This is a genomic window from Pseudomonas sp. MPB03 (assembly GCF_046605385.1).
GTDB lineage: Bacteria > Pseudomonadota > Gammaproteobacteria > Pseudomonadales > Pseudomonadaceae > Aquipseudomonas > Aquipseudomonas zanjanensis.
Genome location: NZ_CP176770.1, coordinates 4,919,688 through 4,975,356, shown reverse-complemented (window position 1 = coordinate 4,975,356; position 55,669 = coordinate 4,919,688). Strand labels below are relative to the sequence as shown.

Annotated in this window: 51 protein-coding genes, 4 tRNA genes and 1 pseudogene (1 of these 56 running past the window's edge); 40 read left to right on the top strand and 16 right to left on the bottom strand. The window is 60.4% G+C overall.

Going from position 1 to position 55,669, the window contains the following annotated elements:
- The first annotated feature begins 245 nt into the window (after positions 1–245).
- The 11 genes from sdhC (at position 246) to ACLH0I_RS21405 (ending at position 14,480) form a co-directional block, all read left to right on the top strand.
- A complete protein-coding gene (sdhC, locus tag ACLH0I_RS21455; protein ID WP_003179220.1) occupies positions 246–620 on the top strand; it encodes a succinate dehydrogenase, cytochrome b556 subunit in 375 nt (124 codons plus the stop codon).
- Positions 614–982 (top strand): succinate dehydrogenase, hydrophobic membrane anchor protein, encoded by a 369-nt coding sequence (gene sdhD / locus ACLH0I_RS21450; protein ID WP_030138327.1) that lies wholly within the window; start codon positions 614–616, stop codon positions 980–982. The genes sdhC and sdhD overlap by 7 nt, the downstream gene beginning before the upstream one ends.
- 3 nt (positions 983–985) lie before the next feature.
- On the top strand, positions 986–2,758 hold the full coding sequence (gene sdhA, locus ACLH0I_RS21445; RefSeq protein ID WP_053123969.1) for a succinate dehydrogenase flavoprotein subunit: 1,773 nt from the start codon (positions 986–988) through the stop codon (positions 2,756–2,758).
- 11 nt (positions 2,759–2,769) lie between these two features.
- Positions 2,770–3,474 (top strand): succinate dehydrogenase iron-sulfur subunit, encoded by a 705-nt coding sequence (locus ACLH0I_RS21440; protein WP_207964740.1) that lies wholly within the window; start codon positions 2,770–2,772, stop codon positions 3,472–3,474.
- Positions 3,475–3,736: 262 nt separating this feature from the next.
- Positions 3,737–6,568, top strand: a complete 2,832-nt coding sequence (locus ACLH0I_RS21435; protein WP_411385324.1) for a 2-oxoglutarate dehydrogenase E1 component — start codon at positions 3,737–3,739, stop codon at positions 6,566–6,568.
- 44 nt (positions 6,569–6,612) lie between these two features.
- Positions 6,613–7,836 (top strand): 2-oxoglutarate dehydrogenase complex dihydrolipoyllysine-residue succinyltransferase, encoded by a 1,224-nt coding sequence (odhB, locus tag ACLH0I_RS21430; protein ID WP_030138331.1) that lies wholly within the window; start codon positions 6,613–6,615, stop codon positions 7,834–7,836.
- A gap of 111 nt (positions 7,837–7,947) precedes the next feature.
- Positions 7,948–9,384 carry a dihydrolipoyl dehydrogenase gene (gene lpdA / locus ACLH0I_RS21425; RefSeq protein WP_186708138.1) on the top strand — a complete coding sequence of 479 codons (1,437 nt, stop codon included), beginning with the start codon at positions 7,948–7,950 and terminating at the stop codon, positions 9,382–9,384.
- A 196-nt stretch (positions 9,385–9,580) separates the two neighbouring features.
- Complete coding sequence (gene sucC / locus ACLH0I_RS21420; RefSeq protein WP_003179235.1) at positions 9,581–10,747, top strand: ADP-forming succinate--CoA ligase subunit beta; 1,167 nt, start codon at positions 9,581–9,583, stop codon at positions 10,745–10,747.
- Positions 10,747–11,631 (top strand): succinate--CoA ligase subunit alpha, encoded by an 885-nt coding sequence (gene sucD, locus ACLH0I_RS21415; RefSeq protein WP_014339581.1) that lies wholly within the window; start codon positions 10,747–10,749, stop codon positions 11,629–11,631. The genes sucC and sucD overlap by 1 nt, the downstream gene beginning before the upstream one ends.
- A 512-nt stretch (positions 11,632–12,143) precedes the next feature.
- On the top strand, positions 12,144–13,457 hold the full coding sequence (gene brnQ, locus ACLH0I_RS21410) for a branched-chain amino acid transport system II carrier protein (RefSeq protein WP_053123957.1): 1,314 nt from the start codon (positions 12,144–12,146) through the stop codon (positions 13,455–13,457).
- Positions 13,458–13,742: 285 nt separating this feature from the next.
- Positions 13,743–14,480 carry a DUF599 domain-containing protein gene (locus tag ACLH0I_RS21405; RefSeq protein WP_207964744.1) on the top strand — a complete coding sequence of 246 codons (738 nt, stop codon included), beginning with the start codon at positions 13,743–13,745 and terminating at the stop codon, positions 14,478–14,480.
- Positions 14,481–14,553: 73 nt separating this feature from the next.
- Here ACLH0I_RS21405 and ACLH0I_RS21400 read toward each other — a convergent pair whose 3' ends face one another.
- Positions 14,554–14,808 (bottom strand): hypothetical protein, encoded by a 255-nt coding sequence (locus tag ACLH0I_RS21400; protein WP_024617135.1) that lies wholly within the window; start codon positions 14,806–14,808, stop codon positions 14,554–14,556.
- A gap of 157 nt (positions 14,809–14,965) precedes the next feature.
- On the opposite strand from ACLH0I_RS21400, the gene ACLH0I_RS21395 reads away from it, so the two are divergent.
- The 4 genes from ACLH0I_RS21395 to ACLH0I_RS21380 all read left to right on the top strand — a co-directional run bounded on the left by ACLH0I_RS21395 (position 14,966) and on the right by ACLH0I_RS21380 (position 18,767).
- Positions 14,966–15,442, top strand: coding sequence for a PaaI family thioesterase (locus tag ACLH0I_RS21395; RefSeq protein ID WP_411387545.1), 477 nt, complete (start codon positions 14,966–14,968; stop codon positions 15,440–15,442).
- Complete coding sequence (locus tag ACLH0I_RS21390) at positions 15,439–15,900, top strand: PaaI family thioesterase (RefSeq protein ID WP_411385323.1); 462 nt, start codon at positions 15,439–15,441, stop codon at positions 15,898–15,900. The genes ACLH0I_RS21395 and ACLH0I_RS21390 overlap by 4 nt, the downstream gene beginning before the upstream one ends.
- Positions 15,901–15,987: 87 nt before the next feature.
- Entirely contained in the window at positions 15,988–17,892 is a 1,905-nt protein-coding gene (gene htpG, locus ACLH0I_RS21385; RefSeq protein ID WP_060743152.1) for a molecular chaperone HtpG, read from the top strand.
- 146 nt (positions 17,893–18,038) lie between these two features.
- Positions 18,039–18,767 (top strand): dienelactone hydrolase family protein, encoded by a 729-nt coding sequence (locus ACLH0I_RS21380; protein ID WP_411385322.1) that lies wholly within the window; start codon positions 18,039–18,041, stop codon positions 18,765–18,767.
- Positions 18,768–18,892: 125 nt separating this feature from the next.
- On the opposite strand, the gene ACLH0I_RS21375 is transcribed toward ACLH0I_RS21380, so the two are convergent.
- Positions 18,893–19,753: a pirin family protein gene (locus tag ACLH0I_RS21375; RefSeq protein WP_411385321.1), complete on the bottom strand. Its 861-nt coding sequence runs from the start codon at positions 19,751–19,753 to the stop codon at positions 18,893–18,895.
- A 120-nt stretch (positions 19,754–19,873) separates the two neighbouring features.
- On the opposite strand from ACLH0I_RS21375, the gene ACLH0I_RS21370 reads away from it, so the two are divergent.
- A complete protein-coding gene (locus tag ACLH0I_RS21370) occupies positions 19,874–20,890 on the top strand; it encodes an amidohydrolase family protein (RefSeq protein WP_411387544.1) in 1,017 nt (338 codons plus the stop codon).
- 279 nt (positions 20,891–21,169) lie between these two features.
- Entirely contained in the window at positions 21,170–21,634 is a 465-nt protein-coding gene (locus ACLH0I_RS21365) for a DUF3859 domain-containing protein (RefSeq protein ID WP_018610122.1), read from the top strand.
- A 280-nt stretch (positions 21,635–21,914) separates the two neighbouring features.
- Here ACLH0I_RS21365 and fabB read toward each other — a convergent pair whose 3' ends face one another.
- From fabB to ACLH0I_RS21340, 5 genes are all read right to left on the bottom strand, one after another.
- Positions 21,915–23,135, bottom strand: coding sequence for a beta-ketoacyl-ACP synthase I (fabB, locus tag ACLH0I_RS21360; protein WP_411385320.1), 1,221 nt, complete (start codon positions 23,133–23,135; stop codon positions 21,915–21,917).
- Positions 23,136–23,146: 11 nt separating this feature from the next.
- A complete protein-coding gene (gene fabA / locus ACLH0I_RS21355; protein ID WP_003204400.1) occupies positions 23,147–23,662 on the bottom strand; it encodes a 3-hydroxyacyl-[acyl-carrier-protein] dehydratase FabA in 516 nt (171 codons plus the stop codon).
- A 248-nt stretch (positions 23,663–23,910) separates the two neighbouring features.
- Positions 23,911–25,818, bottom strand: coding sequence for an ATP-binding protein (locus ACLH0I_RS21350; protein WP_250964739.1), 1,908 nt, complete (start codon positions 25,816–25,818; stop codon positions 23,911–23,913).
- On the bottom strand, positions 25,815–26,747 hold the full coding sequence (locus tag ACLH0I_RS21345; protein ID WP_411385319.1) for an ABC transporter substrate-binding protein: 933 nt from the start codon (positions 26,745–26,747) through the stop codon (positions 25,815–25,817). Before ACLH0I_RS21345 ends, ACLH0I_RS21350 begins: the two co-directional genes overlap by 4 nt.
- Positions 26,748–28,871, bottom strand: coding sequence for a TonB-dependent receptor plug domain-containing protein (locus ACLH0I_RS21340; protein ID WP_411385318.1), 2,124 nt, complete (start codon positions 28,869–28,871; stop codon positions 26,748–26,750). It lies immediately after the preceding gene.
- 199 nt (positions 28,872–29,070) lie between these two features.
- On the opposite strand from ACLH0I_RS21340, the gene ACLH0I_RS21335 reads away from it, so the two are divergent.
- From ACLH0I_RS21335 to ACLH0I_RS21300, 8 genes are all read left to right on the top strand, one after another.
- Positions 29,071–30,096 (top strand): NAD(P)H-dependent glycerol-3-phosphate dehydrogenase, encoded by a 1,026-nt coding sequence (locus ACLH0I_RS21335; protein ID WP_250964736.1) that lies wholly within the window; start codon positions 29,071–29,073, stop codon positions 30,094–30,096.
- A 29-nt stretch (positions 30,097–30,125) separates the two neighbouring features.
- On the top strand, positions 30,126–30,473 hold the full coding sequence (locus ACLH0I_RS21330; protein ID WP_046063632.1) for a DUF4389 domain-containing protein: 348 nt from the start codon (positions 30,126–30,128) through the stop codon (positions 30,471–30,473).
- Positions 30,470–30,913 carry a phosphohistidine phosphatase SixA gene (gene sixA / locus ACLH0I_RS21325; protein WP_250964735.1) on the top strand — a complete coding sequence of 148 codons (444 nt, stop codon included), beginning with the start codon at positions 30,470–30,472 and terminating at the stop codon, positions 30,911–30,913. The genes ACLH0I_RS21330 and sixA overlap by 4 nt, the downstream gene beginning before the upstream one ends.
- 96 nt (positions 30,914–31,009) lie before the next feature.
- A complete protein-coding gene (locus ACLH0I_RS21320) occupies positions 31,010–31,453 on the top strand; it encodes a hotdog fold thioesterase (protein WP_186708110.1) in 444 nt (147 codons plus the stop codon).
- Between the two features lie 274 nt (positions 31,454–31,727).
- Positions 31,728–32,522 (top strand): alpha/beta fold hydrolase, encoded by a 795-nt coding sequence (locus ACLH0I_RS21315; RefSeq protein ID WP_057451981.1) that lies wholly within the window; start codon positions 31,728–31,730, stop codon positions 32,520–32,522.
- The gene (locus ACLH0I_RS21310; protein WP_411385317.1) at positions 32,519–33,370 is read left to right on the top strand and encodes an alpha/beta hydrolase; all 852 of its coding nucleotides are present in this window, start codon (positions 32,519–32,521) and stop codon (positions 33,368–33,370) included. Before ACLH0I_RS21315 ends, ACLH0I_RS21310 begins: the two co-directional genes overlap by 4 nt.
- Before the next feature lie 129 nt (positions 33,371–33,499).
- Positions 33,500–34,318: a DUF4892 domain-containing protein gene (locus tag ACLH0I_RS21305; protein ID WP_411385316.1), complete on the top strand. Its 819-nt coding sequence runs from the start codon at positions 33,500–33,502 to the stop codon at positions 34,316–34,318.
- A gap of 64 nt (positions 34,319–34,382) precedes the next feature.
- Positions 34,383–35,420 carry an AI-2E family transporter gene (locus ACLH0I_RS21300; RefSeq protein ID WP_186708104.1) on the top strand — a complete coding sequence of 346 codons (1,038 nt, stop codon included), beginning with the start codon at positions 34,383–34,385 and terminating at the stop codon, positions 35,418–35,420.
- A gap of 346 nt (positions 35,421–35,766) precedes the next feature.
- On the opposite strand, the gene ACLH0I_RS21295 is transcribed toward ACLH0I_RS21300, so the two are convergent.
- Both ACLH0I_RS21295 and ACLH0I_RS21290 read right to left on the bottom strand, forming a co-directional pair.
- On the bottom strand, positions 35,767–36,813 hold the full coding sequence (locus ACLH0I_RS21295) for a sensor histidine kinase (protein ID WP_411385315.1): 1,047 nt from the start codon (positions 36,811–36,813) through the stop codon (positions 35,767–35,769).
- Complete coding sequence (locus tag ACLH0I_RS21290; RefSeq protein ID WP_411385314.1) at positions 36,813–37,559, bottom strand: response regulator; 747 nt, start codon at positions 37,557–37,559, stop codon at positions 36,813–36,815. Before ACLH0I_RS21290 ends, ACLH0I_RS21295 begins: the two co-directional genes overlap by 1 nt.
- Positions 37,560–37,851: 292 nt before the next feature.
- Here ACLH0I_RS21290 and pyrF point away from each other — a divergent pair, with 292 nt between their 5' ends.
- Positions 37,852–38,550 (top strand): orotidine-5'-phosphate decarboxylase, encoded by a 699-nt coding sequence (gene pyrF / locus ACLH0I_RS21285; RefSeq protein ID WP_411385313.1) that lies wholly within the window; start codon positions 37,852–37,854, stop codon positions 38,548–38,550.
- Positions 38,551–38,706: 156 nt separating this feature from the next.
- On the opposite strand, the gene ACLH0I_RS21280 is transcribed toward pyrF, so the two are convergent.
- Complete coding sequence (locus ACLH0I_RS21280; protein WP_186730477.1) at positions 38,707–39,711, bottom strand: NADP-dependent oxidoreductase; 1,005 nt, start codon at positions 39,709–39,711, stop codon at positions 38,707–38,709.
- A gap of 226 nt (positions 39,712–39,937) precedes the next feature.
- On the opposite strand from ACLH0I_RS21280, the gene ACLH0I_RS21275 reads away from it, so the two are divergent.
- The 4 genes and pseudogenes from ACLH0I_RS21275 (at position 39,938) to ACLH0I_RS21260 (ending at position 44,361) form a co-directional block, all read left to right on the top strand.
- Positions 39,938–40,699, top strand: a complete 762-nt coding sequence (locus ACLH0I_RS21275) for an SDR family oxidoreductase (RefSeq protein ID WP_250965219.1) — start codon at positions 39,938–39,940, stop codon at positions 40,697–40,699.
- A 195-nt stretch (positions 40,700–40,894) separates the two neighbouring features.
- Positions 40,895–42,283, top strand: a complete 1,389-nt coding sequence (locus tag ACLH0I_RS21270; protein ID WP_411385312.1) for a PLP-dependent aminotransferase family protein — start codon at positions 40,895–40,897, stop codon at positions 42,281–42,283.
- Positions 42,284–42,393: 110 nt separating this feature from the next.
- Positions 42,394–43,452 (top strand): annotated as a pseudogene (locus ACLH0I_RS21265) (HAMP domain-containing protein); the annotation flags it as partial.
- A gap of 27 nt (positions 43,453–43,479) precedes the next feature.
- The gene (locus ACLH0I_RS21260; protein ID WP_411387543.1) at positions 43,480–44,361 is read left to right on the top strand and encodes a methyl-accepting chemotaxis protein; all 882 of its coding nucleotides are present in this window, start codon (positions 43,480–43,482) and stop codon (positions 44,359–44,361) included.
- Positions 44,362–44,519: 158 nt separating this feature from the next.
- On the opposite strand, the gene ACLH0I_RS21255 is transcribed toward ACLH0I_RS21260, so the two are convergent.
- Complete coding sequence (locus ACLH0I_RS21255) at positions 44,520–45,278, bottom strand: hypothetical protein (RefSeq protein WP_186708088.1); 759 nt, start codon at positions 45,276–45,278, stop codon at positions 44,520–44,522.
- Between the two features lie 373 nt (positions 45,279–45,651).
- On the opposite strand from ACLH0I_RS21255, the gene ACLH0I_RS21250 reads away from it, so the two are divergent.
- The 5 genes from ACLH0I_RS21250 to ACLH0I_RS21230 all read left to right on the top strand — a co-directional run bounded on the left by ACLH0I_RS21250 (position 45,652) and on the right by ACLH0I_RS21230 (position 46,947).
- A tRNA-Glu gene (locus ACLH0I_RS21250) sits at positions 45,652–45,727 on the top strand.
- Positions 45,728–45,729: 2 nt separating this feature from the next.
- Positions 45,730–45,805: transfer RNA gene (locus ACLH0I_RS21245), tRNA-Gly, on the top strand.
- Between the two features lie 104 nt (positions 45,806–45,909).
- A tRNA-Glu gene (locus ACLH0I_RS21240) sits at positions 45,910–45,985 on the top strand.
- Positions 45,986–45,988: 3 nt separating this feature from the next.
- Positions 45,989–46,064, top strand: a tRNA-Gly gene (locus ACLH0I_RS21235).
- 250 nt (positions 46,065–46,314) lie between these two features.
- Complete coding sequence (locus tag ACLH0I_RS21230; RefSeq protein ID WP_411385311.1) at positions 46,315–46,947, top strand: LysE family translocator; 633 nt, start codon at positions 46,315–46,317, stop codon at positions 46,945–46,947.
- A 26-nt stretch (positions 46,948–46,973) separates the two neighbouring features.
- Here the strand turns inward: ACLH0I_RS21230 and ACLH0I_RS21225 are convergent, their stop codons facing one another.
- From ACLH0I_RS21225 to ACLH0I_RS21210, 4 genes are all read right to left on the bottom strand, one after another.
- Entirely contained in the window at positions 46,974–48,230 is a 1,257-nt protein-coding gene (locus ACLH0I_RS21225; protein WP_411385310.1) for a PLP-dependent aminotransferase family protein, read from the bottom strand.
- Positions 48,231–48,290: 60 nt separating this feature from the next.
- Entirely contained in the window at positions 48,291–49,427 is a 1,137-nt protein-coding gene (locus tag ACLH0I_RS21220; protein WP_411385309.1) for a PLP-dependent transferase, read from the bottom strand.
- Positions 49,424–50,908: an AmmeMemoRadiSam system radical SAM enzyme gene (amrS, locus tag ACLH0I_RS21215; RefSeq protein ID WP_411385308.1), complete on the bottom strand. Its 1,485-nt coding sequence runs from the start codon at positions 50,906–50,908 to the stop codon at positions 49,424–49,426. The genes ACLH0I_RS21220 and amrS overlap by 4 nt, the downstream gene beginning before the upstream one ends.
- 97 nt (positions 50,909–51,005) lie before the next feature.
- Complete coding sequence (locus ACLH0I_RS21210) at positions 51,006–51,719, bottom strand: YczE/YyaS/YitT family protein (protein WP_411385307.1); 714 nt, start codon at positions 51,717–51,719, stop codon at positions 51,006–51,008.
- A 199-nt stretch (positions 51,720–51,918) separates the two neighbouring features.
- Here ACLH0I_RS21210 and ACLH0I_RS21205 point away from each other — a divergent pair, with 199 nt between their 5' ends.
- Complete coding sequence (locus tag ACLH0I_RS21205; protein WP_060741195.1) at positions 51,919–52,350, top strand: Lrp/AsnC family transcriptional regulator; 432 nt, start codon at positions 51,919–51,921, stop codon at positions 52,348–52,350.
- Positions 52,351–52,359: 9 nt separating this feature from the next.
- Here the strand turns inward: ACLH0I_RS21205 and ACLH0I_RS21200 are convergent, their stop codons facing one another.
- Complete coding sequence (locus ACLH0I_RS21200) at positions 52,360–53,229, bottom strand: helix-turn-helix domain-containing protein (protein WP_411385306.1); 870 nt, start codon at positions 53,227–53,229, stop codon at positions 52,360–52,362.
- A 301-nt stretch (positions 53,230–53,530) separates the two neighbouring features.
- On the opposite strand from ACLH0I_RS21200, the gene ACLH0I_RS21195 reads away from it, so the two are divergent.
- The 4 genes from ACLH0I_RS21195 to ACLH0I_RS21180 form a co-directional block, all read left to right on the top strand.
- Positions 53,531–53,728, top strand: coding sequence for a Flp family type IVb pilin (locus tag ACLH0I_RS21195; protein ID WP_186707157.1), 198 nt, complete (start codon positions 53,531–53,533; stop codon positions 53,726–53,728).
- Between the two features lie 151 nt (positions 53,729–53,879).
- Positions 53,880–54,074: a Flp family type IVb pilin gene (locus ACLH0I_RS21190; protein WP_411385305.1), complete on the top strand. Its 195-nt coding sequence runs from the start codon at positions 53,880–53,882 to the stop codon at positions 54,072–54,074.
- A 28-nt stretch (positions 54,075–54,102) separates the two neighbouring features.
- Entirely contained in the window at positions 54,103–54,633 is a 531-nt protein-coding gene (locus tag ACLH0I_RS21185; RefSeq protein ID WP_186707159.1) for a prepilin peptidase, read from the top strand.
- Positions 54,634–54,635: 2 nt separating this feature from the next.
- Positions 54,636–55,669 carry the 5' portion of an AAA family ATPase gene (locus ACLH0I_RS21180; RefSeq protein ID WP_411385304.1) on the top strand. The gene runs 295 nt beyond the window's last position, so only the first 1,034 of its 1,329 coding nucleotides appear in the window; its start codon is at positions 54,636–54,638; its stop codon lies beyond the right edge, outside the window.

Below are 55,669 nucleotides of genomic sequence, written 5' to 3'. Positions count from 1 at the left end.
GGACTTTTTCCGCGAAATTGCCTGCCGTTTACGCCTTTTGCGCCATATGTGCAATGCGCTATTAGGGGAAGGTGAACGCGTTGTCATTAGTAGCCTAACTGTCTATACTCGGCCACCGACCGCCAGGGGCTTTTGGGCCTGCTTTCTTGGGGGTCGTCACTCCCTGGGTGGTGAGTACCTGACCAGTGCGCGCCCCAACAACTTTGCCCTGATTGTTAGGGGCTCTTCAGTGTGAAAAAAAAGCCGTGAAAAGCCAACGACCTGTAAACCTAGACCTAAGGACCATCAAACTCCCAGTCACTGCTTACACGTCCATTCTTCACCGTATTTCCGGTGTCATCCTCTTCGTCAGCCTGGCCATCATGCTTTATGCATTGGACAAGTCGCTCGATTCGGAAGAAGGCTTCGGTCAGGTGAAAGCGTGTCTGACCAGTCCGCTAGCCAAGCTAGTGATTTGGGGCATCCTGTCCGCCTTGCTGTATCACTTGGTTGCCGGTGTGCGCCACTTGATCATGGACATGGGCATCGGTGAGACGCTGGAAGGCGGCAAGCTGGGCTCGAAAATCATTATCGCCGTGTCTGCGGTGCTGATCGTTCTGGCAGGAGTCTGGATATGGTAACCAACGTCACGAACCTTTCGCGTTCGGGCCTCTACGACTGGATGGCCCAGCGTGTGTCTGCGGTCGTTCTCGCGGCTTACTTCATTTTCCTGATCGGATATGTCGTGGCAAACCCTGGCATTGGCTATGCCCAATGGCATGAACTGTTCGCAAACAACTGGATGCGTATCTTCAGTCTGCTGGCACTTGTCGCACTGGGCGCCCACGCCTGGGTCGGCATGTGGACCATCGCGACCGACTACCTGACGCAAATGGCGTTCGGCAAGTCGGCGACTGCCGTACGTTTCCTCTTCCAGGCAGTATGCGGCGTTGCGATGTTCGCTTACTTCGTCTGGGGTGTGCAGATTCTCTGGGGTATCTGATTCATGGCTAACATTCCAACGATTTCTTTCGACGCCATCATCATTGGTGGTGGCGGTGCCGGCATGCGCGCGGCGCTGCAACTGGCACAGGGCGGTCACAAGACTGCCGTGATCACCAAGGTTTTCCCGACGCGCTCGCACACCGTTTCCGCCCAGGGTGGCATCACCTGCGCCATCGCTTCGGCCGACCCGAACGATGACTGGCGCTGGCACATGTACGATACCGTCAAGGGTTCCGACTACATCGGTGACCAGGACGCTATCGAATACATGTGTCAGGAAGGCCCGGCCGCGGTGTTCGAGCTGGACCACATGGGCATGCCGTTCTCCCGTACCGAGCAAGGTCGTATCTACCAGCGTCCGTTCGGCGGGCAGTCCAAGGACTACGGCAAGGGCGGCCAGGCTGCGCGTACTTGCGCGGCGTCCGACCGTACCGGTCACGCACTGCTGCACACCCTGTACCAGGGCAACCTGAAGGCCGGTACTACGTTCCTGAACGAGTACTACGCGGTCGACCTGGTGAAGAACCAGGACGGCGCCTTCGTCGGTGTGATCGCGATCTGCATCGAAACCGGCGAAACCACCTACATCCGCGCCAAGGCCACCGTACTGGCGACCGGCGGTGCAGGCCGTATCTACGCATCCACCACCAATGCCCTGATCAACACCGGTGACGGCGTCGGCATGGCCCTGCGTGCTGGCGTGCCGGTACAAGACATCGAAATGTGGCAGTTCCACCCGACCGGCATCGCCGGCGCCGGTGTACTGGTGACCGAAGGTTGCCGTGGTGAAGGTGGTTACCTGATCAACAAGCACGGCGAGCGTTTCATGGAACGTTATGCGCCGAACGCCAAGGACCTTGCCGGTCGTGACGTCGTGGCTCGTTCGATGGTTAAAGAGATCATCGCCGGCAACGGCTGTGGCCCGAACGGCGACCACGTGATGCTCAAGCTCGATCACCTGGGCGAGGAAGTGCTGCACAGCCGCCTGCCAGGGATCTGCGAACTGTCCAAGACCTTCGCTCACGTCGATCCGGTCGTCGCGCCGGTTCCAGTGGTTCCAACCTGCCACTATATGATGGGCGGCGTTGCCACCAACATCCACGGCCAGGCGATCACCCAGAACGGCGAAGGCGTGGACGAAATCATCCCTGGCCTGTTCGCAGTGGGTGAAGTGGCTTGCGTATCGGTCCACGGTGCCAACCGCCTGGGCGGCAACTCGCTGCTCGACCTGGTGGTCTTCGGTCGTGCTGCCGGCCTGCACCTGGAGAAGGCGCTGTCCGACGGTATCGAGTATGACGATGCCACCGACGCCAACATCGAAGCCGCCCTGGCGCGTCTGTCCGCTCTGAACGAGCGTACCGAAGGCGAAGACGTGGCAACCCTGCGTCGCGAGTTGCAAAACTGCATGCAGAACTACTTCGGCGTGTTCCGTACCGGCGAATACATGCAGAAGGGTATCGCCCAGCTGGCGCAATTGCGTGAACGAATCGCCAACGTGAAGATCAACGATAAGTCGCAGGCGTTCAACACTGCCCGTATCGAAGCGCTGGAATTGCAGAACCTGCTGGAAGTGGCCGAAGCCACCGCCATCGCCGCAGAAGTGCGTAAAGAGTCCCGTGGCGCCCACGCCCGCGAAGACTTCGAAGACCGTGACGACGAAAACTGGCTGTGCCACACCTTGTACTTCCCGGGTGAAAAACGCGTCGCCAAGCGTGCCGTGAACTTCTCGCCGAAGACTGTTCCGACTTTCGAACCAAAAGTCCGGACTTATTAAGGGTGACCGCTATGTTGCAAGTCAGTGTTTATCGCTACAACCCTGATCAGGACGCTGCGCCGTTCATGCAGGACTTCCAGGTCGACACCGGTGGTAAAGACCTGATGGTGCTGGACGTGCTGGCCCTGATCAAAGAGCAGGACGAGGGTTTCTCCTATCGTCGCTCTTGCCGCGAGGGCGTTTGCGGCTCCGACGGCATGAACATCAACGGCAAGAACGGCCTGGCCTGCATCACGCCGTTGTCGGCCGTGGTCAAGGGCAACAAGCTGGTGGTGCGTCCGTTGCCAGGTTTGCCGGTTATCCGTGACCTGGTCGTCGATATGAGCATCTTCTACAAGCAATACGAGAAGGTGAAGCCATTCCTGCAGAACGACACGCCGGCTCCGGCCATCGAACGTCTGCAGTCTCCGGAAGAGCGTGAGAAGCTCGACGGTCTGTACGAGTGCATCCTGTGCGCTTGCTGCTCGACCTCATGCCCATCGTTCTGGTGGAACCCGGACAAGTTCCTGGGCCCGGCCGCCCTGCTGCAAGCGTACCGCTTCCTGGCAGACAGCCGTGACACCAAGACGTCCGAGCGTCTGGCTGCACTGGATGACCCGTTCAGCGTATTCCGCTGCCGCGGGATCATGAACTGCGTCAACGTCTGTCCGAAAGGCCTGAACCCGACTAAGGCCATCGGTCACGTACGTAACATGCTGCTGCAAAACGGCGTGTGATTCAGCTGCTGTACCCGTAGAACCGCTGTACCCGTAAAGGCCAGGGCGCGGGCTTCAACCCGCGTCATGGCTATAACCAGAACAGCCGCTTACAAAGCGGCGGTTCTTATTTTGAAGAAATGAGACAAGCAGGGGCATCCGGGCTGGTACCCGGACTATCAGCGTGATCCTAAGTGGCTTGTTTTAGTCGCTGCACTCGGACTTCTGCAAGTTTGCTCGGTGTTTTCGCCGGTGGTGTTCCCCTAATCGAGGGTGACCAAGCATGCAAGAAAGCGTGATGCAGCGCATGTGGAACAGTGCCCACCTCTCCGGTGGTAACGCTGCCTATGTGGAAGAGCTCTACGAGCTCTACCTGCACGACCCTAACGCTGTGCCAGAAGAATGGCGCACCTACTTTCAGAAGTTGCCCGCTGACGGTAACTCTGCCACCGATGTTTCGCACTCGACGATTCGCGATCATTTCGTGCTGCTGGCAAAGAACCAGCGCCGCGCTCAACCGGTGTCTGCCGGCAGCGTGAGCTCCGAGCACGAGAAGAAGCAAGTTGAAGTGCTGCGACTGATCCAGGCCTACCGGATGCGTGGCCACCAGGCAGCCCAGCTTGACCCGCTGGGGCTGTGGCAGCGTCCTGCACCTGCAGACCTGTCGATCACTCACTACGGCTTGACCAATGCCGACCTTGATACGACCTTCCGTGCCGGCGACCTGTTCATCGGCAAAGAGGAAGCGAGCCTACGCGAAATTCACGAAGCGTTGCAGCAGACATATTGCCGCACCATCGGCGCTGAATTTACGCACATCACCGATTCCGAGCAGCGCCAGTGGTTCCAGCAGCGTCTGGAAAGCGTTCGTGGCCGTCCGACGTACTCCGCCGACATCAAGAGCCACTTGCTCGAGCGCGTCACCGCCGGTGAAGGCCTGGAAAAATACCTGGGTACCAAATACCCGGGCACCAAGCGTTTCGGCCTGGAAGGCGGCGAAAGCCTGATTCCGATGCTCGACGAGCTGATCCAGCGTTCCGGTTCCTACGGCACCAAGGAAGTCGTCATCGGCATGGCCCACCGTGGCCGCCTGAACGTTCTGGTCAACACCTTCGGCAAGAACCCGCGCGAGCTGTTCGACGAGTTCGAAGGCAAGAAGAAGGTCGAGCTGGGCTCCGGTGACGTGAAATACCACCAGGGCTTCTCGTCCAACGTGATGACCACCGGTGGCGAAGTCCACCTGGCCATGGCTTTCAACCCGTCCCACCTGGAAATCGTTTCCCCGGTGGTCGAGGGATCGGTCCGTGCCCGCCAGGATCGTCGCAACGATCCGACCGGCGAGAAGGTGCTGCCGATCTCCATCCACGGTGACGCGGCATTCGCCGGTCAAGGCGTTGTCATGGAAACCTTCCAGATGTCGCAGACCCGCGGTTTCAAGACCGGCGGCACCGTGCACATCGTGATCAACAACCAGGTCGGTTTCACCATCAGCAACCCGCTGGACTCGCGTTCCACCGAGTACGCAACCGACGTCGCGAAAATGATCCAGGCGCCGATTCTCCATGTGAATGGCGATGACCCGGAAGCCGTGCTGTTCGTGACCCAGTTGGCCATCGACTATCGCATGCAGTACAAGCGTGACGTGGTGATCGACCTGGTCTGCTACCGTCGTCGCGGCCACAACGAGGCCGACGAGCCAAGCGGCACCCAGCCGCTGATGTACCAGCAGATCGCCAAGCAGCGCACCACCCGTGAGCTGTATGCCGAGCGCCTGACCCAGAGCGGCGTGCTGGATGCCGGCCGCGTCCAGGAAAAAGTCGATGAATATCGCAACGCCCTGGACAACGGCCTGCACGTTGTAAAAAGCCTGGTCAAGGAGCCGAACAAAGAGCTGTTCGTGGACTGGCGTCCGTATCTGGGCCACGCCTGGACCGCTCGTCACGACACGCGTTTCGACCTCAAGACCCTGCAGGAATTGTCCGCCAAGCTGCTGGACATCCCGGAAGGCTTCGTGGTCCAGCGCCAGGTTGCGAAAATCTACGAAGACCGGCAGAAGATGCAAGCCGGTGGCCTGCCGATCAACTGGGGTTACGCCGAAACCATGGCGTACGCGACCCTGGCGTTCGAAGGTCACCCGATTCGCATCACCGGCCAGGACGTAGGCCGCGGCACTTTCTCGCACCGCCACGCGGCGCTGCACAACCAGAAAGACGCCAGCACCTATATCCCGTTGCAACACCTGTACAAGGGCCAGCCACGTTTCGACCTGTACGATTCGCTGCTGTCCGAGGAAGCCGTCCTGGCGTTCGAATATGGCTATTCCACCACCGAGCCAAATGCCCTGGTGATCTGGGAAGCGCAGTTCGGCGACTTCGCCAACGGTGCCCAGGTGGTTGTCGACCAGTTCATCACCAGCGGCGAGCACAAGTGGGGCCGTCTCTGCGGTCTGACCATGCTGTTGCCACACGGTTATGAAGGGCAGGGGCCGGAGCACTCGTCGGCACGTCTGGAACGCTACCTGCAGCTGTGCGCCGAGCACAACGTCCAGGTTTGCGTACCGACGACTCCAGCGCAGATCTACCACCTGCTGCGTCGCCAGGTCATCCGTCCGCTGCGCAAGCCGCTGATCGTGCTGACACCGAAGTCCCTGCTGCGTCACAAGCTGGCGATTTCCACGCTCGAGGACCTGGCCGAAGGCTCGTTCCAGACGGTCATTTCGGAAATCGACACCCTGGACGCGGCGAAAGTGACTCGCCTGGTCCTGTGCAGCGGCAAGGTCTACTACGACCTGCTGGAAAAACGTCGTGCCGAAGGCCGCGAAGACATCGCCATCGTGCGTATCGAGCAGCTTTACCCGTTCCCGGAAGAAGACCTGATGGAGGCCATCGCGCCTTACACCAACCTCACCCATGTGGTGTGGTGCCAGGAAGAACCGATGAACCAAGGCGCGTGGTACAGCAGCCAGCATCACCTGCGTCGCAGCATCGGCAACCATAACAAGGCCCTGGGCCTGGAATATGCCGGCCGTGATGCTTCCGCTGCACCTGCGTGTGGTTATGCGTCGATGCACGCCGAGCAGCAGGAAAAACTGCTGCAAGATGCCTTCACTGTTTAACGCCTTCGCGCTGACTGAAACCGAATTTTAAGGACCCACAGATAATGGCTATCGAAATCAAAGCCCCGTCATTCCCGGAATCGGTTGCCGATGGCACCGTTGCCACCTGGCACAAGAAACCAGGCGAGGCCGTCAAGCGTGACGACCTGATCGTCGACATCGAGACCGACAAGGTCGTGCTGGAAGTATTGGCCGAAGCTGACGGCGTGCTGGGCGCAATCGTTGCCGAAGAGGGCGCTACCGTTCTGTCGAACCAGGTCCTGGGCTCGATCGAAGAGGGCGGCGCTGCTGCCGCCGCTCCAGCCGCCGCTGCTGCACCGGCTGCCGCTCAGGCCGCTGCGCCTGCTGCTTCGGGCGAAGACGATCCAGTCGCCGCTCCGGCTGCTCGCAAGCTGGCTGAAGAGAACGGCATCAACATCGCCTCCGTTGCCGGCACCGGCAAGGGCGGTCGTGTGACCAAGGAAGACGTGGTGGCTGCTGTTGCCGCCAAGAAAGCCGCGCCAGCCGCCGCACCGGCCAAGCCAGCCGCGCCTGCCGCTTCCGCGCCAGTGTTCGCTGCCGGTGACCGCGTTGAAAAACGCGTTCCGATGACCCGCCTGCGTGCCAAGGTTGCCGAGCGTCTGGTTGAAGCCCAGTCGAACATGGCGATGCTGACCACCTTCAACGAAGTCGACATGACCGAAGTCATGGCGCTGCGTTCGAAGTACAAGGATCTGTTCGAGAAGTCCCACAACGGCGTACGCCTGGGCTTCATGTCGTTCTTCGTCAAGGCTGCCACCGAAGCGCTGAAACGCTTCCCTGCCGTCAACGCCTCGATCGACGGTTCCGACATCGTCTACCACGGCTACGCCGACATCGGTGTCGCGGTCTCCAGCGACCGTGGCCTGGTGGTTCCGGTACTGCGCAACGCCGAACTGATGAGCCTGGCCGAAATCGAAGGCGGCATCGCCACCTTCGGCAAGAAAGCCCGTGACGGCAAGCTGTCCATCGAAGAGATGACCGGCGGTACGTTCACCATCACCAACGGTGGTACATTCGGTTCGATGATGTCGACCCCGATCGTCAACCCGCCGCAAGCGGCTATCCTGGGCATGCACAACATCCTGCAGCGTCCGATGGCGATCAACGGTCAGGTCGTGATTCGTCCGATGATGTACCTGGCTCTGTCCTACGATCACCGCCTGATCGACGGCAAAGAAGCCGTGACGTTCCTGGTCACCATCAAGAACCTGCTTGAAGATCCGGCTCGTCTGCTGCTGGATATCTGATTTTCGCCGCGAGGGCCGGTCTGTCGACCGGCCTCTTGCTGAAACAACCGGTTTCGTCCCTCGACGGTCACCCCAAGTGATCGTCCGGTTTGATTCGAAAAGGAATGACTCATGACTCAGAAATTCGACGTGGTAGTGATTGGTGCGGGCCCTGGCGGCTACGTAGCGGCCATCAAGGCTGCGCAACTGGGCCTCTCCACTGCCTGCATCGAGAAATACACCGACAAGGAAGGCAAACAGGCCTTGGGCGGTACTTGCCTGAACGTCGGTTGCATTCCGTCCAAGGCGCTGCTGGACAGCTCCTGGAAATACAAGGAAGCGAAAGAAAGCTTCAACGTTCACGGTATCTCTACCGGTGAAGTGAAGATGGACGTCGCCGCGATGGTTGGCCGCAAGGCCGGCATCGTCAAGAACCTGACCAGCGGTGTCGCCACCCTGTTCAAGGCCAACGGCGTGACCTCCATCGAAGGCCACGGCAAGCTGCTGCTGGGCAAGAAAGTCGAAGTGACCAAGCCAGACGGCTCGGTTGAAGTGATCGAAGCCGAAAACGTCATCCTGGCACCCGGCTCGCGTCCAATCGACATTCCACCGGCTCCGGTCGACCAGAATGTGATCGTCGACTCCACCGGCGCCCTGGAATTCCAGACTGTGCCAAAGCGCCTGGGTGTGATCGGCGCTGGCGTGATCGGCCTCGAACTGGGTTCGGTATGGTCGCGCCTGGGCGCTGAAGTGACCGTGCTCGAAGCCCTCGACACCTTCCTGATGGCCGCTGACACCGCGGTATCCAAGGAAGCGCTGAAAACCCTGACCAAACAGGGCCTGGACATCAAGCTGGGCGCTCGCGTGACCGGTTCGAAGGTCAACGGCGAAGAAGTCGTGGTGACCTACACCGACGCCAAGGGCGAACAGACCATCACCTTCGACAAACTGATCGTTGCGGTCGGCCGTCGTCCGGTGACCACCGACCTGCTGGCTGCCGACAGCGGCGTGGAAATCGACGAGCGCGGCTTCATCGCGGTCGATGACCATTGCGCTACCGCCGTACCGGGCGTGTTCGCCATCGGTGACGTGGTTCGCGGCATGATGCTGGCCCACAAGGCATCCGAAGAAGGCATCATGGTTGTCGAGCGCATCAAGGGCCACAAAGCCCAGATGAACTACGACCTGATCCCATCGGTTATCTACACCCACCCGGAAATCGCATGGGTTGGCAAGACCGAGCAGGCCTTGAAAGCCGAAGGCGTTGAAGTTAACGTCGGCACCTTCCCGTTCGCCGCCAGTGGCCGTGCCATGGCAGCCAACGATACCGGTGGTTTCGTGAAAGTCATCGCCGACGCCAAGACGGATCGCGTATTGGGCGTTCACGTCATTGGCCCAAGCGCTGCCGAGCTGGTACAGCAAGGCGCGATCGGTATGGAATTCGGCACCAGCGCTGAGGATCTGGGCATGATGGTCTTCTCCCATCCGACCCTGTCCGAAGCCTTGCACGAAGCGGCCCTGGCCGTAAATGGCGGCGCCATCCACGTGGCCAACCGCAAGAAGCGTTAATAGACAATAAGAAACCACGGCGGTATGGCCCGTCGTGAGCCTTGCGAGCAAGACTCACCGCGGAATATCCGCTGGACGCAGCCTTGCGTAGCGACACCGGTTCACCGGAACGCTACGCAAGCAGCAGTCACAGGTGGTGCGGCACCACAACGGTGCAGCACCGAATGCGCAGTACCTAACGAAGACGGTAATAAGCATGAATCTTCACGAGTATCAGGGTAAGCAGCTGTTCGCTGAGTACGGCCTGCCAGTATCCACCGGCTACGCGGTAGACACCCCGGAAGCGGCAGCAGAAGCTTGCGACAAAATCGGCGGCAGCGAATGGGTTGTCAAAGCCCAGGTTCACGCCGGTGGTCGCGGTAAAGCGGGCGGCGTCAAGCTGGTTCGCAGCAAAGAAGACGCCAAAGCCTTCGCACAGCAGTGGCTGGGCAAGCGTCTGGTGACTTACCAGACTGACGCCAACGGCCAGCCAGTCACCAAGATCCTGGTTGAATCGTGCACTGATATCGCTAAAGAGCTGTACCTGGGCGCTGTCGTTGACCGTTCGAGCCGCCGCATCGTGTTCATGGCTTCCACCGAAGGTGGCGTGGACATCGAGAAAATCGCTCACGATACCCCTGAGAAAATCCTCAAGGCCACCATCGATCCACTGGTTGGCGCACAGCCATTCCAGGGTCGCGAGCTGGCATTCCAGCTGGGTCTGGAAGGCAAGCAGGTCACTCAGTTCGCCAAGATCTTCGTAGGCCTGGCCAAGCTGTTCCAGGACCACGACCTGGCCCTGCTGGAAGTGAACCCGCTGGTGATCAAGGCCGACGGCGACCTGCACTGCCTCGATGCCAAGATCAACATCGACGCCAACGCCATGTACCGTCAGCCTAAGCTGAAGACTTTCCACGATCCGTCGCAAGACGATCCGCGCGAAGCGCACGCTGCCAAGTTCGAACTGAACTACGTAGCCCTGGAAGGCAACATCGGCTGCATGGTCAACGGTGCCGGCCTGGCCATGGGTACCATGGACATCGTCAACCTGCATGGCGGCAAGCCAGCCAACTTCCTCGACGTGGGCGGCGGTGCTACCAAGGAACGTGTTACCGAAGCGTTCAAGATCATCCTGTCCGACACCAACGTCGCTGCAGTACTGGTCAACATCTTCGGCGGCATCGTTCGCTGCGACATGATTGCCGAAGGCATCATCGGCGCCGTGAAAGAAGTCGGCGTGAAAATCCCGGTTGTTGTTCGCCTTGAAGGCAACAACGCTGAGCTGGGCGCTAAAGTACTGGCAGAAAGCGGTTTGAACATCATCGCTGCTACCAGCCTGACCGACGCTGCTCAACAAGTCGTTAAAGCTGCGGAGGGCAAATAATGAGCGTCCTGATCAACAAAGACACCAAGGTTATCTGCCAGGGCATTACCGGTTCGCAAGGTAGTTTCCACACCCAGCAAGCCCTGGAATACGGCACCAAGATGGTTGGCGGCGTAACTCCGGGCAAAGGCGGCACCGAGCACCTGGGCCTGCCCGTGTTCAACACCGTGAAAGACGCTGTAGCCGCCACTGGCGCCACCGCCAGCGTGATCTACGTTCCAGCACCTTTCTGCAAGGACTCCATCCTTGAAGCAGCGTTCGGTGGCATCAAGCTGATCGTCTGCATCACCGAAGGCATCCCGACCATCGACATGCTGGAAGCCAAGGTCAAGTGCGACGAGCTGGGTATCACCCTGATCGGCCCTAACTGCCCAGGCGTGATCACTCCAGGCGAATGCAAGATCGGCATCATGCCAGGTCACATTCACTTGCCAGGCAAGGTCGGTATCGTGTCCCGTTCCGGCACCCTGACCTACGAAGCCGTCAAGCAGACCACTGACGCCGGTTTCGGTCAGTCGACTTGCGTCGGCATCGGCGGTGACCCGATCCCAGGCTCGAACTTCATCGACATCCTGAAGCTGTTCCAGGAAGACCCAAAGACCGAAGCGATCGTCATGATCGGTGAGATCGGCGGTTCGGCTGAAGAAGAAGCGGCTGCCTACATCAAGGCCAACGTGACCAAGCCGGTTGTTTCCTACATTGCTGGTGTGACTGCTCCTCCGGGCAAGCGCATGGGCCATGCTGGCGCAATCATCTCTGGCGGCAAAGGCACTGCAGACGAGAAGTTCGCTGCGCTGCAAGACGCAGGCGTAAAAACCGTGCGTTCGCTGGCAGACATCGGCAAGGCCCTGGCCGAGCTGACTGGCTGGGAAATGAAGAAGTAAGCTTCGGCTGACCTTTTCGTTCCAGCAACAAAGGCCACCTCCGGGTGGCCTTTGTCGTTTCTGGCCTTGGGAACTGCTGACCTGCCTTTGTGGCGAGGGAGCTTGCTCCCGCTCGGCTGCGAAGCAGTCGTAAACCAGGCTGCGCCGTTTTACCTGAATAGATCCGGTTTGCCTGTATTGGGGCTGCTGCGCAGCCCAGCGGGAGCAAGCTCCCTCGCCACAAAGGCCTGAGCGCATTGCATTGTGGGAGCGAGCTTGCTCGCGATGACGGAATTACAGTCGTCAACCATTTAGATGCAAAAACGCGACACGGGAGCGTCGTGCATCGGATAGTTTGCCCCTTTACAGTGCGTTTTATCGCCAAATTCGTTAGGCTAGCAGCCATTTTTGCGATCGCTGCCCAAAAGGAAGCGCCGCGCTAAACGGGTCGGTCCCATACGGATCGGCAGCATTTCCCTCTACCCTCGGGGAAATCCCTCTCTAAATTCCGATTCAGTAGTGTGGTTTCCTTAATGAAAGTGTTGAAAGGCCAGGACATCCTGGCGCTTGGTTTCATGACATTTGCCCTGTTCGTCGGGGCTGGCAACATCATCTTCCCGCCTATCGTCGGTTTGCAGTCCGGGCCCCATGTCTGGATGGCGGCGCTGGGCTTCTTGATCACCGCGGTCGGGCTGCCGGTCATCACGGTCGTTGCGTTGGCCAAGGTCGGTGGCGCGATGGATGCCCTGAGCAGCCCCATCGGTAAAATCGCCGGTGGGTTGCTGGCGGCGGTGTGCTACCTGGCAGTCGGCCCGCTGTTCGCCACGCCACGTACCGCCACCGTTTCGTTCGAAGTCGGCTTGGCGCCTCTGACTGGCGAAAGCCCGCTGGCGCTGTTCCTCTACAGCGCGGTGTATTTCCTGCTGGTGTTTTTCATCTCGCTCTACCCGGGCCGCCTGCTGGACACCGTCGGACGCTTCCTTGCTCCCCTGAAGATCATCGCCCTGGCCGTGCTCGGCATCGCTGCGTTTGCCTTGCCGGCCGGCGATATCGGCGTGGCCACGCCCGAATATGTGGCGGCGCCGTTTTCCCAAGGCTTCATCAATGGCTACCTGACCATGGATACCCTGGGCGCCTTAGTGTTCGGCATTGTCATCGTCAATGCGATCCGCTCCCGGGGCGTCGAGTCGCCGGCCCTGATCACCCGCTACGCGATCATCGCCGGGTTGATTGCCGGGGTGGGCCTGGCGCTGGTCTACGTCAGCCTGTTCCGCCTGGGTTCGGGCAGCCATGAAGTGGCCGCGGGCGCAACCAACGGCGCCGCCGTGCTGCACGCCTATGTGCAACACACCTTCGGCAGCCTGGGCAGCGGTTTCCTGGCGGTGCTGATCTCCCTTGCATGCCTGGTGACCGCGGTCGGCTTGACCTGCGCCTGCGCCGAGTACTTCAGCCGGGTGTTGCCGCTGTCCTACAAGACCTTGGTGGTGATCCTGGCGGCCTTTTCGCTGTTGGTGTCCAACCTGGGCCTGACCAAGCTGATCGCGTTCTCGATTCCTGTCCTCACCGCGATCTACCCACCGTGCATCGCCCTGGTGGCCCTGAGTTTCTGCAAGGATTTCTGGCACGAGCAGGGGCGCATCGTTGGCCCGGTGATGCTGGTGTCGTTCCTGTTTGGCTTGATCGATGCGCTCAAGGGCGCGGGGCTGGCGGACTGGATGCCGACGCAACTGGCTCACTTGCCGCTGAGCGAGCAAGGCCTGGCCTGGCTGGTGCCTTCGGTGATGACCCTGGCGGTCGCGGTGGTGTGTGATCGCCTGCTGGGCAAGCGCAGCGAAGCGTTGGCGTAAGCGACAACAGGCAGATCCACCGGCAAGAACCGAAATGCCCCGTATCAATCGATACGGGGCATTTTTTTTGAGTGTGGTGTCTTTTTTCGTGGACTAACGTCGAAGCAGTGTCTTGAAAAACCTGCACAGAACCCTGTGGGAGCGAGCTTGCTCGCGATAGCGTCGGATCAGTCAGCGATGAGGTGGCTGATAAACTGCTATCGCGAGCAAGCTCGCTCCCACAGGTCTGCATTTCAAGACAAGTCTGGCTTTAGACGTCATGTTTTTAGACACACAGGAAATCGAATGTCATTCATCCAAGCCAACCTGATCCATCTGCTTGCCGCCGCCTGGTTCATCATCTGCTGGGCGGGCTATACCCGTTATGCCACCTGGAAGGCCCGCGACACGGCCTGCCTGGCCAGTGTCATGCACCTGTACCGCGAAGACTGGATGCGCCGCATGCTGTTGCGCGAGAACCGCATCGCCGATGCCAGCGTGATCGGCAACCTGGAGCGCAACGCGTCATTCTTCGCTTCCAGCACGCTGATCATCCTGGCGGGCATCCTGACAGTGCTCGGGGCCTCGGATCGGGCGGTGTCGTTGCTGGCGGACATCCCCTTGGTGCAACAGGCTTCCCAGGGCATGGCGGAGGTCAAGTTGCTGTGCCTGGCACTGGTGTTCGTGTATGCGTTCTTCACGTTCAGCTGGTGCATGCGCCAATACAACTTCGCCGCGGTGCTGATTGGCTCGGCACCGATGATCGGCGAGCGCCATGTCTCGGAGCAAGAGCGCAAAGCCTTCGCACTAAGGGCGGCGCGGGTGATTTCCATGGCGGCCAACCAGTTCAACTTCGGCCTGCGTGCCTATTACTTCGGCATGACCATGTTGGCGTGGTTTGTCAGCCCCTGGTTATTCATGTTGATGAGTGCTGGCGTGGTGTTCGTGTTGTATCAGCGCGAGTTTCACTCCGATGTGCTGGATGTGATGGTCTATACCCCCACCGAAGCGCCAGCGCCCGAGGTTGGCAAGGAAGCGGCCTGACAGGCGCCGCCTCCAAATCACAGGCAAAAGAAAACCCGCGCCAGGCGGGTTTTCTTTTACTGCTAAAACCGTATCAGTTGGTTTTAGGCGCTTCAGTAGCAGGAGCTTGTTCCTGCTGCGCGGCACTGTTCGATTCAGACTGAGCTTTGGCGGCTTCGGCGTTTTCTTTCGCCGCGTCGTTCACTTTATCCTGTGCTTTGTTCATGTCTTGCTGAGCTTGCTCAGCGTGTTGTTGGGCATCTTGAGCTTTGTCCTCGGATTTTTTATCGCAGGCAGCGAGACCGAGGGAGGCGGCCAACATCAAGGCAATAGCAAAAGTCTTACGCATGGGGTGTTTCTCCTTATGGAAATAACTACTGGCCTTTTGAGCGCGCCCCTTCAGGTTAAGTTCCTCTTTTGCTACAGATATATAACTTTGCGCAGCAGCGGAACTTTATGACACGCACCTGCTGTAGAGCCTCCCACCTATGAAAGGCGTTGATGAAGTGGTTGAAGATCCCGTTTTTGAGCGTGCGACGCGCTTCCTGTCCGCGCTGCGGCATTGCCAGGTGCTAGGTGTGAAGTTGCACAGTGCCAGCCGTGATGGACTAACGGTTATCCTGCCGTTCAGCCCGCAAATCGTTGGTAATCCCCTGACGGGCATCATCCACGGCGGGGCGTTGACCTCATTGATGGACACCGCGTGCGGCATGTCGACCTTATGCGTGCTGCCGCAATTCGAAGTCTGCCCCACCCTCGACCTGCGCATCGACTACATGCACGCCGCCGAGCCCCACAAGGACGTCTACGGCTTCGCTCAATGCTATCGGGTGACCCCGGACGTGATTTTCACCCGGGGGTTCGCCTATCAGGACGATCCAGAACAACCCATCGCCCATGTGGTGGGCACGTTCATGCGCCTGGGCCAGCATGCCAGGGGAATGGGCAAGGCCAGTCCGATAACCAGCGTGGGCCAACCATGACCGATACCACCCAGGAACAACTGCGCCGCGCCTGCGAGCAGGGTGACTACGCGCTGCTGCTCGCCTCGATCCCCTATGCCCAACTCATCGGTGTCGAATGCACGCGCCAGGGCGGCGACTTGTTGTTTCGCCTGCCGGCCAACAAAGACAACATTGGAAACCCTTTGCTGCCGGCCATCCACGGCGGGGTCATCGCCGGATTCATGGAGCTGGCCGCTGCGGTGCATCTATTGATTGCCACCGGCACGCCGGGCATACCGAAAATCATCGACTTTTCCCTGGATTACCTGCGCGCCGGGCACTTTCGCGACACCTACGCCAAATGCCAGGTCTGGCGTCAGGGCCGACGGGTCGCCAACGTCGCGATCACCGCTTGGCAAGACGTCGAGGCCGAACCCATCGCCACCGCCCGGGCGCATTTCAAGATCCAGGAGCCCTCAAAACCCGATCGCCCTTGAAATCATCCGCGTCGCCCCCACCTTGAGGACATCCCGCCGCCAATCTCAGCGAGGCGGACACCACCATCCACTTGGAGTTTGATGACCATGAGCGTGGAAACTCAAAAGGAAACCCTGGGCTTCCAGACCGAGGTGAAGCAACTGCTGCACCTGATGATTCACTCGCTGTATTCGAATAAGGAAATTTTCCTTCGCGAGCTGATTTCGAACGCCTCTGACGCTGTCGACAAATTACGTTTCGAAGCCCTTTCCAAGCCTGAACTGCTGGAAGGCGGCGCCGAGCTGAAAATCCGTGTGAGCTTCGACAAGGACGCGAAAACCGTCACCCTCGAAGACAACGGTATTGGCATGAGCCGCGAAGAGGTGATCACGCACCTGGGCACCATCGCCAAGTCCGGCACCGCCGACTTCATGAAGAACCTGTCCGGCGACCAGAAGAAAGATTCCCACTTGATCGGTCAATTCGGCGTCGGCTTCTATTCGGCGTTCATCGTGGCCGACCAGGTCGAAGTGTTCAGCCGCCGTGCCGGCCTCGCTGCGAGCGAAGGCGTGCATTGGTCGTCCAAGGGCGAAGGCGAGTTTGAAGTCGCCACCGTCGACAAGGCTGATCGCGGCACCCGCATCGTGCTGCACCTCAAGTCCGGCGAAGACGAGTTCGCCGATGGTTGGCGCCTGCGCAATATCATCAAGAAGTACTCCGACCATATCGCGCTGCCCATCGAGCTGCCGAAGGAAGTCACCGCCGCCGAAGGCGAAGAAAAGCCTGAAGTGGAGTGGGAAACCGTCAACCGCGCCAGTGCCCTGTGGACCCGTCCACGCACTGAAGTGAAAGACGAGGAATACCAGGAGTTCTACAAGCACATCGCCCACGACTACGAGAACCCGCTGAGCTGGAGCCATAACAAGGTCGAAGGCAAGCTGGAATACAACTCGCTGCTGTACGTGCCGGCCCGCGCACCGTTCGACCTGTACCAGCGCGAAGCGCCACGGGGCTTGAAGTTGTACGTGCAGCGCGTGTTCGTGATGGACCAGGCCGAATCGTTCCTGCCGCTGTACCTGCGCTTCATCAAGGGCGTGGTGGATTCCAACGATTTGTCGCTGAACGTTTCGCGGGAAATCCTGCAGAAAGATCCGATCATCGACTCCATGAAGTCGGCACTGACCAAGCGCGTGCTGGACATGCTGGAAAAACTGGCGAAGAACGAGCCCGAGCAGTACAAGAGCTTCTGGAAAAACTTCGGCCAAGTGATGAAGGAAGGTCCGGCCGAGGACTTCGCCAACAAAGAGAAAATCGCCGGCCTGCTGCGCTTTGCGTCGACCCAGGGTGACGATGGCGAGCAGATTGTTGGCCTGGCCGATTACCTGGCCCGCGCCAAGGAAGGCCAGGACAAGATCTACTACCTGACCGGTGAAACCTATGCGCAGGTCAAGAACAGCCCGCACCTGGAAGTCTTCCGCAAGAAAGGCATCGAAGTGCTGCTGCTGACCGACCGCATCGACGAGTGGCTGATGAGCTACCTCAACGAGTTCGACGGCAAGAGCTTCGTCGATGTGGCCCGTGGTGACCTGGACCTTGGCAACCTGGATTCGGAAGAAGACAAGAAAGCCGCCGAAGAAGTCGCCAAGAGCAAGGAAGGCCTGGTCGAGCGGATCAAGACCGCCCTGGGCGACGCTGTCAGCGAAGTGCGTGTCTCGCACCGCCTGACCGACTCCCCGGCGATCCTGGCCATCGGTGAGCAGGACCTGGGCCTGCAAATGCGCCAGATTCTCGAAGCCAGCGGCCAGAAAGTCCCTGACTCCAAGCCGATCTTCGAATTCAACCCGGCCCACCCGCTGGTGGAAAAACTCGACAACGAGCAGAGCGAAGAGCGTTTCGGCGATCTGTCGCACATCCTGTTCGACCAGGCGGCCCTGGCGGCCGGTGACAGCCTGAAGGACCCGGCGGCGTATGTGCGTCGCCTGAACAAGCTGTTGGTTGAACTGTCAGCTTAATCTGACGCAGGAAAGTCCCTTGTAGGAGCGAGCTTGCTCGCGATGACGGTAGAGCAGTCAACGCATCTGTTGAATGTTGGACCGAAATCGCGAGCAAGCTCGCTCCCACAAGGGCTTCTTGAATGTTTCATCGAGAGGAGTCCGTCATGAGTCAGGTTACGGTTCGTTCGCTGGTCTATCAGATCGATGGTCAAAGTTATGAAGGGCGCCTGGCCTTCGACATTAACCAGCAGGGCCCGCGCCCGGGTTTGTTGATGGCGCCGAACTGGATGGGGGTCGGGGCGGGTGCCGAGGACATTGCCAAGTCAGTGGCGGCCAACGGTTATGTGGTGCTGATCGCCGACTTGTATGGGCAAACGGTGCGCCCGACCAATGCCGATGAGGCGGGGGCGGCGATGATGCCTCTCAAGAACGACCGGGCGTTGTTGCGCAAGCGTATGCAGGCCGCGTTCGAGCAGTTGCAAAGCCAGCGCGAAGCCGAGGTCGATACAGCGAAACTGGCCACGTTCGGCTTCTGCTTCGGTGGTTGCTGTTCATTGGAACTGGCTCGCACCGGCGCACCGCTCAAGGCCGCGATTTCCTTCCACGGCACCCTGGATACACCGAACCCGGCCGATGCGCAGAACATCAAGGGCGCGGTGCTGGTGATGCATGGCGCTTCCGACCCGCTGGTGCCGAAAGAGCAGCTACCGGCCTTTGAAGAGGAAATGAACGCCGCCGGGGTGGATTGGCAGTTGCTGAGCTACGGCGGTGCGGTGCACTCGTTCACCGATCCGCAGGCCAATGTGCCGGGCAAGATGATGTACGACGCCAAGGTTGCCGGACGGGCGTTCCGCTCGATGCATAACTTGTTGGATGAAGTGTTCAAGGGCTGAATGCTTCAAGTAGGACCTGTGGCGAGGGAGCTTGCTCCCGCTGGGCTGCGCAGCGGCCCCTCTGTTTCTGCGGTTGCTGCGCAACCGAGCGGGAGCAAGCTCCCTCGCCACAGGGTGTCATGAAGCTAGGGCTGCTCGATCCGCTCGCTTTCCCCCGGCACTTTCGGCCAGTCCCCAGCCGCCCAGCGCCGGCGGGCTTCATCGATCCGGGCCGGGTCGCTGGAAACGAAATTCCAGTTCATCCGCCGCGGCCCGTCCAGGGGCGCGCCGCCGAACAGCACGGCATGGCAATCGCTGTCGGCAAACAGTGTCATTTCTTCCCCGGCTGGCAATATCACCAGGGAATGGGCTTCTACCGGCTCACCCTCCAATAACGCCTCGCCACTGAGCACATACAGCGCCCGTTCTTCATGCTCGGTGGGAATCAGCAAGGTCGTTGCGGTCTGCAGGTTCAACTCGGCGTACAGCGTTGGCGACAGCACCGGTACCGGGGATTCCAGGCAAAAGCCTGCCCCGGCGATCATGCGGATGCTGATCCCCAGGTTCTCACTGACCGGCAGGCTCTGGGCGGGGTGATGGCTGTAGTGCCCCGGGCCCTGTTCGTGGGACTTGGGCGAGGCCAGCCAGACTTGCAACCCGTGCATGGCGAAAGGGCTGCCCAGCAATGACTCCGGGGTGCGCTCGACGTGGGCGATGGCGCTGCCGGCGGTCATCCAGCTGACATCGCCAGCGTCCACCACCTGGTCGGAGCCCAGGCTGTCCTTGTGCTGGAGTTTGCCTTCGAACAGGTAGGTGAGGGTGGACAGGCCAATGTGTGGATGCTGGCGGATGTTCATGCCTTTGCCGGCCGGGTAGGTGGTTGGCAGCATATGATCGAAAAACACGAAAGGCCCGACGCTGCGGCATTTGGCGGACGGCAGCGGACGAAGAATCGGCTGGCCTTCGACGTCTTCGGCGCGGGGACGAACGGTCAGGAGGGTGCTCATGTTGTCTTCCAGGTTGAACAACGGTTGGCCGAAGCATAACCCGCCGCCGGCAGACACTGCACATGCGCCTTGAACCCAGGCGGGACGGCGAGGGTCTACGCTGTTCATGGCTTCTGGAGACTGCCCGTGCCTTTGACCCGTTTGATCCTTGCCTGGCTGTTGGTCGTTTCGAGCGCCGCCGCCATGGCCCGCGAATATGCCTACAGCGATGCGCACCTGCATTACGTCGATTTCTTCCAGGAAAGCGCCGGCATGCCCAGCTTGCTCCAGGCGATGGCGGACAATCGCATTGAGCATGTGATGATTTCCGGCGTGCCGGTGGCCAAGAAATGGCATGAGGACGAGCCCAAGCGTCCGCGTTATTACGCCGGTGATGACGCGGACGCCTATTGGTACAGTGCCACCGATGTGATTGTCGCCGCGGCAGTGAGCAAGCTGACCGACGAACAGCGCCAGCACTTCCATCCGTTCTTGTCGGGCTTCAATCCCAACGACAAGAACTCCGCCGCCCACATCCAGCGCATGCTCGATCTCTATCCGGGTTTGTGGCAAGGCATCGGTGAAGTCTTCACCCGCCATGACGACCTGACGGCGCTGACCTCGGGCGACACGCCACGGGCCAACAACGAAGCCATGACGCGGATCTATCACCTGGCGGCGGAGAACGACCTGCCGGTGATGCTGCATTCCAACATCACGTCCAAGCGTGAGAAAAATCCGCTGTACCTGGCGGAAATCGAGGAACCGTTGCGCAATCACCCGCATACGCGCTTCATCTGGGCCCATGCCGGCACCAGCATGGAAATCCATCGTCACCAGACCCGCTTGGATTTTCTGCTGCCGACCCTGACCCGCCTGCTCGAGGCCTACCCCAATCTCTACGTCGACCTGTCCTGGAGCGTACTCACGCCGTACTTGCTGGATGAGGCGGGCAAGCCTCGGGTTGAGTGGGTAAAGCTGGTGGAGCGCTTTCCTGAGCGTTTCATGGTGGGGTCGGATGTGGTTGGGCGTTTCAACAAGTTGGGTGAGGAACTGCGCAGCTTCGATCCGTTCCTCGATGCCTTGCCGCAAGACGTGGCGAGGAGAGTGGCGCGGGATAACTTCCTGGCGGTGCTGCCCCGCTCAGTGGCCCGCTAAGCCCGCTGTTGTGGCGAGGGAGCTTGCTCCCGCTGGGCCTGTAGGAGCTGTCGAGCGGAGCGAGGCTGCGATCTTTTCCCGGTCACTTGAGTCTTCTCAAGTGAAAGATCAAAAGATCGCAGGCTTCGCCAGCTCCTACAGAGTCGAGCGGGAGCAAGCTCCCTCGCCACAGGGGCAACCCTATCTCCGGGCCATAGCTGGCCTGGCCAACATCGCTTTGTCATCAGCCTGTCACTCCCGCGTCATACCCTCGCGCTCATCTCAATCAAGGAGCGCATTATGCACCTCACCCGTTCAAGCGCACTGGTCGCGCTGTTGTTGACCTGCGGCCTGGCCCAGGCGGAAGTTCGTGTCGAAGGCCCGGTGGAGTACGGTGTCTTTGAAGGGCCCCAGGCTGAGTTGCAATCGGGCGAGCGGGTCCTGCGGCGCAGCAACGAGCAGATCCGCCAGACCGAGAGCGTACCGGCGAAGCTGGGCACCAAATTCGGCATGCGCTATCAGTTGGCTGGCAAGGTTGCTGACGACCAGCCGTTGACCCTGTTGTACTTCACTCCCGGCATCCGCACCCCCGATGGCGTACGTCACGACAAGTTCGAGGTCATCCAGAAACTGGTACCCGGCGCGCCCCAGGATGTCATGGCCTACGAATTCACCGAAAGCCACGAAGTGGTGCCGGGAGAGTGGCGGTTCATGGTGTTCCAGGGTGATCGGCTGCTGACGCAGCAGCGGTTTGTCGTGCGCTGAATGGCGTCAACTGTGGGAGCCGGCTTGTGTAGGAGTGAGGTCAGAAAAACCTGTGGGAGCGAGCTTGCTCGCGAAGGCGGAGTGACATTCAACACTGTCATTGACTGTCGAACCGCTATCGCGAGCAAGCTCGCTCCCACAAGGGCATACCCACAGAACTTTTTTATGTGAGCAGGCAAAAAAACGCCCCGAACCAGTCGGGGCGTTTTTTGTTGGCTCCTGTAGGAGCTGGCGAAGCCTGCGATCTTTCGCTTTAAAAGATCGCAGCCTGCGGCAGCTCCTACGCGCCCTGCCAGCGCTTCATCACCAGGGTGGCGTTGGTGCCACCGAAGCCGAAGCTGTTGCTCATCACGGTATTGATGGTGGCGTTTTCGCGAGTCTTGGTCAGGATGGGCAGGTCGGCCACTTCCGGGTCCAGTTCGTCGATGTTGGCCGAACCGGCCATGAAGTTGCCTTCCATCATCAGCATGCAGTAGATCGCTTCGTGAACGCCGGCGGCGCCCAGGGAGTGACCCGACAGGCTCTTGGTGGAGCTGATGGCCGGGGCCTTGTCGCCGAACACTTCGCGCACACCCTTCATTTCCGCGACGTCGCCGACCGGGGTCGAGGTGCCGTGGGTGTTCAGGTAGTCGATCGGTGCGTCGACGGTGGACATGGCCATTTGCATGCAGCGCACCGCACCTTCGCCGCTTGGCGCGACCATGTCGTAGCCATCGGACGTGGCGCCGTAGCCGACGATTTCCGCGTAGATCTTCGCACCACGGGCCAGAGCGTGTTCCAGCTCCTCGACCACGACCATGCCGCCGCCGCCAGCGATGACGAAGCCGTCACGGTCGGCATCGTAGGCACGGGAAGCTTTTTCTGGCGTGTCGTTGCGCTTGCTGGACAGGGCGCCCATGGCGTCGAACAGGAACGACTGGCTCCAATGTTCTTCTTCACCGCCGCCGGCGAACACGATGTCCTGCTTGCCCATCTGGATCTGCTCGACAGCGGTACCAATGCAGTGGGCACTGGTGGCGCAAGCGGAGGAGATCGAGTAGTTCAGGCCCTTGATCTTGAATGGCGTGGCCAGGCAGGCCGAAACGGTGCTGCCCATGGTCCGGGTGACGCGGTACGGGCCGACACGCTTGACGCCTTTTTCGCGCAGGATGTCCAGCGCTTCCATCTGGTTCAAGGTGGAGGCACCGCCGGAGCCGGCGACCAGGCCGGTCCGCACGTTGGACACCTGCTCGTCGGTCAGGCCGGAGTCAGCGATGGCGTCCTTCATGGCCAGGTAGGCGTAGGCCGCCGCATGGCCGACGAAACGGTAGATCTTGCGATCGATCAGTTCTTCGAGGTTGAGGTCAATGGAGCCGGAAACCTGGCTACGCAGACCCATTTCGGCATATTCCGGGTTGAACCGGATGCCAGGGCGACTTGCACGCAGGTTAGCGGAGACGGTCTCTTTGTCATTGCCCAGGCACGAAACGATGCCCAGACCAGTGATAACGACGCGGCGCATGCGGATAACCCTTAGAAGTTGTCAGTGGAGGTGAAAACGCCGACCCGGAGGCCTTCGGCGGTGTAGATCTCGCGACCGTCCACGGCAACCGAACCATCGGCAATGGCCATGTTCAGCTTGCCCTTGAGGACGCGTTTGATATGAATGTTATAGGTGATTTTCTTGGCGGTCGGCAGGACCTGACCAAAGAACTTCACTTCGCCCGAACCCAGGGCGCGACCGCGACCTGGCAGGCCTTGCCAGCCGAGGAAAAAACCGACCAGTTGCCACATGGCGTCCAGGCCCAGGCAGCCCGGCATTACCGGATCGCCTTCGAAGTGGCAGGCGAAGAACCACAGGTCCGGAGTGATATCCAGCTCGGCGACCAATTCACCTTTGCCGTACTTGCCACCCTCTTCGCTGATATGGGTGATGCGATCCACCATCAGCATGTTCGGGGCGGGCAGTTGCGCGTTACCTGGGCCGAACAGCTCACCGCGACTGCAGCGCAGCAGATCTTCCCGGGTAAAGGCGTTTTGTTTGGTCATGCGAGCTCCTCAATAGTCCCATGCGGCAGGGTGGGGCAAATCTTCCCGGCCGATCGAAGCGTTCATGCCTCGAATCGACAGCCTACTCATAGACTATTGCGTTGTAGTGAAAGTCACAGCACACGGGAAATGAATGTACACCTGTGCACTGAAATTTTTATTCAAGCCCCAATCGAGGCTCGTTCGGGTGCCTAAGACTGCCGCACTTTCGCCTTTCACGCCAGTCACAGATGGTCTGGCGAGCTGTTCTAATTCACCCAGCGCTGCAGAATCTGTTGCAGTTCGTTCCTTTTGAACGGCTTGGCCAGGTAATCGTTCATGCCCGCCGCGAGGCAGGCTTCGCGGTCGCCCTGCAAGGCGTTGGCCGTCAGGGCGATGATCGGCACCTGGTCGCAACCCGGCAACTGGCGGATCTGCCGCGTGGCTTCGTAGCCATCGATGATGGGCAACCGGCAATCCATGAGGATCGCTTCGAAAATCAGGCTCTCGGCGCTGCGTACGGCCTGGGCGCCATCGGTGGCGATGCTGACGGTGAAGCCCAGGCTGCGCAGCATGGCTTCGACCACCGTCTGGTTGACCGGATTGTCTTCCACCAGCAACACGTTGCGGCCTTCGCCATCGCCGCTGCCGCTGCCGATAGGCAGGCGCGGCACCAGGGTCGCTGGTGTCTGGCGCGACAGGGCCAGCGGAATCTCGAGAGTGAACACCGAGCCTTGGCCTTCTTCGCTCTGGGCCCGCAGCGTCCCGCCCATGCGTTCGGCCAGGGTGCGGGCGATCGGCAGGCCCAGGCCTGTGCCGCCGTAGCGCCGGGAAATCGAATTGTCGGCCTGCTGGAAGGCATCGAACATGCGCTCCAGGCTCTCGGCGGGGATGCCGATGCCACTGTCGCGCACCGTGCAGGTGAACCACAGCAGTTCGTGGTCCAGGGCCTGCCATTGGCATTGCACGGTGACACGGCCTTGCTCGGTGAATTTCAGCGCGTTGCCGATCAGGTTCACCAGGATCTGCCGGATCCGCGTCGGATCGCCCTGGACCTGCAAGGCCTGCATGTCGTCCGGGACCAGCAGGTCCAGGCCCAGCTTGCGCTGCGCGGCGCTGTGCTGGAAAGACTGCGCGCAACTGCCCACCAGTTCGGCCAGGTTGAACGGGATGTGCTCCAGTTCCAGGGCCGAGCGCTCGATGCGCGAGAAGTCGAGGATGTCGTTGATCACCTTCAACAGGTGTTCGGTGGATTCCGAAGCCAACGCCGTGTACTCGTGCTGCTCGTCGGTCATGCGGGTGGTTTCCAGCAACTGCAACATGCCCAGTACGCCGTTCATGGGCGTGCGCAGTTCATGGCTCATCATCGCCAGGAACTCGGACTTGGCGCTGTTGGCTTTTTCCGCCTCTTCGCGGGTCTTGATCAACTGCGCCATGGCCTGCTGCTGTTCGCGGCTGGCTTGTTCCAGGCCGTCGGCCAGGTTGTTGATGTGCCGCGACAGGGCACCCAGTTCGGTGTCATCGACGATGGGCAGCGGGGTGCTGTAGTCGCCTTGCTGGATAGCCTTGACCGCGTTGCCGATGTCGCGGATCGGCCGGGACAGGCTGGTCGCCAGCCGGCGCGCCACCAGGAAGGTGAACAGCAGGGCGAACAACGCCAGGATCGCGGCCTTGAACAGGATTTCCTGTTGCCGCTGGCTGAAGGCGTCGCTGGACATACCGACGATCACGCGGCCCAGGTAATCCTCGCCGGACGCCTCCATGGCGGTGCTGTTGCCTTGCAGGAAATCATTGTTCAGGGCAATGCGCTGCAGGCGCACCGGGGCCTGGAAGACGTCGATCTGCTGGGCACGGCTGTGGACCTGCTCGGGTTGTTCGACATACACCAGGACCTTGTCGGCGCTGTCCTGGACTTCCAGGAAGCGCACGTGTGGGGTCGCCAGGGTTGCGGTGAGCAGGCTTTCGAGCACCTCTTTGTTGCCGGAAATCACTCCGTATTCCGTGGCGGGGGCCAGTTGGTTGGCGATCAGTTGCCCAGTGTGATTGAGCTCCTGGCGCAAGTCCTGGATCCGCACGAAGGTAAAGAAAGTGATCAGCAACAAGGTCAGCAGCAACGCCGGGCCGAGGGCGATGAGCTGGGTGCGGGTGTTGATGTCCCAACGGCGACGCAAGGTCATGGGCGGTGTTCTCCTTCGGCCAACGTTGCCGCGACGGATTCGGCGTCAATCGGTTCGATCCCCAGCGAGCGGGAGACCTGCCGGTTGCCCAGGACTTTGAAGCGGTCCGGATACAATGTGCGCGGCCAGGTCGTGGCGGGGCGGTCAAGCAGGTCGTCGAGAATCGCCAGCCAGTCTTGTTGGTCGCTGTAGGTGCTGGCCAGGCTGCCGGCCTTGACGAATGCGGCACTGGGCCCGATCAGCGCGCGTTGCCGGGCATAGCTGCTGAGCAACAGGTTCTTCACGGTCTTGGGGTTGTACAAGTCGGGGTCATCCAGGCCCAGCAGCACATCGCTTTGGCCCAGCAGGTTTTGCAGGGGACGGCTGTCGCTGGTGTCGTCCCAACGTTCGCTGACGATGACCAGGCCCAGCGGTGTCGCGGCTTGTTGGAGGTCCTTGAGCAGGAACTCACTGTGGGCGTCGTACAACACGCCGACCCGTCGCACTTGCGGCAGGATGGTGCGGATCAGCCGCAGTTGCCGCGCCATCGGTGGATCGCTCCACAGCAGGCTGAGGTGCGCGGGCGTTGCATCGCCCAGGCGGTCGCGGGCTTGCTGGCGGCTGATGCGCAGGACCAGGGTGGCCGGGCCCCGTGCGTCTTGCAGGCGCCACTCCAGGCTGGGCAGGTCAAGCAGGACCAGGCGCACAGTGTCCGGCAACCTGTCCGGCGTCGGCAGGTTGGCCAGTGGCGTAAAACGTACGCTGTCTTCGGGGCGCAAGGTTTTCAGGGCCTGGGTGAAAGACTGTACGCCGGGGCTGTCCTCGGCGCCGGTCAACAGGATCTCGGCGGCCCGGGCCTGGAGGGTTGCCAGCCAGCCGGCAAACACCAGGCACAGGGCCAGCGTCAGGCGGCCATGAAATGGCGTCTTGCGGGGGCGGCGCCGGGACATCTAGAACGATAGCTCCGCGCTGAAGTACACCACATGGCGGGAGTCGTAGCGGTTGTCGACGAAGGTCATGGGCTGGTTGTCCAGGCGCTGTTGCAGCACGCCCGCCAGTTCCAGGCTGGCCTTGCCCAGGGGAATGCGCCGGGCGAGGCGGGTGTCGACCCGTTCGAAGCGATAACCGTTGAGGTCGTCGGCGGCGTAGTAGAACAGCGCACTGTTCCAGCCCTGGCCCCAGTCCCGTAGCCAGCCGGCCGAACCGCTGTTGCGGGCGGTCAGTTGTTCGTCGAGGGGGTTGCTGGCCTGGGCGTCGACATAGGCATAGGTCAGGCGCAGACGGTCGGCGCTGGTCATGCGCCAGTCGAACTGGGTCTCGATCCCGGAGAACTGTGATTCGTTGGCATTGCTGGCGATGTACTGATTGTTGCGCAGCGGCTCGCTGATCATGCCGGTGATTTCGTCATGGAACAGCTTCACGTCGACCGCCAGGCCCACGTCCACGAAATAACCGTTGTAGCCCAGTTCCCGAGAGCGCATGTGCTCTTGCTCCAGGTTGCCCGGGCCGCGGGTCCGGACGAAATAACGGGCACTGTTCTGGCCGAAGGCGGCAGGCTGCAGGTTGGTGACCTGGTAGCTCCAGTTGACGTTGTTCTCGAACATGTCCGGCGAGCGCACGGCTTCGGAGTACACCGCCCGCAGGCCGTGGCGCGGCGTGATCAGGTAGTTGACCGCGACCCGCGGGGTCAGCGAGTTGCCGGTCAGGCGGGTGTCCTCGAACATCGCGCCACCCTGCAACAGCCAATGCTCGGTAGCCCGCCATTCGAGCTGGCCGAACAGGCGCCAGGTGGTGTCGTCCAGGGTGCCGTTGAAGTACGTCTCCGAGTCGGCCCGGTCGTAGCGATAATTGGCGCCGGTGACCAGTCGCAGGCTGTCGGACAGGCTCAGGGTGTCCTGGATCTCCAGGTCGTAGCGCGATTCCCGGGCGCTCTGGTCGATATCGCCGCACAGGGTCCGCGAGGCGCCGTTGCGCCACTGATCGAGCACCTGGTTGGCCAACGCCTGTTCCCGTGGCGTGCCGGGTGGCGCGCCGATGCTGGTATAGCTGGGGATATTGCGCGCCAGCTTCTCGGCATAGTTGGGGTTGAGCTGCCACAGGTCGGTCAGTTGCGGGCTGAAAGACACCTCGGCGTCACAGGCGCGCCAGGTCTGTTGGCGATCCCAGTGCTGGATCGAGCCCTGTACATAAAGGCTGTGATCGGGATTCAGGTCCAGGTTCCAGCGCAGTGAGCCGGCATAGTCCTTGGCGATGACGTCGGAATTATCCCCAGCGGCGGTAATCCCGGCGAACACAGGACGGTAGGTATAAGGTCGCTGGTTGGTCCCGTCCTTGGCGTTCAATTGCCAGTCGATGCTCTGCCGTTCGTCCAGGGTCTGGCTGACGGACAGATTGAAGCGATTCAGGCGGCGACTGTCGCGGTAGTCGGCACCGTTGCGGTCGCTGTCAAAGCCATCGTCCTCCTGGCCGGACAGCGACAACCGCAGGTCGCCGCCTTCCCAGCCGCTGCCCTGGCTGGCGTACCAGTCACTGATGCCACGCTGGCCCCGGGTGATTTTCAACCGGGTGCCATGGCTGTCGGCCGGGGCGCGGGTGATGATGTTGACCACCGCCATCAGCGCGTTGGCGCCATAGCTGACGGTGTTGGGGCCGCGGAAGACTTCGATCCGCTCGATGTCTTCCATGGCCACCGGAATATCGCTCCAGTCCACGGTGGCCAGGCCGGCGCGGTACACCGAGCGGCCGTCGATCAGCACTTGCATGCGCCGCGCTTCGCTGGCGTTGGTGCCGTGGTAGTTCACGGCGGCCTGGTTGCCGGTGATGTTGCCGACCATCATGCCCGGTACCAGGCGCAGCAATTCGCTGATGTCCCGGGCGCCGCTGGCCTTGATCAGCTCGCTGTCGAGCACGGTCATGCTGCCTGGCACCGCCGCCGGCGATTGCTTCAGGCGCGTGGCCGTCAGTACCTGGGGCAGGGGCTGGCTGTCGACGAACAAGTCGTCGGCCAGCACTGGCGGGCTGATGATCAGTGCCAAGAGCAGGGACGAACCTGAGCGGGAAGGGCCAACGGACACGGCACAGCCTATGAGAATGGACGGATGACGGGCATGTTAACTGAGCTGAACGACTTTTCCATTCACGTTGACAGCATTTTCCTAGGAATTGGTGGTCAGCTTCCTACAGCTGGCGGTAATTGTTGCCGGGGCTGGTCGCCATCCGGCCGCTCCGTATAATGCCCCGCATTGCCACTTGGTATGGATGAACGGATTGCATATGACTGAACAGCGCCCGATTGCGGTCCTGGGGGGCGGGAGTTTCGGTACCGCCGTGGCTAACCTGCTGGCCGAGAATGGCCACCCGGTGCGCCAGTGGATGCGTGACCCGGAACAGGCCGAGGCCATCCGGGTCAACCGCGAGAACCCACGTTACCTCAAGGGCATCAAGATCCGCCCGGAAGTGGTGCCGGTGACTGACTTGCAGGCCACGCTGGAGGGTAGCGACCTGTTCTTCGTCGCCTTGCCGTCCAGCGCCTTGCGTTCGGTGTTGGCACCCCATGCCGAGCGCCTGAGCGGCAAACTGTTGGTGAGCCTGACCAAGGGCATCGAAGCCCAGACCTTCAAGCTGATGAGCGAAATTCTCGAAGAAATCGCCCCCAAGGCGCGGATCGGTGTGATTTCCGGCCCGAACCTGGCGCGGGAAATCGCCGAGCACGCGCTGACCGCCACGGTGGTCGCCAGTGAGGATGAGCAACTGTGCCAACAGGTCCAGGCCGCGCTCCATGGTCGCACCTTTCGGGTCTACGCCAGTGCTGACCGTTATGGAGTGGAGTTGGGCGGTGCACTGAAGAACGTCTATGCCATCATCGCCGGCATGGCGGTGGCGCTGGACATGGGCGAGAACACCAAGAGCATGCTGATCACCCGCGCGCTGGCGGAAATGACCCGCTTCGCCGTCAGCCAGGGCGCCAACCCGATGACCTTCCTGGGGTTGGCCGGGGTGGGCGACCTGATCGTCACCTGTTCCTCGCCCAAGAGTCGCAACTATCAGGTCGGCTTTGCCCTTGGCCAAGGCTTGAGCCTTGATGAGGCTGTGTCGCGCCTGGGTGAAGTGGCCGAAGGGGTCAATACCCTCAAGGTACTCAAGGCCAAGTCCCAGGAGGCGGGGGTGTACATGCCGCTGGTCGCCGGGCTGCACGCGATCCTGTTCGAAGGGCGCACGCTTGAACAGGTGATCGAGCTGTTGATGCGTGGTGAACCGAAGACCGACGTTGATTTCATTTCCACCAGCGGTTTCAACTGAACCGCTATTGACGCAAGCAGGAGCGAGCCATGAACGATCCGCAAGGGCAACCCCAATACGAATCCATCCTGCTGCGTGTGCTGTGGATGGTGATTTACCTGCTGGTCTGGCAGGTGGCGCAATTCATCCTCGGCGCCGTGGTGCTGGTGCAATTGATCTATCGGCTGATCTACGGCGCGCCCAGCGCGAGCCTGATGAATTTCGGTGACAGCCTGAGCCAGTTCCTGGCGCAGATCGGCCGTTTTGGCACCTTTCACAGCGACCAGAAGCCCTGGCCGTTCGCGGACTGGCCGACTCCACGCACGCCGGAAGGTGAAGCGCCTCACGCCGTGGCGCCGGCGCCGCACCCAGTCCGGGACGAGGAGCCGAAGCTATGAAATTGTGGGTATTGCGTCACGGAGAGGCAGAGCCTCATGGTGTGCGTCCCGATCCGGAGCGGGTCTTGACGGTGCATGGCCGCGAGGAAGTGTTGCTCAGTGCCGGCCGGTTGATGGGTGAGCCATTGCGGGCCATCTATGCCAGCCCTTATGTGCGTGCCCAGCAGACCGCGCAACTGGTGCGCGAAGCACTGGGTTTCGAACCTGAACTGATTACCGTCGATTGGCTCACGCCGGAGACCCGGCCGACGGAGGTGCTAAGGCATCTGGAGGACCAGGACGATGTGCTGCTGGTCAGCCACAACCCGTTGGTGGGCAGCCTGCTGGGCCTCCTGCAGCACGGCCACCTGCAACAGCCCGCGCAAGTGCAAACGGCTGGGCTGGCCGAGCTGGAAGGCGATATGCCGCTGGCCGGGGCGATGAGCCTCAAGCGCCTGTAATACCTGATCCACCCCAGCTCTGCGTCGCGGGCAAGCCTTGCTCCTTCAGTGCTGTGCAGGATTGAATGTAATAAAAACCAAAAAGGAAGGGCAGCGATGAGTCTATGGCGCACCACCCCCAACATCGAGCAACTGAACGCCGCCGGTAAAAACACCATCAGCGAAGTGCTGGATATCCGTTTCGAATCGTTCGACGACGAGTCCCTGACCGCCAGCATGGTGGTCGATCAGCGTACCCACCAGCCGTTCGGCCTGTTGCATGGCGGTGCTTCGGTGGTCCTGGCCGAAACGGTCGGGTCCATGGCCGCCTACCTGTGTGTGGATGCCAGCAAGTTCTATTGCGTCGGCCTGGAGATCAATGCCAACCACCTGCGCGGCGTGCGCAGCGGACGGGTAACGGCCACGGCCCGGATGGTTCACCTGGGCCGTACCACCCAGGTCTGGGACATTCGCCTGGTCAATGACGAGGGCAAGCTCAATTGCGTGTCGCGCCTGACCATGGCCGTGGTGCCGCTGGGTGAGCAACCACCGGCGCGTTGAACCCCTTATGGCGGGTGAAAGGCCCTTGTGGCGAGGGAGCTTGCTCCCGCTGGACTGCGCAGCAGGCCCAAGACCAGGCGCTGCGGTTTATCAGGCAGATGTTTTGGGGGCCTCTTCGCGGCCCAGCGGGAGCAAGCTCCCTCGCCACAGGTTTCATCGCTCATACAACCCCATAGCCCAAGCCCGACTGTCATCATTCCTGTCAGTTACGGTCATTGCCGCGCCGTCGGGTTCTGCGGACAATCTGCCGCAGTTCCCCAATGGATCGGCTGTCATGTCGCAACAGATTTTTTTCGCCCACGCCAATGGTTTTCCCTCGGCCACCTACGGCAAGTTGTTCGCCGCGCTGGCGCCGCAGTACCAGGTCGCGCACTTGGAATTGCACGGCCATGACCCGCGCTTTCCGGTAGACGACAACTGGCACAACCTGGTGGACGAACTGATCCATCACCTGGAACAGCAACCGGCGCCAGTGTGGGGCGTCGGCCACTCCCTGGGCGGCGTGCTGCACCTGCACGCGGCGTTGCGCTGCCCCGAGCTGTATCGCGGCGTGGTCATGCTCGATTCGCCAGTGCTGACCCGTACCGACCAGTGGGTCATCCTGGCGGCCAAGCGCCTGGGGTTCATCGATCGCCTGACCCCGGCCGGCCGGACCCTGGGGCGGCGCGAGGAATTTGCCGACCTGGCGTCGGCCCGGCAGTATTTTGCCGGCAAGACACTGTTTCGCGGTTTTGACCCGGATTGCTTCGACGCCTACCTGCAACACGGCCTGCAACAAGTCGGCGACCGGCTGCGGCTGCGCTTCGACCCGGCCACGGAAATCAGCATTTACCGCGGCGTGCCGCACACCAGCCCGGGTCGGCCCCGTAAGCTCAAGGTGCCATTGGCCGTGGTGCGCGGCCGGCAGAGTCGCGTGGTGATGCGCCATCACACCCGTTCGGTGGGACGCATGCTCCATGGCGAATCCCTGAGCATGCCCGGCGGTCACATGTTCCCCCTCGAACGTCCACAAGACACGGCGAACCTGCTCAAGAACCTCTTCCAGCGTTGGGAAGGGCGCAGCGCATGAGTGTGGTCGAAGAGGTCCGCCTGAGCCTGCCTCACATCGAACTGGCGGCTCACTTGTTCGGCCCGGAAGACGGGCTGCCGGTGATTGCCCTGCACGGTTGGCTGGACAACGCCAACAGCTTCGCCCGTCTGGCGCCCAGGCTCGAAGGGCTGCGGGTGATCGCCCTGGACATGGCCGGCCACGGTCATTCGGGGCACCGGCCGCCGGGTGCCGGCTATGCCTTGTGGGACTACGCCCACGATGTGCTGCAAGTGGCCGAACAACTGGGCTTGAAGCGCTTCGCCCTGTTGGGGCATTCCATGGGCGCTATCGTGTCGCTGGTGCTGGCCGGTTCCCTGCCGGAACGGGTGACGCACCTGGGGCTGATCGACGGGGTGATTCCTCCGACCGCCAAAGGCGATAACGCGGCCGAACGCATGGGCATGGCCCTGCAAGCCCAGTTGGATTTGCAGCAAAAACGCAAGCCGGTCTACAAAACCCTCGACCGGGCCATCGAAGCGCGCATGAAGGGGCTGGTGGCGGTCAGCCGTGAGGCTGCCGAGTTGCTGGCCCAGCGCGGCCTGATGCCGGTGCCGGGGGGGTACACCTGGCGCACCGACAACCGCCTGACCCTGCCATCGCCCCTGCGCCTGACCGAAGAGCAGGCCATGGCGTTCGTTGCCCGGGTCGCTTGTCCGGCGCATCTGGTGGTGGCGGCCGACGGCATGCTTGGCCAACACCCGGAGCTGCTGGAGCGTCTACCCTTCAGTCATGAGCAGTTGCCCGGTGGCCATCATTTGCACCTGAACGACGAGGTCGGTGCCGGGCTTGTAGCAGACTGTTTCAATCGGTTCTTCACCGTTCCTTGACTTGCGCCGGGCAACTGTCGAGGCTGGGCGGGTTGAAAAGGAGACAACCATGACAGACCTCTGTTTGCCAGCTTCGCAGTGCATCGACGACGCCCGTTGCGTTCACGCGTCCCAGGCCAAGCCGATCCGATGAAATTATCCGTTCACTCACTCGTCCTGCTGGCGCTGGCCTGCCTCAGCCCGGCGTCGTTCGCCGTCGATGTGCCGGGCAGTCGCGACCTGGAACGCGTGCCGCGCATGCCCGATGCCCAGATCGTCGATTACCGGCAAGGCAGCGACCTGGAACGCGTCTACCCCATGGGGTCGATTCGCAAGATCAGCGGCCAGTTGCGCTTTGACGGCCAGGTCGATGCCCGTGGGAATGTCACGTCGGTCACTTATGAACTGCCGCCGGAACATTCCGCCACCCAAGCCTTTACCGCGGCTCGCGAAGCGTTGCAGAAACAGGGCGCCGAGCTGTTGTTCTGGTGCCAGGCCCGCGATTGTGGCGAAAGCAGCCTGTGGGCCAACGACGTCTTTGGCAACGCCAAGCTCTACGGCGCCGACAACGGCCAGGCTTTCCTGCTGCTGCGCCTGGCGCCGCCGGCGGACAACACGCTGATCGCGCTTTATTCCATCACTCGCGGCAATCGCAAGGCCTACCTGCATGTCGAGCAGTTCGAGGCGAACGCAGCGCTGGGGGACTTGCTGCCGACATCGGCCACGCTGTTGCGCCAGCTCAAGGACACCGGGGTCCTGGACTTGCCGCGTCTTGCCGGTGAGCCGGACGACACCTGGTTGCGCCTGTTGTCCCGGGCGCTGAACCTGGACACGGGCCTGCGGGTCAGTATCGCCGGTCCCCGGGCCGAGGACTGGCGTGAGGCACTGGCGGGCCAGGGGGTCCGGGCGGCGCGCATGGAGGCCGCCAGCGGCGAGGCGGCGGGCTTGCGCCTGGAACTGCTGCGCTAAGCTGTGTCGGGGCAGCGGGTTTCACGCCGCTGTCTCGGTCCTGTTCATTTTTTCGAGACCCTACATGCTCAATAACGATCGGCTGTTGGTGCAGATCCTGCTCCTGGTGTTGTTCGGCGCAAGCCTCTGGGTCATGGCGCCGTTCTGGTCGGCGCTGTTCTGGGGCGCGGTGCTGGCGTTCGCCAGTTGGCCGTTGATGCGCCTGCTGACCCGCTGGGTCAATGGCCGCGAATCCCTGGCGGCGGCGTTGCTGACGGTGGGTTGGATGCTGTTGGTGGCGGTGCCGCTGGTGTGGCTGGGTTTCAACCTCGCCGACCACGTGCGCGATGCCACTGCGTTCATCAAGGACGCACAAGTCGATGGCTTGCCGGAAGCGCCCGACTGGCTGGCCGGCGTGCCGTTGGTGGGCGGGCGGCTGGTTGGCATCTGGAACAGCATCGACCAGCAGGGCGCGGCCATGATGGTGTCCATCAGGCCGTACCTGGGACAAGTCGGTAACTGGCTGCTGGCGCGCAGTGCGCAGATTGGCGGCGGCATACTCGAGCTGACCCTGAGCATCGTGTTCGTGTTCTTTTTCTATCGCGATGGCCCACGGCTGGCGGTGTTCGTCCATGGGCTGCTGGAGCGTCTGATCGGCGACCGTGCCGGTTACTACATCGAATTGGTGGCCGGTACGGTGCAACGGGTGGTCAACGGCGTGATCGGCACTGCGGCGGCCCAGGCCGTGCTGGCGCTGATCGGCTTCCTGATCGCCGGGGTGCCAGGGGCACTGGTATTGGGGATCGTCACGTTCCTGCTGAGCCTGATTCCCATGGGCCCACCCCTGGTCTGGATCCCCGCCACGGCGTGGCTGGCGTGGAAGGGCGAATACGGCATGGCGGTGTTCCTCGGCATCTGGGGCACGTTCATCATCAGTGGCGTGGACAACGTGCTCAAACCCTACCTGATCAGCCGTGGCGGCAACTTGCCCCTGGTCATTGTGTTGCTGGGGGTGTTTGGCGGGTTGATCGCCTTCGGTTTCATCGGCCTGTTCATCGGCCCGACCCTGCTGGCGGTGGCGTACAGCCTGTTGACGGACTGGAGCAAAAGCCAGGCGCGGTAGTTTGGGTGTCGAGTACCTTGTGGCGAGGGAGCTTGCTCCCGCTGGGTTGCGAAGCGACCCCAAACCATTACCTCGGTCAGCCTGACACTCCGCAGTGCCTGGTTTCAGGGCTGCTGCGCGGCCCAGCGGGAGCAAGCTCCCTCGCCACAGGGTGATCGCCGACCCATCAGGCTTTACAAAGCCTCCAGATCAATGCCGACCCATCGGGCTCCACAAAGCCTCCAGATCAACCCCAACCCCTGTGGGAGCGAGCTTGCTCGCGATAGCGATATGTCAGTCAATATCGATGTTGGCTGACAGGGCCTCATCGCGAGCAAGCTCGCTCCCACAGGGAAGATAAACGGGCTTAGGGGCGAGGCAAGCTGATCACCGCTGTCAACCCACCCCCGGGCGTCTCCTCCAGGCTCAACTGCCCACCCAGGCGTTCAGTGGCTTCCCGGGCGATGGTCATACCCAGGCCAACCCCGCCGGAGTTGCGATTGCGCGAACCTTCCAGGCGGAAAAAGGGTTCGAACACCGCCTCGCGCTTGTCTGCGGCAATACCGGGGCCGTGGTCGATGACTCGGATCAGCAGCAGATGTTTCTGGTCCTGCAAGGTAATCAAGGCATGGCCGGCGTAGCGCAGGGCATTGTCGATGAGGTTGTTGAGGCACGAGCGCAGTGCCATCGGTTGTACCTGCAGTGGTGCGCAGGTCCCGCTGACCTGCACATCCGAGCCCTGGTCCTGGGCGTTTTCGCTCAATGATTCGGCCAAGGCCTGCACGTCCATCCATTGCAGCGCTTCACTGGTGCGCTGTTCGTGCAAGTAGGTCAGGGTGGCATCGAGCATGCCGATCATGTCGTCCAGATCCTGGCGCATCTGGCCTTGCAGCTTGACGTCATCGATCTGCTCCAGACGCAGCTTGAGCCGCGAAAGCGGTGTGCGCAGGTCATGGGACACCGCGCCGAGCATGCGGGAACGCTGCTGCACCTGCTCGCGGATCCGTTGCTGCATCAGGTTGAACGTATGGGCCGCCTGCCGTGCCTCACGAGGGCCGTTTTCCTCCAGTGGCGGGCTGTCGAGGTCCTCGCTCAGGCGCTCGGCGGCATCGCTCAGGCGCTGGATCGGTCGGGTCAGAAGCTTGGCGCCGTACCAGGCCGCGATGATCAGGCACACGAATTGAAACGTCAGCGGCACCACCGGGCCACCGAACCAGGGGCGTGGACGGCGATTGGGGGGCGGGCCGAAGCGCGGGGGACCGTCGCCTTGCTGGCTCATTCCAGGCGGCGGCCCGGGAGGTGGCGGTTGGTCGTAATGGAAAAACCAGGCAAAGGCCAGCAGATGCGCCAGGACAATCGCCAGCAGCAACACGCCGAACAGGCGACCGAACAAGGAGTCCAGGCGCAATCGCATCAACCGATGTCCCGGGCGTCGAATAAATAACCCTCACCGCGCACCGTCTTGATCAGTTGCGGGGCCTTGGGGTCGTCGCCCAGCTTTTGGCGCAGGCGTGACACGAGCAAGTCGATGCTGCGGTCGAACGCTTCGATGGAGCGACCACGCGCCGCGTCCAGCAGTTGTTCGCGGCTGAGCACCCGGCGCGGTCGTTCGATGAAGACCCACAACAGGCGGAACTCGGCATTGGACAGTGGCACCACCAACCCGTCGCCCGAGATCAGTTGGCGCAATACGCTGTTGAGCCGCCAGTTGTCGAAACGGATATTGGCCCGCTGCTCGGTGCGGTCGTCGCGCACCCTGCGCAGGATGGTCTGGATACGTGCCACCAGTTCCCTGGGTTCGAACGGCTTGGCCATGTAGTCATCGGCGCCCAGTTCCAGGCCGATGATGCGGTCGGTGGGCTCGCAACGGGCGGTGAGCATCAGGATCGGGATGTCCGATTCGGCGCGCAACCAGCGGCACAACTGCAAGCCGTCCTCACCCGGGAGCATCAGGTCGAGCACGACCACGTCGAAGTGCTCAGCCTTCATCGCCTGGCGCATGGCCGCGCCATCGGTCACGCCGCTGGCCCGAATGCTGAAGCGGGCCAGGTAATCGATCAGCAGTTCGCGGATCGGCACGTCATCATCGACGATCAGCGCGCGAGTGCTCCAGCGCTTGTCATCTTGAGTGTCAGAATTTGCAACAGGGTGGGTCTGCATAGATGCATCATCTGCCAGGTTGGCTGCCAACCGCAAAGAAGGCGGCGAGGTTGAGGCTTCAGCATAGGCGTCGTGCCGCGAGGCGTGAAGCGGTGAAAAGGGCGGGTTGTGGCGGCGGACGGTAGCGTGTCGACGTGTTGTATGCATGTCATGAATGTATCGGCTTCGACACAAAGGCCGGTATCGTCCATGCTGCGGCGAGGGACGATGAGATTTACCGATCATCGGGTCCCGCACGGGCGCTCCTTCCGCTACAATGCGCGCCGATTTCGACTTGCCTGAGAGCCCGCTCATGTCCGCCTGCCAGACGCCCATCATCGTCGCCCTGGATTTCCCCACCCGTGACGCCGCCCTGAAGCTGGCCGACCAGTTGGACCCCACGCTTTGCCGGGTCAAAGTCGGCAAGGAACTGTTCACCAGTTGCGCTGCGGAAATTGTCGGGACCCTGCGTGACAAGGGTTTCGAAGTGTTCCTGGACCTGAAATTCCACGATATCCCCAACACCACCGCCATGGCCGTCAAGGCGGCTGCGGAGATGGGCGTGTGGATGGTCAACGTGCATTGCTCCGGTGGCCTGCGCATGATGGCGGCCTGCCGTGAAGTGCTGGATCAGCGCAGCGGCCCGAAACCGTTGCTGATCGGCGTGACCGTGTTGACCAGCATGGAGCGCGAGGACCTGGCCGGGATCGGCCTGGACATCGAGCCCCAGGAGCAGGTGCTGCGCTTGGCGGCGTTGGCGCAGAAGGCCGGCCTGGACGGTCTGGTCTGTTCAGCCCTGGAGGCCGGCGCTTTGAAAGCAGCCCATCCGGCGCTGCAACTGGTGACCCCGGGGATTCGTCCGGCGGGCAGCGCCCAGGACGACCAACGTCGCATCCTGACCCCGCGCCAGGCGCTGGATGCCGGCTCCGACTACCTGGTGATCGGTCGCCCGATCAGCCAGGCCGCCGATCCGGCCAAGGCCTTGGCGGCGGTCGTGGCCGAACTGGCCTGAGCAAACACTGAGGATCCCTACTGTGGGAGCGAGCTTGCTCGCGATAGCGGTAGGTCAGTCAATATCAATGTTGACTGACAGGGCCCCATCGCGGGCAAGCTCGCTCTCACAGTTGTTTTGTGTCAGGCCTTAACCTGCATCCACAGCTGATGCGTATCAGACCTTGAGGACGAGCTTCCCGAAGTTCTCCCCGCTGAACAACTTGGTCAGCGTCTCGGGAAACGTCTCCAGTCCTTCGACGATATCTTCCTTGCTCTTGAGCTGACCCTTGGCCATCCAGCCGGCCATTTCCTGCCCGGCGGCAGCGAACTGCGAGGCGTAGTCCATGACCACGAAGCCTTCCATGCGTGCCCGGTTGACCAGCAGTGACAGGTAATTGGCGGGGCCTTTCACCGCTTCCTTGTTGTTGTACTGGCTGATGGCGCCGCAGATCACCACGCGGGCCTTGAGGTTCAGGCGGCTGAGTACGGCATCGAGGATGTCGCCCCCGACATTGTCGAAATACACGTCCACGCCTTTGGGGCACTCGCGCTTGAGGCCGGCATGGACGTCTTCGTTCTTGTAGTCGATGGCGCCGTCGAAGCCCAGTTCATCCACCAGGAATTTGCATTTGTCGGCGCCGCCGGCAATGCCCACCACGCGACAGCCCTTGAGCTTGGCAATCTGCCCGGCGATGCTGCCCACCGCACCGGCGGCCCCCGACAGTACCACGGTCTCGCCGGCCTTGGGCGCGCCGACGTCCAGCAGGGCGAAGTAGGCGGTCATGCCGGTCATGCCCAGGGCGGACAGGTAGCGGGGCAGCGGTGCCAGTTTCGGATCGACTTTGTAGAAACCTCTTGGCTCGCCGAGGAAGTAATCCTGCACACCCAAGGCCCCGTTGACGTAGTCCCCGACCGCGAACCCCGGGTTGTTCGAGGCGATCACCTGGCCGACGCCCAATGCCCGCATCACTTCACCGATGCCGACCGGCGGGATGTAGGATTTGCCCTCGTTCATCCACCCGCGCATGGCCGGGTCCAGGGACAGGTATTCATTCTTCACCAGGATCTGGCCGGCTGCCGGTTCGCCCACCGGGACTTGCTGATAGGTGAACGTCTCGCGGGTCGCGGCGCCTACCGGGCGTTTGGCGAGCAGGAACTGGCGATTGGTCTGGGCGGTCATGGTTGGCACTCAAGATGAATGAAGTCTTGTTGATAGACCTTCGAAGCATTTGCCGCAAGCTTTGCCGATACAGCGAATGCAGTTCGATCCAACACAGTGATAGTTCGCCCAGGGGCCTTATCACTGGCACCCATGAATGCTCAACCGGCAGTTGGATAGTGCTGCCGTGCTCTCGGGACCTGTGGCTAGACTGGCGTCATCTCCCGCATTCTTCGAGGAACTGACAATGAGCATGACGTTTTCCGGACAGGTTGCCGTGGTCACGGGCGCCGCCGCTGGCATTGGCCGCGCTACCGCTCAGGCATTTGCGGCAGAGGGCCTGAAAGTCGTGGTGGCCGACCTGGACGCGGCGGGCGGCGAGGGTACGGTGCAGGCGATTCGTGATGCGGGCGGCGACGCAGTGTTCGTGCGCTGCAATGTCACGCTGGAAAGCGATGTGCAGCAACTGATGGACGAGGTGATCAAGACCTACGGTCGCCTTGACTACGCCTTCAACAACGCCGGGATCGAGATCGAGAAGGGCAAGCTGGCCGACGGCACCCTCGATGAGTTCGACGCGATCATGGGGGTCAATGTAAAAGGCGTCTGGTTGTGCATGAAGTACCAGTTGCCTTTGCTGCTGGCCCAGGGCGGCGGCGCTATCGTCAATACGGCCTCGGTGGCCGGCCTGGGCGCAGCGCCGAAAATGAGCATCTATGCCGCCTCCAAGCACGCCGTGATCGGCTTGACCAAATCGGCCGCCATCGAATACGCCAAGAAGAAGATCCGCGTGAACGCGGTCTGTCCGGCGGTGATCGACACCGACATGTTCCGTCGGGCCTACGAGGCAGACCCGAAAAAAGGCGAGTTCGCCAATGCCATGCACCCGGTGGGGCGTATCGGCAAGGTCGAGGAAATCGCCAGCGCCGTGCTGTACCTGTGCAGCGACGGCGCGGCGTTCACCACCGGCCATTCCCTGGCGGTGGACGGTGGGGTCACGGCGTTCTGAGGACGCTTCCCTTGGCTTGTAGGACGAAGCCCGCACTGGTTGCGGGCTTTTTCTTTGGGGGGTGGAAACGGTCTATCAATGTGTTTCAAAGGGTGAGAATCAGCGGTTTTGGCGGCTTTGTCGTACATCGCTGGGGGATGGCCTGTGCTTAACTGTTTCCGGAAATAAAACAAACGCTTAGGAGCTTGGTTACTCATGGAGTTGAGAATCGACCGACAGGCCTTGGTGCCTGTCGTGCAGCAAATCGTCGACGCGCTGACTGGATGGATCCGACAGGATGCGGTGCAACCAGGGACTCGCCTGCCGTCCGTCCGCCAACTGGCGCGGCAGAACCTGCTCAGCCAGTCCAGCGTCAATGAAGCGTGTGAGCGCCTGGTTGCCCAAGGCCTGCTGGCGTCCCGGCATGGTTCCAGCTTTTTTGTCGCACCATCCCCGGCGCCCGGGGTCGTGTCCACCGACCCGAGTCGCCAGCAGGACACGTTCGCTGAAGGCGGTGAAATCCCGCAATGGGCGTTGCCGCTGGGGTGTGGCGGGTTGCCCGAGAGCTGGCGTGAAAGCGATGACCTGGGCTATGCGATCCGTCAGGTCACCCGCACCGATATGGCGGGGTTGTTCAACTACAGCACGCCGTTGGGGCTGCCCGCCTTGCGCGAGCAACTGTCCAGGCGCCTGAAGCAATTCAATATCGAGGCTGATAAAGACTCGATCCTGACCACCGCTGGGGCTACCCAGGGGCTGGACCTGATCGTGCGGACACTGTTGCAGCCAGGCGCTTGCGTGATAGTGGAGAGCCCAGGCTATTCAAACCTGTTCGACCTGCTCCGGTTGCACAAGATCGAGATGCTCGAACTGCCCAGGACCCCGCGCGGCCCGGACGTCGATGTGCTGCAAGACTTGTTGGCGAAACACCGGCCCAGTGCGCTGTTCGTCAACAGCGCCTGCCACAATCCGACCGGCACCAGCCTGGCCCCGGCCGTGGCCCAACGGTTGCTGCAATTGACGAAGCAACACGCCGTGCTGGTGATCGAAGACGATGCCTATGGCGACTTCCAGAGCTCGGCGCGGACCCGGCTGGCGGCGCTGGATGCCGACGTGGTCTACGTGGGCAGTTTCTCGAAGACCCTGAGCAGTTCGTTACGCGTCGGTTTTGTGGTGGCCGGGCCGTCCACCATTGCGCGTCTGAGCGAGGTCAAGGGCATTACAAGCATGGGCGTGTCGCGGTTCTGTGAGTCGGTGCTTGCCAATCTCCTGGCCAACGGGGCCTATCGCAAGCTGGTCCAGCGCCAGCGGCAACGCCTGGGCGTCGATACGGCGGCGCTGTTGCAGGTATTGGAGGACGCCGACTGGGAGGTGTTTGGCAAACCCACCGGAGGGCTTTTCATCTGGGCGAAACCGCCAATCAACGACTACGCTGGATTACAGCGTCTGGCCAGGCGCTTCGGTGTGCTGTTGTCTTCGTCTACGGCCTTCAGTCCTTCGGGCGCTGACAGCGACTGGCTACGGATCAACGTGGCCTATGCCCGTGATCCCCGGGCGCTGGTTTTTTTTCGGGCCGCAACGCTGGATCGACCTCAAGTGTCCTGAAAACGACGAAGCTGTAGCTTTTTGCCATTATTCCGACGCCAGCATCTTGTGTTGCAGGGCGTCTCGTTGCGAATCTGCAATCAACACACACTGGCAGAGGACTGGGCGCAATGATTTCGGCCGTGCAAGGACGTTTTGCCAACCTGGGTATGGCAAAAAAACTGGGTATCGGATTTGTCCTGGTGCTGCTGTTGACCGCTGTGGTCGCGGCCATCGGCGTCTGGTCCCTGCAGACCATCAGCCATCGTTTCGGTGGCCTGAAACAGATGTCGTCCCTCAACAGCGGGTTGCTCAAGGTCCGGCTGCTGGAGCAGGAGTACGCCTCGCGTTCCGACCCCAAGACGGCCGATGCCCTGCGCCAAGGGGTCGACGGGCTTGTGGCCCTGGCGAACGAGCTCAAGGCACAGTCGGCTGCCAATGTGCCGGTGATGAATGATGTCGAGCAGGCGCTGGGCGCGTACCGCAAGGCGTTCGATGAGTTTGTCGGGTTGAGCCAGAGCAAGGACCTGGCACTGGAAATGGCCAGTTGGTCGGTGTCCAGCGTGGCCAACAACCTTGATGTGTTGCAGGCCGGGCTGGCGGATGACGGTACCTATACCTTGAAAGACTCCGAAGGCAAGGAGGGTGCCGAATTCATCGAGCAGGCCAACCAGATCAGCGAAGTGTCGCGGTTGATGTTGCAGGCCATGAATGAAGCGCGGGTCCGCCTGGACCAGAGCCGCAAAGGCAATGTCGAGGGCGCCGGAGAAGGCAGCATTGAACAGGCCGAGCAGGCGATGAAACAGGCCGAAGCGCTCAAGACCACGGTCAAGGACCCGGGTTACCAGACCGTGCTGAACGAAGTGGCCGGCCACATCGCCGGTTTCAACCAGCAACTGGCCGAATACACCGGACTGCTGGCGAAGGAAAAAATCGTCTACCAGCAACTGCACGAGCGGGCCGACCAAGTGGTGGCGCGGGTCGACCAGGCCTTCAGTGCCGAAGACCAGGCCATGCAGGCAGAATTGAAGAAGAACTCGCTGCTGATCGTCGGTTCGTCGGCCTTGGCGTTGCTGGTGGGGTTGATCGCGGCGTGGGTTATCACGCGGCTGATCGTGACGCCGCTGCGCAGCGTCATTCGCGTTGCCCAGCGGATCGCGGCGGGTGACTTGAGCGCCACGGTCGAAGTGACGCGCCGGGACGAGATTGGCCAGTTGATGCTGGCCATGCAACAGATGGGCGCAGGGCTGAGCAGTATCGTCAGCGGCTTGCAGGCCGGGATCGAGCAATTGGCCAATTCGGCGCAGTCGCTGTCGGCGGTGACCGAGCAGACCAACCTGGAAGTCAGCAGCCAGAAAGAGGAAACCGAGCAGGTCGCCACGGCCATGAACCAGATGACCGCCACCGTGCACGATGTGGCGCGCAATGCCGAAGAAGCGGCACAAGCGGCCCAGACGGCCGACGACAAGGTCGAAAGCGGCCAGCAGGTGGTGCGCCAGAGCATGGTGCGCATCGAACAACTGGCCGATTCGGCGACGTCGGCCAGTTCCAGCATCGAAAGCCTCAGCGCCGAGATCCAGAACATCGGCACGGTGCTGGAAGTCATCAAGAGCGTGGCCGAGCAAACCAACCTGCTGGCGCTCAATGCCGCTATCGAGGCGGCCCGCGCCGGGGAACAGGGCAGGGGCTTCGCAGTCGTTGCCGATGAAGTGCGGGCCCTGGCCAGGCGCACGCAACAGTCCACCGAGGAGATCGAACGGCTGGTGAGCGCCTTGCGTTCAGCGGCCCAGGCCTCCGTTCAGCAGATCCAGAGCAGCGGCGAGCTGGTGAAGATGGCGGTCAGCGACGCACTGCAGACCGAGAGCGCCTTGGGCAGCATTGCGGCGGCGGTGTCGTTGATCCAGCAGATGAACCAACAGATCGCCGCGGCGGCCGAGCAACAGAGCTCGGTGGCCGAAGAGATCAATCGCAGCGTGACCAGTATTCGCGCCAGCGCCGATCAATCCTCCCTGGCGATGCGCGGCAATGCCGCATCCAGCATCGAGCTGGCACAGTTGGGGGTTGAGTTGAAAGGAATGGTGGGGCATTTCAGGTTGTAAGCCGGTGGCGGCTCGACACCTATACCTGTGGCGAGGGAGCTTGCTCCCGTTTGGGTGCGAAGCACCCACCGCTCAAGGACCGTTGCGCCCGAAGTGTTGGGCCGGCCCAGCGGGAGCAAGCTCCCTCGCCACAAGGGAACTCGCTTCGGCCCTTAATCTCAGTCGTAGACCTTCTTCTTTTTCCACTCGTCGTTTATTTCGTCGTCCTTCAAGCCCTCAGTCAACTGGTTGACCTCGCCCTCGACCGGCTGGGTGCTGGCCAGGACCTGGGCATTGGCGCGGGCCAGGAGTTTTTCCAGGTAGGCCAGTTGTTCGGCGTAGACCTGGGGTTCCTGTTGCTTGCGCAAGTACTGCACGCCGCGCTCGAAGGCCAGGCGGGCCTGCCCGGGTTGTTCCTGCTGCAACGCCTGTTGGCCGAGATTGTTGAAGAACTCGATGTGCAGTAGCACCAGGATATGCCGCACTTCACGGATCCAGCGCTTGGCTTCGTTGGGCGGCAGGAAACCGTCCTGGGCGGCGCGGGTGATCTGGCCGTGCAAAGCCTCGAGCAGAAAACGTACGTCCTTGGCCTTGGCTTCGGTCTGGATCGGTGCCGGCGGATTGTTCACCGGGATCGATTCACCTTGGGCGGCCAGTGCGCTCAATTCGTCCAGGCGTGCCTTGACCGTGGAATTGGTTTTTTCCAGGTTCAGCAAGCGCTGGCAGACGTTCATCTCGAGGCGGGTCATCAACAACTTCAGGGCAGGGGTCATCAACTGCCCGGGAAAGGTTTCGGTGAGCTCGCCACAGCGACGCATGCGGTCGTTGAGTTCTACCTTGGTGCGGGCCTTTTCCAGCTTGTTGTTTTCCACCACGTGGTTCATGTAGCCAATGGCGATCAACAGGGCGATCCCGGCTACGACGAGCAGGGTGATCATGAGTGGTGTCACCGGTAAGACCTCTTTATTAGGGTACGCATGTCATGAGTGTAGTGGCTTGGCTTTTAAGCGCATAGGCCCGAGCGACGCGATTAGACGGGCGTCGTGCTGTTTATAGGAAGCATAACCGGGTAGGAGCACATTGCCATCATTTGCCGGGCGCGACTATAGCGTCTCGGCGGGCGACAGAATATAGGCGTCAGAGACCGGACGAGGGAAATCTGTGGATCGCCCCCTCAAACCGGGCGAAGTCATTGATTTAAATAAATTTATATCTGGGGGTTGACGACCCTTCAATCCATCCATAGAATGCGCGCCACTTACAGCGTAAAGCACTCAGCCAAACGCTCTAAGCAGTGAATGTTGTACGTGTGTCCCCTTCGTCTAGTGGCCTAGGACACCGCCCTTTCACGGCGGTAACAGGGGTTCGAGTCCCCTAGGGGACGCCAATGCGGGAATAGCTCAGTTGGTAGAGCACGACCTTGCCAAGGTCGGGGTCGCGAGTTCGAGTCTCGTTTCCCGCTCCAATTTAAACAGCGTTGCTTTCGGGCAGGGCTGAGTGAAGCCAGAGCCGACATCTTCGGATGCGGATTTGGGCACTGAAATACACACCATGTGTTTCAGTTAGTGTGTCCCCTTCGTCTAGTGGCCTAGGACACCGCCCTTTCACGGCGGTAACAGGGGTTCGAGTCCCCTAGGGGACGCCATTTGCGGGAATAGCTCAGTTGGTAGAGCACGACCTTGCCAAGGTCGGGGTCGCGAGTTCGAGTCTCGTTTCCCGCTCCAAATTCAAAAAAACGCTGCTCATATGAGCGGCGTTTTTTTATGCCCATGAAAAGACCGTCCAGCGCTCTTGTGCCTACAACGAGCGATTTTCGGTGTCTGAGGAGACTGGCGGCGCTTTACCTTAAAAATGAAGGTGAAGCGAAATTACTTCATGCAAAACTTAAGGGAAAACCTTTAGGAAGATTAATAGTTCATTCCTAAAAAAAAGCACTTCTCCTAACCTTCCAGTACCCATTCTGGAGGTGCGCTTATGCTGGTTTTTATTAAATCGATGGTCATTGGGCTGTGTATTGCAGCCCCGGTGGGACCCATTGGGCTGTTGTGCATACAAAGAAGCCTGATGCAGGGATGGAGGGCAGGTTTCGCGACGGGATTGGGGGCGGCCACCGCCGATTCGATCTATGGATTCATCGGGGCCCTGGGGGTCACGGCCATCATCGCGACGCTCATCAGCTTTAAACCTTGGTTGTGCATCTTCGGCGGGCTATTCCTCGCCTATATCGGCTATCAGACAATACGGTCGAAAGGCGGCGCGACCGCGATGGCGGGTGAGCGGGCCGATATGTTCAAAGCCTACTCGACCACGCTGTTCCTGACCCTGTCGAACCCCATGACCATCTTGTCGTTTATCGCGATATTTGCCGCGTTGAGCGATGGCATGGCCAGTGATCAAGGCGGCCAGCACGCCTTGTTGCCGATGGTGACCGGTATATTCCTGGGCTCGGCGGCCTGGTGGCTGGGGTTAAGCGGGTTCTCCTCCATTTTCAAGGCCCGGATTGCCGAATCCAAGCTAAGGCTGATCAACTATTTTTCAGGGGCGATCATCGCCGTTCTGGGGGCGTATCAGGTCGCCACGGGTGTCATGCTGGCGACGGCAACCTGATTGAAAATGATGCACAAAAAGAGGTCCTACTGCAGCCTGGACTCAACATACGCCCTGAATCGGCCTATTGCCTGGGTGACGTCTGAGGCGGTGGCATTGCTGAATGAAAGCCTGACTTGGTTAGCCGCCTCATTCGTCAGCGAAAATAAAGTGGTCGGAAAGACGATCACTTTGAACTGCTGGGCGCATTCGCGCATTTCAGCTTCGCCAAAGACGAAAGGCAGCTGCACATTGATGAAGAAGCCGCCTGTTGGGTGATTCCAACTGACCGATCCATGAACGCCAGACTTGAGCGGAAATTCACGTTCAAGGCATTCAAGCATGTGGTTCCTTTTGTTCGTATAGGACAACACCCTGGGCTGGTTCAGCCCCTTCAGCGAGTAGTCGTTCTCGATCAGCACGCCGGCGACGACCGCTTGGCACAGGGCTGGAGTGTTAACGGTGATCAGGCTTTTGGCCTTGCACAACCTCGTGTTGAACGACATGACGCCGGCACCCTGCGGAGCGACCACATAACCCATGCGCAAGCCCGGGAAAATCGATTTGGCAAAAGAACCGAGCAAGAACACCCGACTGCTGTCGATGGACTTCATGGACGCAATGGCAGCGCCTTCGTACCTGAAGTAGCGGTAGGCCGTGTCTTCAAGGATGAAAAAGTTCTTTTCCCTGGCCAAGGCAAGCATGGCTGTCCTGGCGTGATAGGAAAGGCTGTCGGCGGTCGGATTGCTGAAGTCTGGAACGGCATAAAGTGCTTTGATTTTTTCTCCTCTGGATTCAAGTGCTTCAACGATCTTGCGCAGGGCGATCGGGTCTAGAAAAGCCGCCATGGGAACCGGGACGATCTTTATGCCCAGCAGTTTTGCGATGCCGGTAATCCCGGAAAACACCGGGTCAGGCACCAACAACACCCCACCGCCTTCAAAGATGGACAGGAGCGTCAAGGTGCAGGCTTCCTGAAACCCCAGGCACACCACGATGCTTTCAGGATTGGAGACGGTTATCCCTTCATCCACCTGCAAATAGGTGGCGATCGTTTCATTGATGATCCCGGAGGTTTTTCCATATTGGCAAAGCAGCGTCGCCAGCGATTGCTCGGTGCCGGCGACATGATGTTTGTAGTGGGCCAGGCCCTTGTCGATGAGCGCCGGGTCGCACTGCTGATCATCGGGTCGACCGGAAGCCAGTGAAATGGCCTGCGGGTTTTCTTGGGCGATGGAATTTAGAAGGTGGATAACGTTCAGGATGGGGTCGTCGAATATCGTGTTTTCGAATGCGCCGGACACTTTCTTTGCTCCATAAAAAAGCAACGAGCCATTGAAGGCTCGTTGCTCTTGATGACACCGCTACGCAGGATCTTTCTGATCGACCTTGCTTTCCATGGTTTCGAATGCCTGGAGCAGATCCTCCTTGAGATCGTCGAGATCCTCCAGGCCAAAGCACAATCGAACCAGGCCCTTCTCGATGCCCATGTCGGCTTTTTCCTGGTCCGTCATCGAGGCGTGGCTGCCACTGAAGGGCTGGGCGACCATTGACGTGACGCAGGCCATTCCAGTGCCCGTGCCAAACCATTTGAGCGCGCTGGTGAACGTTTTGTAAAAGGGCACCAGGTCCGGCCGAATATCGACAAACACAATGCCGCCATAGCCGGTCAACTGCTTGCCATCGATGCGTGGGTAATGGACATGCTCGATGAAAGGCAACTCACGCAGATAATTGAGCATGCTTGCGGTCGTCTGGCTGTGTTTTTCCATGCGCAGGTTGAACGTCTGCATGCTCCTGCGCAGCAACCAGGCGCTATTGGGGGTCAGTATCGTGCCTGAATAAAAGCGGCCCTCAAGGAGGCGGTTATAGATCGTCTCATTGTTGACCAACACCAGGCCGCCCATGACATCACTGTGTCCAGAGAAGTATTTGGTTGCGCTGTACAGGGAAATGTCGGCGCCAAAATTCAACGGCTTCTGGAATATCGGCGTGGCCCAGGTATTGTCAACGACCACCAGGGCCTGCGGGTTGTTTTGCTTGACGGCCCTGCTGACCGCATGGATATCAATGTCTTTCAGGAACGGGTTGGTCGGTGTTTCGAATATCACCATGTCGACGTCCGCCGGCAAGGCCTTCAAACCCTCGGCCGTGGTGAGATCCAGAATCGTCAGGTGTGCGCCGATACGTGCCGCATAGCGCTGGAACAATTTATAAGAGCAGCCATAGATGTATTTGTTGATGACCAGTGAAGCCCCCGGTTTCAACAGTTCCAACACCATATAGATCGCGCTCATCCCGGTGCTGTAGGCCAAGGCATATTCGCTGCCCTCCAGGGACGCGACGACCTGTTCCAATTCAGTCACATTGGGGTTGGCTTTCCTTGAGTAGAAGAAGGCCGAGTCCGCATTGAACGCGCTGCACTGATAAATAGGCGTTACCGAAGGGTGAGCGTCCCGGTCATCCACCTTGATATGAAGTATTTCAGTAGACACTTTCATGCTTGGCTGACCAGTTTGATGACCTGTTCATACATGTTCTGCTTGCCCTCGTAACCAACGGTCGGGGTGATGTCATTTTGCGAGATGCCGATCTCTTCAATCGACTCAGTAGGGAAGTGAGCCCGGTCGAAGACTTCATGAAGGTTCGAGTTCACGCCGTTGGGGAGCCAGACCTCAGGACCGGTTTCATCGATGCGCGCCTTGGCAATGATGAATCGATAGCTTTCATGGGCCCGCAAGGTCAGCGATTTCCACTCGCTGTTATGCCCGTCCGTATAGTTGCGTCGCAGGTAGACAGTCTGTTCGAAGTCCTCGGTATTCAGCACTTGGGCGTGCAGCGACACAATGTCTCCGTGCCATTCGAACTTGCGCTTCTCATAAGCGCTCAGCGCGTCCTCGCACAGCTCGACAGGGGCGTACGCCTGGTGCTCGCCGAGTAATTTGAAGTGCGCATCATGCCCGCATTGGGAGCAGCACCCCTTGCTGTCCAGTCCGATGATGTCCGCGTTCAGGCCATACCGGGTGACGAGCAGGGCGTTACAGTGGTTGCAACTGGTATTGGTCCCTTCGACATCATTCACGTTACCCAGGTAGACGTGCTCGACGCCCATGCTCCGAGCGACGTCCCGAGCCTTCAGCAGCCTGTCCACAGGTGTACGGATGCTGTTGCTCATTTTGTAATCGGGGTGAAACCGGACGAAGTGCAGCGGTACGTTCGGACCCAGTTCATCCAATACCCACTGGCTGATTTTCCGGGCCGTTTCCTCGTCGTCGCTGATGTCGGTCACCATCAAGGTGCTGACTTCGACATATTTACCAGCGTCATAGACTTTCTTGATACCGGCCAGGACGGGCTCTACCCAGCCCGTGGTGACCTTGCGGTAGTACTCCGGAGAGATGGATTTCAGCGAAATCGAGAAGATATCGATGACCGGCAACAACTCGTCGATGGCTTCTTCACTGATGAAAAACGCCGATTTATAAAGATTGATCAGGCCGGCTTCCTTGGCCAGCTTTGCTGTATCGAGGATGAATTCATGCCAGACAACCGGATCGTTATAGGTCCAGGAAATGACGCGTATACCGTGTTTGAGCGCGGTCTCCACCACCTGCTCGGGGGTGTAGTAGTAAACGTCTTTGTCGGTGACGTATTTGGCCTGTGATGTCTTCCAGTTGTGGCAGTAGCCGCAGTTGAGCATGCAGCCGATATTGCCCAGGGACAGGATCCGCTCACCGGGGGCAAAGTGGAAAACGGCTTCGGTTTCGATTGTTTCTTCGGTGCTGTGGACGCCCTTGCCATAGTTCAATGTAACGAGCCTGCCCCCGCGGTTTCCGCGCACCTTGCAAAACCCTACCTTGCCTTCCTGAATGACACAGTTGCGTGGGGAAAGATGACACTTCACGGCTCCCCCGGGGAGTATTTCTTCCAATTTTGCCGGGCTGCTTTCCAAGGTCCAGTTTTTATTTTTTGTAGTGTCCATCTTTCACTCCTCATCACGGAAGTTGCCATCAATAGCATCGGTTTAAAAAGTCGAGGCGAAGCCATCCTGCCGCCCTATAGGGCAGTCATGTTTCTTATTAGTAAGCGGATGAAGCGCTCATCAATCCATAGTTCTTAAGTGCAAAGCGCTTGGCATTCATGTTCATGAACGGTTGAATAAGCGGACCAATTACCAGCAGGAATGCAATCGTTCCTATACCGAACGGCCCGCCTAAAAGCCAACCGCTGGAAAAGATGCCGATTTCAATGATCATTTTGGCTTTGGTGAATGACCAGTTCCATTTGGATACCATGGTCAATACCACGAGATCCATGATTCTGATGCCAATACCGCTCATGATGATCAATGCAGATGAATAGGCACATAGCATCAGCCCCGAGGCCAATAACGCATACTCGTTCATCCTGACGATCAAGTACTCTCCGAGCCCCAGCCACGACCAGAGATCAATCAGCAGTCCGGTCAGCGTCGTGGTAATGAAGGGGCTTATCGGCGGGTATTTTTTGTTCCAGAGCATCCACCAGGTCAGGAAGAACAGCGACACGATAGCCGAACAAACACCCATGCCGAGCATAAGCATTTTATCGATCGAGATGATCAAGACGTCTAGAGGATCGGTACCCAGTTGACTGATGATGAAACACTTGGCACCCAGCGAAAAGAAGCTGACGCCCATCAGGTACATCAGTATCTGGTCTTTCTTGAAGTGGCGGAGATTTAGGACTTGCGTGCCAATGTGCTGAATCAACGGGTGGGGCTTTTCTCCACACTTTTTCTTTTCATCTTCCATGCGAACACCATCCCTGGAGAGAATATTTTATTATGAGTGCGTCACGCTAAAGAGCAGGGCTATTGATTACCCGGATTCTTTTTCAGGTTTTTCAGGCTGGGAATAGACTAGCGCGCTGCTTTATTTTGGTGCATGCTTTTTTTAATGAAAAATGCGGGGTTTTCATTAAAATTTATACTTTGAACCGGGGAAAACGCACATGGATCGTATAGACGTCAAAATCCTGGGTAAGGTACAGGACTGTGGTCGTATTTCCATCACAGAGCTTTCCAAGCATGCAGGGCTTTCTATTCCTGCCACCAATGACAGGTTGCGCAAACTTGAAGACTCCGGGGTCATCAAGGGCTATTGCGCCCAGTTGGATCCTACCAAACTGGGCTACGGCATATCGGCCGTCGTCGGCATCACCACCCTCAAGCCGGCAAAAGCCAAATTGATCGCGACGCTCACCGACATACCCGAGGTCGTCGAGTGCCTGCACATCACGGGGAATGACTCCTATCTGATCCGGATCTACGCCAGGTCCATGGCTGAGATCGAGGACATCATCGCGAAAATCAACGCGTACGGAGAGACGCGGACCAGCATCGTGCTGTCCATTCCAATCGAGAGAAGAAAGCTCGCCCCGTGAGCCTGAATATCAACCCTCAAGGCTGTGCACCAGGTTTTCAATCGCTTCCAGGGCCGCCTCATCCGGAGGCTCCGGTGCAGGACTCGCGCTGCGCATCTGGTACGCGAGACGGTACTCGCTGGGCGTGCAACTGGCGTATTGCTTGAAGGCGCGGGCGAAGTAGGAGGGGTCCTTGAAGCCGGCCTCATAGCCGATGCTGGTGATGGGCATCTGGCTGTTGTCGAGCAGTTCCTTGGCGAAGCTCATGCGTTTGTTCAGTACGTAGTCGGTGAAGCCGAGCCCATTGGCTTCCTTGAACACCCGGCTGAAGCGAAACGTCGTCATGCCACAGCGCTTGGCCAGGTCGCGCTGATCGATGCTGTCGCGAAAATGCTGGTCGATGTACAGCATGATGTGGCTGAGGGCCTGGTGCTTCTGGTGCCCGGAAGTCAGGCGAATGCTGTCCGGCAGGGTCGGGGAGTGGTCGATCTGCGAGGTTCTTCCCCGGCCACCGGTATTGCGGCGCAGCTCACACAGCTGGACCACGGCGGTGAGGTAGCGCTTTCGCTCGGCGACGGACAAAGGCAGCACCATGTATTCCCAGACGCTGGAGCGCATCGCCCACACCGCCAGTTCCTCGGAGTGCTGCACGGTGAACATGGTGATGGGGGTGCCGGGAACGGTCCGCTTGATCTCCAACAGGCGTCGCAGGCCCGGCGTGTCCGGGCGGTCGAAATGGATGCAGATCATGTCCACCTGTTCCGCGCTGGGCAGCATGGCGTTTTTTGCCAGCGTGCAGTCGCAGGTGTCCCGGAACTGGGAGACGAGTTCCTGGGTGGACCGATCATGGGTCAGATCGAACCATAACAGCTTTGGCTTTCCAGTCGGATTGGGTGCCATAGGACGACCACTCACAGGTTCTTTCTGCCCTTTAGCTAGCAGTATTGTCACTGTGCTATCACTTCGCCGGATTATTTTTTATAAAAATCCAATTTCTTCCCGTCATCCTCTCGCGGGACGCCTGCTCAGGACTGTCCCAGGGGCGAATTCCCCGCCGCGGCCTCTTTCCCAGCCCGCGCAAAAAAATCCTAGCGATGTGCAAAATCCTCCTAACGGCAATGACCACCCGCTGACTAGGGTTGCATCAGGCAGTTCGCAATGTACTGCCTCTTGAGAAAACAACCCCAATGAGGTGTGCGAAATGACTCTTCAAACAATCAAGGCTTCGGTAGTGAAGTTCGCCAAAGATGAAGATGGCCTGACCATTGTGGAATACGCCGTGGCCGGTGGGTTGATCACCGTATTGGTGGCCGCCGCGTTTGTGCTTCTGGGCGGTGCGGTGAATACCAAGATCCGTGCACTGTGCCAGGCGGTCAACGGCAACGTTGCCTGCGCGTAAGCCAGTCATTGCCCGGGGACACGGTAACGCTCAAGGAATAACGCTTGCGACTCTTTTGCAGTGAGTACAACGCATCAATCAAATGGACTTCACGCTGTCCCCTCCCATCAACTTCGTAGCCGTGACTTCTTCTCAGCGTGAGGTATACGAAATGACTCTCCAGACAATCAGAACTTCGATCCGCAAGTTCGCCAAAGATGAAGCTGGCCTGACCATCGTTGAATACGCGGTGGCGGGTGGCTTGATCACGGTGTTGGTCGCCGCGGCATTCGTCCTCCTGGGCGGCGTCGTGGATACCAGGATCCGGGCGCTGTGCCAAGCCGCCAATGGCAACGTCGCCTGCTAACGATAACCACACCCTAGGGAGACGCATCATGTCCATGGAACTGCTGGTGTCGACGGTATTGCTGCTGGGATTGCTGGGTGTGGCGGTGGTGAGCGACCTGCGTCGCCATCGCATCCCCAACACGCTGGTCCTGGTGGGGATTGCCCTGGGATTGGCTGGCCAGGTCTATACCGGCGGGATCGGTGGCCTGGGCGACAGCCTGCTGGGCATGCTGATCTGTTTCGGGTTGTTCCTGCCCATGTACGCAGTGGGTGGCATGGCCGCCGGCGACGTCAAGCTGATGACCATGGTCGGCAGCTTCCTGCCTTTTCATTACGCACTGTGGGCGGCGCTGTTCAGCCTGATCGCCGGCGGTGTGTGCGGTTTCCTGATCGTCCTGGCCCGCGGCCAACTGCTCCAGACCCTGGGACGCTACTGGTTGATGGTGCGAGCCCAGTCCTACCTGGCGCCGACGTCGGATGAAGTGGCCGGCAAACCCTTTCCTTATTCGATTGCGATCCTGATCGGTACTTTGAACAGCGTCTACTGGCAACTGGTTGCCGGCGGCTGGGGAGTCTAGTCATGCACGTCATCAACGATAGCGATGCCTACCCCAGCGAACGGGAAGCGGTGCAACGCCTGGCACCCCAGCCATGCACCATTCGCGACACCGGCCTGAGCGACAGCTTCCTCGGCGAACTGGTATGCAAGCACCTGCACGACGCCGGTGTGTTGGACATGACGCGGCTGGTGGAGCGCCTGGCCCTGACCGGCGCGGTACTGGAAGAAGTCCTGGCGTTCCTGCGCAAGGACGGTCGCGTCGAAGTGCTGGGTCAGTTGGGCCAGACCGGTGGGCAGACGTTGCGTTATGGCCTGACCGAGCGCGGCCGCAGCTCCGCCCGTGATGCCCTGGCCCGCAGTGGCTACATCGGCGCTGCGCCGTTTCCGGTGAGCACCTATCGCTCGCTGATCAAGATCCAGACCATTCACCACGGCCGCATCACCGCCAAGGACATGAACCAGGCCTTGGCGGGGATGGTGCTGAGCCAAGGCATGCTCGACCAGTTGGGCGTCGCCCTGAATTCCGGGCGGGCAATCATGATCTACGGCCCGGCGGGCACCGGCAAAACCTACGTCAGCAGCCGGTTGATCCGGTTGTTCGCCGAAGCCATCTGGGTGCCCCACGCGATTGTCATCAACGAGTCGGTGATCGAAATCTACGACCCACAGGTGCACCAGCGCCTGGATGACAACAGCCAAACCAACAACCTGATGCTCAACGAAGGCATTGACCGCCGGCTGCTGTGCTGCAAACGCCCGATCGTCATCACCGGCGGCGAGTTGAGCATGGAGCAGTTGGACGTGCGCTACGACCCGTTCACCCGGCAATACCAGGCGGCGTTGCAGCTCAAGGCCAGCAACGGCCTGTTCATCATTGACGACATGGGTCGCCAGCGCATGGCCCCGGCCGAGTTGCTCAATCGCTGGATCGTGCCCATGGAGGAGAAGCGCGACTTCATCAACCTGGGCGGCGGTCGGCATTGCGAGTTGCCGTTCGACCTGGTGCTGGTGTTTTCCACCAACCTCAATCCCCTCGAATTGGCCGACGAGGCCTT

What these genes read in the sequence shown, in the direction of transcription:
- lpdA (WP_186708138.1), top strand. Translation starts at nt 7,948, where the DNA reads ATGACTCAGAAATTCGACGTGGTAGTGATTGGTGCGGGCCCTGGCGGC.
- ACLH0I_RS21210 (WP_411385307.1), bottom strand. Translation starts at nt 51,719, where the DNA reads ATGGAAGATGAAAAGAAAAAGTGTGGAGAAAAGCCCCACCCGTTGATT.
- ACLH0I_RS21280 (WP_186730477.1), bottom strand. Translation starts at nt 39,711, where the DNA reads ATGACCGCCCAGACCAATCGCCAGTTCCTGCTCGCCAAACGCCCGGTA.
- amrS (WP_411385308.1), bottom strand. Translation starts at nt 50,908, where the DNA reads ATGGACACTACAAAAAATAAAAACTGGACCTTGGAAAGCAGCCCGGCA.
- ACLH0I_RS21435 (WP_411385324.1), top strand. Translation starts at nt 3,737, where the DNA reads ATGCAAGAAAGCGTGATGCAGCGCATGTGGAACAGTGCCCACCTCTCC.
- ACLH0I_RS21195 (WP_186707157.1), top strand. Translation starts at nt 53,531, where the DNA reads ATGACTCTTCAAACAATCAAGGCTTCGGTAGTGAAGTTCGCCAAAGAT.
- htpG (WP_060743152.1), top strand. Translation starts at nt 15,988, where the DNA reads ATGAGCGTGGAAACTCAAAAGGAAACCCTGGGCTTCCAGACCGAGGTG.
- fabB (WP_411385320.1), bottom strand. Translation starts at nt 23,135, where the DNA reads ATGCGCCGCGTCGTTATCACTGGTCTGGGCATCGTTTCGTGCCTGGGC.
- ACLH0I_RS21365 (WP_018610122.1), top strand. Translation starts at nt 21,170, where the DNA reads ATGCACCTCACCCGTTCAAGCGCACTGGTCGCGCTGTTGTTGACCTGC.
- ACLH0I_RS21220 (WP_411385309.1), bottom strand. Translation starts at nt 49,427, where the DNA reads ATGAAAGTGTCTACTGAAATACTTCATATCAAGGTGGATGACCGGGAC.
- ACLH0I_RS21345 (WP_411385319.1), bottom strand. Translation starts at nt 26,747, where the DNA reads ATGTCCCGGCGCCGCCCCCGCAAGACGCCATTTCATGGCCGCCTGACG.
- ACLH0I_RS21275 (WP_250965219.1), top strand. Translation starts at nt 39,938, where the DNA reads ATGAGCATGACGTTTTCCGGACAGGTTGCCGTGGTCACGGGCGCCGCC.
- ACLH0I_RS21315 (WP_057451981.1), top strand. Translation starts at nt 31,728, where the DNA reads ATGTCGCAACAGATTTTTTTCGCCCACGCCAATGGTTTTCCCTCGGCC.
- ACLH0I_RS21300 (WP_186708104.1), top strand. Translation starts at nt 34,383, where the DNA reads ATGCTCAATAACGATCGGCTGTTGGTGCAGATCCTGCTCCTGGTGTTG.
- fabA (WP_003204400.1), bottom strand. Translation starts at nt 23,662, where the DNA reads ATGACCAAACAAAACGCCTTTACCCGGGAAGATCTGCTGCGCTGCAGT.
- ACLH0I_RS21185 (WP_186707159.1), top strand. Translation starts at nt 54,103, where the DNA reads ATGTCCATGGAACTGCTGGTGTCGACGGTATTGCTGCTGGGATTGCTG.
- ACLH0I_RS21305 (WP_411385316.1), top strand. Translation starts at nt 33,500, where the DNA reads ATGAAATTATCCGTTCACTCACTCGTCCTGCTGGCGCTGGCCTGCCTC.
- pyrF (WP_411385313.1), top strand. Translation starts at nt 37,852, where the DNA reads ATGTCCGCCTGCCAGACGCCCATCATCGTCGCCCTGGATTTCCCCACC.
- ACLH0I_RS21190 (WP_411385305.1), top strand. Translation starts at nt 53,880, where the DNA reads ATGACTCTCCAGACAATCAGAACTTCGATCCGCAAGTTCGCCAAAGAT.
- ACLH0I_RS21380 (WP_411385322.1), top strand. Translation starts at nt 18,039, where the DNA reads ATGAGTCAGGTTACGGTTCGTTCGCTGGTCTATCAGATCGATGGTCAA.
- ACLH0I_RS21440 (WP_207964740.1), top strand. Translation starts at nt 2,770, where the DNA reads ATGTTGCAAGTCAGTGTTTATCGCTACAACCCTGATCAGGACGCTGCG.
- ACLH0I_RS21390 (WP_411385323.1), top strand. Translation starts at nt 15,439, where the DNA reads ATGACCGATACCACCCAGGAACAACTGCGCCGCGCCTGCGAGCAGGGT.
- ACLH0I_RS21270 (WP_411385312.1), top strand. Translation starts at nt 40,895, where the DNA reads ATGGAGTTGAGAATCGACCGACAGGCCTTGGTGCCTGTCGTGCAGCAA.
- ACLH0I_RS21320 (WP_186708110.1), top strand. Translation starts at nt 31,010, where the DNA reads ATGAGTCTATGGCGCACCACCCCCAACATCGAGCAACTGAACGCCGCC.
- ACLH0I_RS21310 (WP_411385317.1), top strand. Translation starts at nt 32,519, where the DNA reads ATGAGTGTGGTCGAAGAGGTCCGCCTGAGCCTGCCTCACATCGAACTG.
- odhB (WP_030138331.1), top strand. Translation starts at nt 6,613, where the DNA reads ATGGCTATCGAAATCAAAGCCCCGTCATTCCCGGAATCGGTTGCCGAT.
- ACLH0I_RS21290 (WP_411385314.1), bottom strand. Translation starts at nt 37,559, where the DNA reads ATGCAGACCCACCCTGTTGCAAATTCTGACACTCAAGATGACAAGCGC.
- ACLH0I_RS21200 (WP_411385306.1), bottom strand. Translation starts at nt 53,229, where the DNA reads ATGGCACCCAATCCGACTGGAAAGCCAAAGCTGTTATGGTTCGATCTG.
- ACLH0I_RS21335 (WP_250964736.1), top strand. Translation starts at nt 29,071, where the DNA reads ATGACTGAACAGCGCCCGATTGCGGTCCTGGGGGGCGGGAGTTTCGGT.
- sdhA (WP_053123969.1), top strand. Translation starts at nt 986, where the DNA reads ATGGCTAACATTCCAACGATTTCTTTCGACGCCATCATCATTGGTGGT.
- ACLH0I_RS21205 (WP_060741195.1), top strand. Translation starts at nt 51,919, where the DNA reads ATGGATCGTATAGACGTCAAAATCCTGGGTAAGGTACAGGACTGTGGT.
- ACLH0I_RS21405 (WP_207964744.1), top strand. Translation starts at nt 13,743, where the DNA reads ATGTCATTCATCCAAGCCAACCTGATCCATCTGCTTGCCGCCGCCTGG.
- ACLH0I_RS21330 (WP_046063632.1), top strand. Translation starts at nt 30,126, where the DNA reads ATGAACGATCCGCAAGGGCAACCCCAATACGAATCCATCCTGCTGCGT.
- ACLH0I_RS21375 (WP_411385321.1), bottom strand. Translation starts at nt 19,753, where the DNA reads ATGAGCACCCTCCTGACCGTTCGTCCCCGCGCCGAAGACGTCGAAGGC.
- sucC (WP_003179235.1), top strand. Translation starts at nt 9,581, where the DNA reads ATGAATCTTCACGAGTATCAGGGTAAGCAGCTGTTCGCTGAGTACGGC.
- sixA (WP_250964735.1), top strand. Translation starts at nt 30,470, where the DNA reads ATGAAATTGTGGGTATTGCGTCACGGAGAGGCAGAGCCTCATGGTGTG.
- brnQ (WP_053123957.1), top strand. Translation starts at nt 12,144, where the DNA reads ATGAAAGTGTTGAAAGGCCAGGACATCCTGGCGCTTGGTTTCATGACA.
- ACLH0I_RS21295 (WP_411385315.1), bottom strand. Translation starts at nt 36,813, where the DNA reads ATGCGATTGCGCCTGGACTCCTTGTTCGGTCGCCTGTTCGGCGTGTTG.
- ACLH0I_RS21400 (WP_024617135.1), bottom strand. Translation starts at nt 14,808, where the DNA reads ATGCGTAAGACTTTTGCTATTGCCTTGATGTTGGCCGCCTCCCTCGGT.
- sucD (WP_014339581.1), top strand. Translation starts at nt 10,747, where the DNA reads ATGAGCGTCCTGATCAACAAAGACACCAAGGTTATCTGCCAGGGCATT.
- ACLH0I_RS21350 (WP_250964739.1), bottom strand. Translation starts at nt 25,818, where the DNA reads ATGACCTTGCGTCGCCGTTGGGACATCAACACCCGCACCCAGCTCATC.
- ACLH0I_RS21230 (WP_411385311.1), top strand. Translation starts at nt 46,315, where the DNA reads ATGCTGGTTTTTATTAAATCGATGGTCATTGGGCTGTGTATTGCAGCC.
- ACLH0I_RS21255 (WP_186708088.1), bottom strand. Translation starts at nt 45,278, where the DNA reads ATGATCACCCTGCTCGTCGTAGCCGGGATCGCCCTGTTGATCGCCATT.
- sdhD (WP_030138327.1), top strand. Translation starts at nt 614, where the DNA reads ATGGTAACCAACGTCACGAACCTTTCGCGTTCGGGCCTCTACGACTGG.
- ACLH0I_RS21260 (WP_411387543.1), top strand. Translation starts at nt 43,480, where the DNA reads ATGCTGGCCATGCAACAGATGGGCGCAGGGCTGAGCAGTATCGTCAGC.